Raw genomic sequence first — 55221 nt, 5'->3', positions numbered from 1 at the left:
CGACCCGGCCGAGGCCAGGGCGGTACGCGGGCCCATCGACGGCTTGGTCTCGACGTCGATGATCAGCCGGTCGAAGTCGGTCCGCTGCTCGACACGAGTCGCCTCGACCCGGTACGTCACCTTGAGCACCGGCGAGTAGATCGAGTCGACCGGGATCCGGCCGATCTCCGCGCCAGCCTGCTTGTTCTGCGCCGCGGTGACGTAGCCGCGACCCCGCTCGACGGTCAGCTCCATGTCGAGCCGGCCCTTGCCGTTGAGGGTGGCGAGCTTCAGGTCCGGGTTGTGCACGGAGACACCGGCCGGGGGCTGGATGTCACCGGCGGTCACGTCACCCGGGCCCTGCTTGCGCAGGTACATGCTGACCGGCTCGTCGTGCTCGGAGCTGACGCAGAGCTCCTTGATGTTCATGACGAGCTCGACCACGTCCTCCTTGACACCGGGGATCGTGGTGAACTCGTGCAGCACACCGTCGATCTTGATCGAGGTGACGGCCGCGCCCGGGATGGACGACAGCAGCGTACGCCGCAGCGAGTTGCCCAGGGTGTAGCCGAAGCCCGGCTCCAGCGGCTCGATGGTGAACCGGGACCGGGTCTCGTTGATCGACTCCTCGGAGAGGGTCGGTCGCTGGCTGATGAGCATGTCTTCTCTTCTCTTCCGGGGCGCCCGCCATATGACGCCCACGACACAAACTGTTCCGGTGGCCCGCCCGTCGCCGGGCGGGCCACCGCAACGAGCCCTTACTTGGAGTAGAGCTCGACGATCAGCTGCTCCTGGACCTGGGTGTCGATCACCTGGCGGGCCGGGAGCGAGTGCACGAGAACCTTCATCTGGCTCGGGATGGCCTCCAGCCACGCCGGCACGGTCTTCGAACCGGCCTCGGCCTGAGCCACGATGAACGGGGTGAGCTCCTTGCTCTTCGCCCGAACCTCGATGATGTCGTGTGCACTGACGCGGTACGACGGGATGTCGACCTTCTTGCCGTTCACCGTGAAGTGACCGTGCTTGACCAGCTGACGGGCCATGTCCCGGGACTTGGCGTAGCCGGCCCGGTAGACCACGTTGTCCAGCCGCGACTCGAGGATCTGCAGGAGGACCTCACCGGTCTTGGCCTGCTTGGCCACGGCCTCCTCGTAGTAACCGCGGAACTGCTTCTCCAGCACGCCGTAGACCCGGCGAGCCTTCTGCTTCTCACGGAGCTGGAGCAGGTACTCCGTCTCCTTGGTGCGGCCGCGGCCGTGCTGCCCGGGCGGGAACGGCCGGGACTCGAACGGGCACTTCGGGCCATCGCACTTGCTGCCCTTGAGGAACAGCTTCATCTTCTCCCGCCGGCAACGGCGGCAGTCAGCACCGGTGTAACGAGCCATCTCTCTCTAACCTCTCAGACCCGACGACGCTTCGGCGGACGGCATCCGTTGTGCGGCTGCGGGGTGACGTCGGAGATCTGCCCGACCTCCAGGCCCACCGCCTGCAGCGAACGGATGGCGGTCTCCCGGCCGGAGCCGGGGCCCTTGACGAACACGTCGACCTTGCGCATGCCGTGCTCCATCGCCCGACGCGCGGCGGCCTCGGCGGCCAGCTGCGCGGCGAACGGGGTCGACTTGCGCGAACCCTTGAAGCCGACCTGGCCCGCGGAGGCCCAGGAGATGACGGCACCGGTCGGGTCCGTGATGGACACGATGGTGTTGTTGAAGGTGCTCTTGATATGCGCCTGCCCGTGGGCGACGTTCTTGCGTTCCTTGCGCCGGACCTTCTTTACAGCGGCCCCGGCACGAGCCTTCGGTGGCATAAGTCTGTGCGCTCCTAGTTGACTTCCCGGCACGGGTTGCGGCCTGGCCTACCTGGGCAGACCCGGACCCGCACTCCGGTGAAAGAGAATTACTTCTTGCCGGGCTTCTTCTTGCCGGCGACCGTCCGCTTCGGGCCCTTGCGGGTGCGGGCGTTGGTACGGGTCCGCTGACCACGGACGGGCAGACCCCGGCGGTGCCGGATGCCCTCGTAGCAGCCGATCTCGACCTTGCGGCGGATGTCAGCGGCGACCTCGCGGCGCAGGTCGCCTTCAACCTTGTAGTTGGCCTCGATGTGGTCACGGAGCTGGACCAGCTCCTCGTCCGTGAGGTCCCGGGCGCGCTTGTCCGGCGAGATGCCGGTGGCAGCGAGCGTCTCCAGGGCGCGGGTGCGACCCACGCCGAAGATGTAGGTGAGCGCGATCTCCAGCCGCTTCTCGCGGGGGAGGTCGACGCCGACTAGACGTGCCATCTGTGGGCGTACTCCTTGTGCTGTCTCGCGGAGGTGTGGACCCGACCCACCCCGCTACCGACCGACCTGTCTCCTCCGGCGCGTGCTGCGCCGGCGACCGGTTCGGTCGCTGCCCAAGCGGGCCCCGGCCTCCGACCGGGGGTCAACCACGAAGAAGTACGCGCTGCGCACCGCTCGCGGCTGGGACGAGCATGTGTGATGTGCTGGCTGGATCTGCGGCCCGGATCACGCCCTCGGCCGACCGGCGGTCACCGGTCGGCCGTGACGATCAGCCCTGGCGCTGCTTGTGGCGCGGGTCGGTGCAGATGACCATGACCCGGCCGTGCCGGCGGATCACCCGGCACTTGTTGCAGATCCTCTTGACGCTCGGCTTGACCTTCACGGTTGCCTTACTTCCCATCTGGCCCGTTGCCACGAGGCGCGGCACCGGACGTCGAAGACGGACACGGGACGTTCCCGGCCGTCGTCAGGACTACTTGTAGCGGTAGACGATGCGCCCGCGGGTCAGATCGTACGGCGAGAGTTCGACGACGACCCGATCCTCCGGCAGGATGCGGATGTAGTGCTGCCGCATCTTGCCGCTGATGTGAGCCAGCACCTTGTGGCCGTTGGCGAGCTCCACCCGGAACATGGCGTTCGGCAGGGGCTCGATGACCCGACCTTCGATCTCGATGGCTCCGTCTTTTTTCGGCATGTCCTCCGCTGTCCTGACGTCGGTTACTCCGGACCGGCTCACAACGCCTTACACGAGTGCCTGATCAAGATCAGGTGACCCGCGCCAGCCGCGGCTCCGCGTCCCACCGAAGCGCTTGGTGGGCATGGCGGAGTGGACGCTGTGCGCCGATCAGAAAGTGTACGCCCGCCTGCACGCCGTCGCCAAACCGACCGGCCAACACCCCCGAACCGGTACGACAAACGTGACTTTCAGGTCTCCCGCTCCGGAAATGCCCGCAGCGGGAGCCTGTCCGGCCCGGCCGCCGGGTAACCCGGATCACCCTTCCGCTCCGGCCCCTCGGCACCCACCTCGGTCTCGTCGAGAGCGGGCTGGTCGAGAGCCTGCTGGCCGTCGGCTGCCTTGCGCTGCCGTTTGAGGGCCTTCTTCGCCGCCCGCCGCTGCCGGCGCTGCTCCTGCTCGGCCGCCCACCTCCGAGGTTCGCCCTTGACCAGGCCGGTAAGGGTCTCGACCAGCAGCAGCGCGCCCCAGGGCCCGGCGACCCACCCCGGCCAGAAGTAGAGCAGGTCACCCGCAGCTAGCGAGGTCAGCGCCCAGATGGCGACCACGATCCCGACCGCCTGCAGCCAGGACTCCCAGACATGGGCCAGCCAGCGCCCCGTCACCTGCCGGCCAGCCGGGCTGGCCGACACCGCGCTGCCCCGCTGCGCCGGCACCGGTGCCTCGACACCGGCCGCCGGCAGGTCCCGCACCAGGGCATCCAGGTCGGCATAGGTACGAGCGGCATAGGCGCGTTGCAGTCGTTCGTCGTACTCGTGCAGATTCAGTCGGCCCTCGTCGAGCGCGACCCGCAACCGCTCGGCGATGGCCTGCCGGTCGGAGTCCCCTGCCCGCAGGCCGTCGCGCCCTTCCATGCCGGCAAGCATGCCACCGTCCCGCCAGTCCCCCACCCGCGCCGCCGCAGCCCAGGCCCCCCGGGTCGTCCGGGCACTGCTGGCTCCGGGCCTTCCGCCGCAGTGCAGGCCCCGAAGGACCCGGGCCGTCCGGCGCACGGTCGGCAGGAGTGGTTCGTTCAGGCCGTCGGGGCGTTGCTCGGCTGGCGGGCGGTGACCAGGTCACCGAGGCGGCCCCGGCCACCGTCGGGGGCGGTCAGCACCCAGACCCCGTCCGGCAGCAGCGCCATGGTGTGCTCGACGTGCGCCGCACGCGACCCGTCCCGGGTCACGACCGTCCAGCCGTCGGCCAACTCGACCGTACGCGGCGAACCCATGGTGATCATCGGCTCGATGGCCAGCGCCATGCCCGGCACCAGCCGAGGTCCCTTGCCCGGCCGGCCGTGGTTGAGCACATGCGGGTCCTGGTGCATCTCGGTGCCGATGCCGTGGCCGCCGTAGCCGTCGACGATGCCGTACCGGCCCGCCTTGCGTACGGCGTTCTCCACGGCGTGCGAGATGTCGGTCAGCCGGCCCTTGCCGCTGGCGGCACCCCGGGCGGCGGCGGCGATGCCGGCCCACATGGCGTCCTCGGCGACCTTGGCCATCCGCAGCAGGGCCGGGTCGACCTCACCCACCCCTACGGTGATCGCCGCGTCGCCGTGCCAACCGTCGAGCACCGCGCCGCAGTCGATCGAGATCAGATCGCCCTCGGCCAGGGCCTGCTCGGGCGACGGGATGGCGTGCACGATCTGCTCGTTTACCGAGGAGCAGATCGACGCCGGGAAACCGTGGTAGCCCTTGAAGGAGGGGACCGCACCTGCCTCGCGGATCGTCGACTCGGCGATGGCGTCCAGGTCGGCCGTGGTCACCCCGGGCGCGACCGCCTCCCGCATCCTGCGTAACGCCTCCGCGACCACCAGGCCGGCGGCTCGCATCTTCTCGATCTGCTCGGGAGTTTTCAGCTGGATGTCCAGCTGGGGACGACGCATGGAGGCGATACCTTTCGTTGCCACGAACCAGCGGGGCACGCTGAGCGTACCCCGCTGTTCGCACTCTCTATCCGGACGGCGGTGAGCCGACCCTGTTCAGCTCCCGTAGGACCGCAGGGCGTCGATCGCGCGGACGGTGACGTCCTCCACCGGGCCGGTGGCGTCGATGCCGACCAGCTTGCCCTGGGCACCGTAGTAGTCCACCAGGGGTGCGGTCTTCTCCGCGTACTCCCGCAGCCGGGCGGCGATGGTCTCCGGCTTGTCGTCGTCGCGCTGGAAGAGCTCGGCGCCGCAACGGTCGCAGATGCCCTCCCGGCTGGTCGCGTCGAACTCGACATGCCAGATCTTGCCGCAGCCCCGGCAGGTACGCCGGCCGGACAACCGCCGGATCACCTCGTCGTCGTCGACCACCAGCTCCAGCACGATGTCCAGGGCGGTGCCCAGGTCAGCGAGGAGCTTGTCCAGCGCCGCCGCCTGCGGAGTGGTCCGGGGGAAACCGTCGAGCAGGAAGCCCTCGGCGGTGTCCGGCTCGGCCAGCCGGTCCCGGACCATGTTGATGGTGACCTCGTCCGGGACCAGCTTGCCGGCGTCCATGTAGCGCTTGGCCTCGACGCCCAACGGCGTGCCCTGTGAGACGTTGGCCCGGAAGATGTCGCCGGTCGAGATCTTCGGAACGGACAGGTGCGCGGCGATGAACTCTGCCTGTGTGCCCTTGCCCGCACCCGGCGGGCCAACCAGAACCAGTCTCATCTACCGCAGGAACCCTTCGTAGTTCCGCTGCATCAGTTGGCTCTCGATCTGTTTGCTGGTCTCGAGAGCAACACCGACCATGATCAGCACAGCGGTACCACCGAACGGGAAGTTGAGGTACTGCTGCCGGTCCAGCCAGATGAAGAAGAAGTTCGGCAGGATCGAGATGATCGCGAGGTACAGCGCCCCCGGCAGGGTGATGCGGCTGAGGATGAAGTCCAGGTAGTCGGCGGTGGGCTTGCCGGGGCGGATGCCCGGCACGAACCCGCCGTACTTCTTCATGTTGTCCGCGACCTCGGTCGGGTTGAACGTGATCGAGACGTAGAAGTAGGTGAAGAAGATGATCAGCAGGAAGTAGACCGAGATGTAGATCGGGCTGGTCGGGTCGACCAGGTTGTTCTGGATCCACGCCTGGGTCTTGCCCGGGTCGTTCTGGTCGAAGAACTGCAGCGCCAGCTGCGGCAGGTAGAGCAGCGAGGAACCGAAGATGACCGGGATGACACCCGCCTGGTTGACCTTCAGCGGGATGTAGGTCGAGGTGCCGCCGTACATCCGCCGGCCGATCATGCGCTTGGCGTACTGCACCGGGATCCGGCGCTGGGCCTGCTCGATGAAGGTGACCGCGGTGATGACCACCAGGACCAGAGCGATGACCAGGAAGAACTTCCACCAGCCCTGGCTCTCCTTGATCCGCCAACCCTCGCTGGGGAGCCGGGCGGCGATCGAGGTGAAGATCAGGACGGACATGCCGTTGCCGACGCCGCGGTCGGTGATCAGCTCACCGAGCCACATGACCACACCGGTACCGGCGGTCATCGTCATCACCAGGACGGACAGCGTCAGCCAGTCCGGGATGCCGGTGCCCTCGGGGATGATCGGGAACTGGTCGCACTGGTTGTTGAACAGCTGACCCGAGCGGGCCAGCGCCACGAACGCCGAGGCCTGGAGGACACCGAGGCCGAGGGTCAGATAGCGGGTGTACTGGGTGATCTTCGCCTGGCCGGCCTGGCCCTCCTTGCGGAGCTGCTCGAGCCGGGGGATCACCACCGTCAGCAGCTGAAGGATGATCGACGCGGTGATGTAGGGCATGATGCCCAGCGCGAAGACCGACAGCTGGAGCAGCGCGCCGCCCGAGAAGAGGTCGAGCAGGTTCAGCACACCGGTGGAGCCCTCGATCGTGTCGAGGCACTTCTGCACGTTGCCGTACGAGACACCTGGGCTGGGCAGGGTGGCGCCGAGCCGGTAGATCGCGATGATGCCTACTGTGAACAGCAGCTTCTTGCGCAGGTCAGGCGTACGGAACGCACTGAGAAAGGCGGACAGCAACTTCTTCCTCCTGCGCGAGGCGGGCCGCCGGGCATCCCTGGCGGATCGGGGTGGTGGTGGTGCCGGGCAGGGTGCCCGATTCTCCATGGCTGGGATGGGACTCTAACAGCCCGATCCCGGTCCGGGCAGGTGTGCCCGGCTACATAAACCAATTCCGATGTTACCGGGCGCACACGCCCGAGTTGAGAGCAGGGCGCCCGCCAGCTGGGATCAACTGGCGGGCGCCATACGTTTTTGCAGCTTACAGCTCTGTTACCGAGCCACCGGCGGCGGCGATCTTCTCCTTGGCGGACGCGCTGAAGGCGTGCGCCGAGACCTGGAGGGCAACCCCGCCCAGATCCCCGGAGCCGAGAACCTTGATCGGCTGGCCCTTGCGGACCGCGCCGGCCTCGACCAGTTCGGCCGGGCCGACCTGACCGCCGTTGGGGAACAATTCAGCCAGTCGGTCCAGGTTGACCACCTGGAAGACCACCTTGAACTTGTTCTTGAAGCCCTTGAGCTTCGGCAGTCGCATGTGGATGGGCATCTGCCCACCCTCGAACGCCGCCGAGATGTTCTTGCGGGCCTTGGAACCCTTGGTACCCCGACCGGCGGTCTTGCCCTTGGAGCCCTCACCGCGACCCACACGGGTCTTCGCGGTCTTGGCCCCCGGCGCCGGGCGCAGGTGGTGGACCTTGATCGTCATTACTCGACCTCCTCGACCTTCACGAGGTGGCTGACCGTGAAGATCATTCCGCGGATCTCGGGCCGGTCTTCCTTGACCACCACGTCGTTGATCCGCTTGAGACCGAGCGAACGCAGCGACTCACGCTGGTTGTGCTTGGTCCCGATCCCGGAACGAACCTGGGTGACCTTCAGCCGTGCCATCAGGAAGCCACCTCCGCCCGCGAGGCCAGCATGGCGGCCGGAGCGACGTCCTCCACCGGCAGGCCTCGACGCGCCGCGACGGCCTCGGGGGACTCAAGCCCCTTCAGCGCAGCCACGGTGGCGTGCACGATGTTGATCGGGTTGGACGATCCGAGGCTCTTGGAGAGCACGTCGTGGATGCCCGCGCACTCCAGCACGGCACGAACCGGACCACCGGCGATGACACCCGTACCGGCCGAGGCCGGCTTGAGCAGCACCACACCGGCAGCTTCCTCGCCCTGCACCGGGTGCGGGATCGAGGAGCCGATCCGCGGCACCTTGAAGAAGTGCTTCTTGGCCTCCTCGACGCCCTTGGCGATCGCCGCGGGCACCTCCTTGGCCTTTCCGTAGCCCACGCCCACGGTGCCGTCGCCGTCGCCCACGATCACCAGGGCGGTGAAGCTGAATCGACGACCACCCTTCACGACCTTGGCGACACGGTTGATCGCGACGACCCGCTCAAGGTGCGGGGTCTTCTCGGCGGGCGCGTTTCCGCGGCCGCCCTCACGGCGGTTGTCGCGGCGACCACCCTCGTTGCCACCGGACCCGCCGCCACGGCGCTGTTGACCTGGCATCAGCAGCCTTCCTTTTCTCTCGTGACGGGGATTGTCAGAACTCGAGCCCGGCTTCGCGGGCGGCGTCGGCAAGCGCGGCTACCCGCCCCGCGTACCGGTTGCCACCGCGGTCGAAGACGACCTTGGAGATGCCAGCGGCCTTGGCCCGCTCGGCGAGCAGGGTGCCGACCTTGCCGGCCAGGGCGCTCTTGTCGCCCTCCGTGCCGCGCACCGAGGCGTCCAGGGTCGAGGCCGACGCCAGGGTGTGCCCCTTGGTGTCGTCCACGATCTGGGCGACGATGTGCCGCAGCGAACGGGTGACGACCAGGCGCGGGCGCTCGGGCGTACCGCTGACGCTCTTGCGGACCCGGAAGTGCCGACGCGCACGCCCGACGGCACGCTTGGCGGCGACGCCGCGGCGGCGCTTGAGCAGCGTGGCGCTCACTTCTTACCTGCCTTTCCGGCCTTACGTCGGATGACCTCGCCCTGGTACTTGACACCCTTGCCCTTGTAGGGCTCCGGCGGGCGAATCTTCCGGATGTTGGCGGCGACCTCACCGACCTGCTGCTTGTCGATGCCGGCCACGTGGAACAGCGTCGGCTTCTCCACCGTGAAGGTGATGCCGTCCGGCGCGGGGACCGTGACCGGGTGCGAGAACCCGAGCGCGAACTCGAGGTCCTTGCCCTTGGCGGTGACCCGGTAACCGGTGCCGGAGATCTCCAGGCTCTTGCGGTAGCCCTCGGTGACTCCGACGATCATGTTGGCGACCAGGGTACGGCTCAGGCCGTGCAGTTCCTTGGCCTTGCGCTCGTCGTTCGGGCGGTTGACGCTCAGCTGCCCGTCCTCGGCCCGCTCGATGGAGATCGGCTCGGCCAGAGTGTGCGACAGCTCGCCCTTGGGGCCCTTGACCTTGACGGTCCGGCCGTCGATCGTCACGTCGACGCCGGCAGGTACCGGGATCGACTTACGTCCAATACGCGACATTTCTACCTGTCTCCCGTTACCAGACGAAGGCGAGGACTTCCCCGCCAACGCTCCGCTTGCGGGCCTGCCGGTCGGTGAGCAGCCCCTGGGACGTCGAAATGATCGCCACGCCCAGCCCGCCGAGCACCCGCGGGAGCCCGTCCGACTTGGCGTAAACCCGTAGACCGGGCTTGGAGACACGCTTGATACCGGCCAGGCTCCGCTCCCGGTTCTGGCCGTACTTCAGCTCGACGACCAGTCGCTTGCCGACGGCACCCTCTTCGGGCTCCTCGACCGACCAGGTGGCGATGTAACCCTCGGTCTTGAGGACCTCGGCGATGTTCGCCTTGATCTTCGAGTAGGGCATCGTCACCCGGTCGTGGTACGCCTGGTTGGCGTTACGCAGACGCGTGAGCATGTCTGCGATCGGGTCGGTCATCGTCATGTAACTCGTCAACCTTTCTCGCCGGGGTTCCCGCGGCTCGCGCAGGCCTACGGCGAAGAGACAGTCCAGCTAACGCGCGGGGCGCGCGCCGGGCTATTACCAGGAAGCCTTGGACACGCCGGGCAGCTCACCGCGGTGGGCCATCTCCCGGATGCACACCCGGCAGAGCCCGAACTTGCGGTAGACCGCCTTGGGACGCCCGCACCGCTGGCAGCGGGTGTACGCGCGAACCGAGAACTTCGGCTTCGCGGCCGCCTTGAGGATCAGCGCCTTCTTGGCCATCTCAGTTCTCCTTGAACGGGAAGCCCAGGAGCTTGAGCAGCGCCCGGCCCTCGTCGTCGGTCGTGGCGGTCGTGACCACCGTGATGTCCATGCCCCGCTGGCGATCGATCTTGTCCTGATCGATCTCGTGGAACACCGACTGCTCGGTCAGACCGAACGTGTAGTTGCCGTGCCCGTCGAGCTTGCGCCCGTCGAGGCCGCGGAAGTCACGGATACGCGGCAGCGCGATGGACAGCAGCCGGTCCAGGAACTCCCACATCCGGTCGCCGCGCAGGGTCACCTTCGCGCCGATCGGCATTCCCTCCCGCAGCTTGAACTGCGCGATGGACTTCTTCGCCCGCCGGACCTGCGGCTTCTGGCCGGTGATGGTGGCCAGATCGCGGACCGCGCCGTCGATGAGCTTGGCGTCGCGAGCAGCCTCGCCGACACCCATGTTGACGACGATCTTCACCAACCGCGGCACCTGCATCGGGTTGGCGTAGTCGTTCTGCTCGCGCAGCTTCGCCACGATCTCGTTGCGGTACCGCTCCTTGAGGCGCGGCATGGACTTGGTTTCGGTAGCCGTGGTCATCACAGGTCCTTACCGGTGCTACGCGCGATGCGGACCTTCTGGCCGTTTTCGTCGATGCGGTAACCGACACGGGTCGGCTTGCCGTCGGAGTCCAGGACCATCACGTTCGAGACGTGGATCGGGGCCTCCTGGGTGACGATGCCACCGGTCTTGGCGCCACGCTGAGTAGTGCTGATGCGAGTGTGCTTCTTGACCCGGTTCACGCCCTCGACCAGGACCTTGTCCTGCCGCGGGTAGGCCGCGATGACCTTGCCCTTGGCACCCTTGTCCTTGCCGGCGATGACGACGACCGTGTCGCCCTTCTTGACCTTCACGGTCACAACACCTCCGGCGCGAGAGAGATGATCTTCATGAACCGCTTGTCCCGCAGCTCACGACCGACCGGGCCGAAGATGCGGGTACCCCGCGGGTCCCCGCCGTCCTTGATGATGACGGCGGCGTTCTCGTCGAAGCGGATGTACGAACCGTCCGGCCGGCGCCTCTCCTTGGCGGTGCGGACGATGACCGCCTTGACGACGTCGCCCTTCTTCACACCAGCACCGGGGATCGCGTCCTTGACGGTGGCGACGATGACGTCGCCGATGCTCGCGTAGCGCCGACCGGAGCCACCGAGAACTCGGATGCACAGGATCTCCCGGGCACCCGTGTTGTCGGCGACGCGCAGTCGCGACTCCTGCTGAATCACGTCTATCTCCTATGTCTGCCGGTTCTCCGGCCGCCGGAGCGGCCGGAGCCTGGCGGAACCTGCGCCCGACCGATCCGGCCGAGCTCGAGCCTTCGCTACTTGGCCTTCTCGAGGATCTCCACGAGCCGCCACCGCTTGGTCGCGGACAGCGGACGGGTCTCCATGATCAGGACCCGGTCGCCGATGCCGGCGGAGTTCTGCTCGTCGTGGACCTTGAGCTTGCTGGTCCGGCGCATGATCTTGCCGTACAGCGCGTGCTTGACCCGGTCCTCGACCTCGACCACGACGGTCTTGTCCATCTTGTCGCTGACCACCAGGCCCTCACGGACCTTACGGCGTCCTCGCACGAGCTCCGCGCCCGCGGTCGTCGTGTTCTCGCTCATGAAGCCACCTCAGTCGGCGCGACCGAGAGCCCCAGCTCGCGCTCACGCATGATCGTGTAGATCCGGGCGATCTCCCGACGGATGACCTGCAGCCGCCGGTTGTTGTCCAGCTGCCCGGTTGCGGCCTGCACGCGGAGGTTGAACAGCTCCGCCTTGGCCTCACGCAGCTTCGTGACCAGCTCCTCCTCGGAGAGCTCACGCAGCTCGGAGGCCTTAACGCCCGCTGCCATCAGGATTCACCCACTTCGCGCGTCACAATCCGGCACTTCATCGGGAGCTTGTGGATCGCGCGACGCATCGCCTCTCGCGCGATCTGCTCGTTCGGGAAGGACATCTCGAAGAGAACCCGCCCCGGCTTGACATTGGCGACCCACCACTCCGGCGAGCCCTTACCGGAACCCATCCGCGTTTCGGCCGGCTTCTTGGTGAGGGCCTGGTCCGGGAAAATGGTGATCCAGACCTTGCCGCCACGCTTGATGTGGCGGGTCATCGCGATACGCGCCGACTCGATCTGCCGGTTGGTCACGTACGCCGGCTCGAGAGCCTGGATCCCGAACTCGCCGAACACCACCCGGTTGCCGCCCTTGGACGCGCCACTGCGGTCCGGGTGGTGCGGCTTGCGGAAGCCCTTCGGGGGCTTGCGCGGCATCAGCATCTGTCAGCCCTCCTGCTGCGTTTCTGCCGCGGCGGCGACGGCGGACGTGTCCACCGGCTCGCCACTCGGCGTCTCGGCCTGCTGCGCGACGGTCGTCGCGGCAGCCCGGCCGGCCTCGGTACCACCGGAGGTCGTACCGGACGAACCGGAGCGACCACGACGCGGCCGCTCGGGGCGGTCACCACGATCCCGGCGCGGGCGCGACGGCGCCTCGGCCGGAGTCTCCCGACCCGGCACCGCGTCACCCTTGTAGATCCAGACCTTCACGCCGATGCGGCCGAAGGTGGTACGGGCCTCGAAGAAGCCGTACTCGATATTGGCCCGCAGCGTGTGCAGCGGAACCCGACCCTCGCGGTAGAACTCCGTGCGGCTCATCTCGGCGCCGCCGAGGCGACCCGAGACCTGCACCCGGATGCCCTTGCACATCGGGTTCTTCATCGCCGACTGCATCGCCTTGCGCATCGCCCGACGGAAGCTGACCCGGCTGGAGAGCTGCTCGGCCACGCCCTGGGCGACCAGCTGCGCGTCCGACTCGGGGTTCTTCACCTCGATGATGTTCAGCTGCACCTGCTTGCCGGTGAGCTTCTCCAGCTCGCCACGGATCCGGTCGGCCTCCGCACCCTTACGGCCGATGACGATGCCCGGCCGGGCGGTGTGGATGTCGACCCGGACCCGGTCGCGGGTGCGCTCGATGTCGACCTTGGAGATGCCGGCCCGCTCCAGACCCTTGGACATCATCCGGCGGATCTTGACATCCTCGCCGATGTAGTCCTTGTAGAGCTTGTCCGCGAACCAGCGGGACTTCCAGTCGGTCGAGATGCCGAGGCGGAACCCGTGCGGGTGAACCTTCTGACCCATTACTCGGCGCCCTCCGTGTTGCTCTGCGTCTCGGCCGGTGCGCTCTGCGCCGCCGGTGCCGCCTTCTTCGCCGACTTCTTCGGCGCGGCCGGCGCCACCGCCTCGACCGCCACCGTGATGTGGCAGGTGCGCTTACGGATCCGGTACGCCCGGCCCTGCGCCCGCGGCTGGAACCGCTTCATGGTCGGGCCCTCGTCCACGAACGCCTCGCTGACGAGCAACGCGTCGGGGTCCAGCCGCTCGTTGTTCTCCGCGTTGGCGATCGCACTCGCGAGCACCTTGTACACCTGCTCGCTCGCAGCCTGCGGCGCGAACTGCAGCACCGTGAGAGCCTCCTTCGCGGGCAGGCCGCGGACGAGGTTGACCACCCGGCGCGCCTTCATCGGCGAGATGCGCACGTATCGCGCAACCGCCCGCGCGCCCGGAAGCACCGGAGCGTCGCCCTTTCCTGGCATCGCTGTAACCCCTTGATCCTCTATCCGTATGCCCGCGGCGTCAGCGCCGGCGGCTCTTCCGGTCGTCCTTTTCGTGACCCTTGAACGTACGGGTCAACGCGAACTCGCCGAGCTTGTGCCCGACCATGGCCTCGGTCACGAACACCGGGACGTGCTTACGTCCGTCGTGCACCGCGATCGTGTGCCCGAGCATCTCCGGGATGATCGTCGAGCGCCGCGACCAGGTCTTGATGACGTTCTTCGAGCCCTTTTCGTTCTGCGTCTCCACCTTCTTGAGCAGGTGGTCGTCGATGAACGGGCCCTTCTTCAGGCTGCGAGGCATGTCTTATCTCCCTCAGCCGCGCTTACGCGTGGCGTAGCGGCGGCGGACGATCAGCCGGTCACTCGGCTGGCCCTTACGACGGGTGCGGCCCTCGGGCTTACCCTGCGGGTTGACCGGGTGGCGACCACCGGAGGTCTTGCCCTCGCCACCACCGTGCGGGTGGTCGACCGGGTTCATGGCCACACCACGGACGGTCGGGCGCTTGCCCTTCCACCGCATCCGGCCGGCCTTACCCCAGTTGATGTTCGACTGGTCGGCGTTGCCGATCTCGCCGATGCTGGCCCGGCAGCGCACGTCCACCCGCCGGATCTCACCCGAGGGCATACGCAGGGTGGCGTACACGCCCTCCCGGCCGAGCAGCTGGATGCCGACGCCGGCCGAGCGGGCCAGCTTGGCCCCGCCACCCGGGCGCAGCTCCACGTTGTGGATGGTGGTACCGACCGGGATGTTGCGCAGCGGCAGGTTGTTGCCCGGCTTGATGTCGGCGCCCGGACCGGACTCGACCCGGTCGCCCTGCTTCAGGTCCTTCGGCGCGATGATGTACCGCTTCTCGCCGTCGGCGTAGTGCAGCAGCGCGATGCGCGCGGTGCGGTTCGGGTCGTACTCGATGTGCGCGACCTTGGCCGGCACGCCGTCCTTGTCGACCCGCTTGAAGTCGATGATCCGATACTGCCGCTTGTGGCCGCCACCCTGGTGCCGGGCGGTGATCCGCCCGTGGGCGTTACGCCCACCCTTCTTGGGCAGCGGTGCCAGCAGCGACTTCTCCGGCGTCGACCGGGTGATCTCGGCGAAGTCGGCGACGCTGGAGCCACGCCGGCCCGGCGTCGTCGGCTTGTACTTACGGATAGCCATTGTCTACACCCCTCAGCTGACCGGGCCGCCGAAGGCCTCGATACGGTCGCCCTCAGCCAGCTTCACCATCGCGCGCTTGGTGTTCTTGCGCTTACCGAACCCGGTACGGGTCCGCTTGCGCTTGCCCTCGCGGTTGAGCGTGTTGACCGTCAGGACACGGACGTTGAAGATCTGCTCGATAGCGATCTTGATCGCGGTCTTGTTCGCGTCCGGGTGCACCAGGAAGGTGTACCAGTTGCGGTTCAGCTCGCTGTAGCTCTTCTCCGAGACGACCGGCGCCACGATGATGTCGCGCGGGTCGGCGATCGTGCTCACTTGCCACCCTCCTCGGTGGTCTCGGCGGGAACGCCCAGGAACTCGTCCAGGGCCTCCTTGGTGAAGACCACATCGTCGGCCACCAGCACGTCGTACGTGTTCAGCTGGCCGGCTTCGATCAGGTGCACCCGCGGCTCGTTGCGCAGCGACACCCAGTTCAGCTCGTCGACACTGCTCAGCACGACCAGCACCCGGCGGGCCTCGGTCAGCTTGGCGAGCGTGGCCAGAGCGGCCTTGGTCGACGGCTTCTCGCCCGAGACGAACGCCTCGACGACGTGCACCTGCCCGGCGCGGGCCCGGTCCGACAGGGCGCCACGCAGGGCGGCGGCCTTCATCTTCTTCGGGGTGCGCTGGCTGTAGTCGCGCGGCACCGGGCCGTGGACCACGCCACCGCCGGCGAACTGCGGCGCGCGGATCGAGCCCTGCCGGGCCCGACCGGTGCCCTTCTGCTTGTAAGGCTTCTTGCCGCCACCGGAGACTTCGCCCCGGGTCTTGGTCTTGTGGGTGCCCTGCCGGGCCGCGGCCAGCTGCGCCACCACGACCTGGTGCATCAGGGGCACGTTGGCCTGCACGTCGAAGATGTCACCGGGCAGCTCGACCGAGCCGGTCTTGGTGCCTTCGGAGTTCAAGACGTCAACCGTGCTCACTTGGCCACACCGCCCTTCTTCACCTTCGCCTTGGCCGCGGTGCGGACCAGGACCAGCGCGCCCTTCGGGCCGGGAATGGCACCGCGGACGAGCAGGAGGTTGTTCTCAGTGTCGACCGCCTGGACGGTCAGGTTCTGCACGGTGTAGCGCACGCCACCCATGCGACCCGCCATCCGGGTGCCCTTGAAGACCCGGCCCGGGGTGGCGCAGGCGCCGATGGAGCCCGGCGAGCGGTGCTTGCGCTCGACACCGTGGCTGGCCCGCAGACCGTGGAAGCCGTGCCGCTTCATCGCGCCGGCGAAGCCCTTGCCCTTGGTCTTGCCGGTGACGTCGATGGAGACGCCGGCCGGGAACTCCTCGACCGTGATCTCCTGACCGAGCGAGTAGTCCGCGGCGTCGGAGGTGCGCAGCTCGACGATGTGCCGGCGCGGCGCCACGTCAGCCTTGGCGTAGTGCCCACGCAGCGGCTTCTTGGCCTTGCGCGGGTCGATCGTGCCGTACGCCAGCTGGACCGCGGAGTAACCGTCCTTGTCGGCGTCACGAACCTGGGTGATGACGCAGGGGCCGGCCTGAACCACGGTCACCGGAACAACCTTGTTGTTGTCCCAGACCTGGGTCATGCCGAGCTTCGCGCCCAGGATCCCCTTAACTTGCCTGTCCATGTGTCCGGTCCCTACAGCTTGATCTCGATGTCGACGCCAGCCGGCAGGTCGAGGCGCATGAGCGAGTCGACCGTCTTCGGGGTCGGGTCGATGATGTCGATCAGCCGCTTGTGCGTACGCATCTCGAAGTGCTCGCGCGAGTCCTTGTACTTGTGCGGCGAGCGGATGACGCAGAAACGGTTGATCTCCGTGGGCAGCGGCACCGGGCCCGCGACCTGCGCCCCGGTGCGCGTCACCGTCTCGACGATCTTCCGAGCCGAGGAGTCGACGACCTCGTGGTCATAGGCCTTGAGCCGGATGCGGATCTTCTGTCCCGCCATGGTGGCTTCTGTTCCTTCTCTCGATGCCGCTGTGTTGCGGGTGTCCTGTACCGGCTGGTACAGACCCTATTCGCCCACCCCCGCGGTCGGGCGTGTCGCGCCCTCTGGCCTAGCTCCGCCCCGAGCTTCCGGGGCGATCTGAGACCGTGGTGGGTCCAGGCGCCGATCGCACTACCGCGACCTGAACGCCGCGCGAGGGTGGTTGACGGACGGGCCGCCAACCACCCCACGCCCGACTGCTCTGCCTACCCGGAGGTTCGACGTGAGTCGAACACGGGCAGCGAACTGTCGTTACGCAACCTGACTAGTATGCCGCACGACCGGCGGCGGGTCTAATCGGGGTTACCTAGCTCACTTGATGATCTTGGTGACGCGACCAGCGCCGACCGTACGGCCACCCTCCCGGATCGCGAACTTGAGGTTTTCCTCCATCGCGATGGGCTGGATCAGCTTCACGGTCATCGTGGTGTTGTCGCCCGGCATGACCATCTCGGTGCCCTCGGGAAGGGTGACGACACCGGTGACGTCCGTGGTCCGGAAGTAGAACTGCGGACGGTAGTTCTGGAAGAACGGGGTGTGCCGGCCGCCCTCCTCCTTGGAGAGGATGTAGACCGTCGCCTCGAACTCGGTGTGCGGGGTCGTGGTGCCCGGCTTGACGACCACCATGCCGCGCTCGACGTCCTCGCGCTTGATGCCACGCAGCAGCAGACCGACGTTCTCGCCCGCGCGGGCCTCGTCGAGCAGCTTGCGGAACATCTCGATGCCGGTGCAGACCGTCTTCTGCGACTTCTCGCGGATACCGACGATCTCCACCTCCTCGTTCGGCTTGAGGATGCCGCGCTCCGCGCGACCGGTGACGACGGTGCCACGACCGGTGATCGTGAAGACGTCCTCGATCGGCATCAGGAACGGCTTCTCGGTCTCGCGCTCCGGCTGCGGGATCGCGGTGTCGACAGCGCTCATCAGCTCCAGCAGGCGCCCGGTCCACTCCGGGTCGCCCTCCAGGGCCTTGAGCGCCGAGACCCGCACGACCGGCAGGTCGTCGCCCGGGTACTCCTGCGACGAGAGCAGCTCACGAACCTCGAGCTCGACGAGCTCCAGCAGCTCCTCGTCGTCGACCATGTCGCTCTTGTTGAGCGCCACGACGATGTACGGCACGCCGACCTGGCGGGCCAGCAGCACGTGCTCGCGGGTCTGCGGCATCGGGCCGTCGGTCGCGGCGACCACCAGGATCGCGCCGTCCATCTGGGCGGCACCGGTGATCATGTTCTTGATGTAGTCGGCGTGACCGGGGCAGTCGACGTGCGCGTAGTGCCGCGCCTCGGTCTGGTACTCGACGTGCGCGATCGAGATCGTGATGCCGCGGGCCTTCTCCTCCGGCGCCTTGTCGATCTCGTCGAACGGCGTGTACGGGTTCAGGTCCGGGTACTGGTCGTGCAGGACCTTGGTGATGGCCGCCGTCAGCGTCGTCTTACCGTGGTCGATGTGACCAATGGTGCCGATGTTGACGTGCGGCTTAGTCCGCTCGAACTTCGCCTTCGCCACTGGTGTCCTCCTGTGGACTTCTTGGTTCGTTCGCCCCGGTACGCCACGAGTGGCGCTTAGGACTCTGTCGACAGCCTTTCCGGCCAGACGGCCGGGAAGCTTTTGTGGGCTCTGCGGCGATGAAGCCTACAGGCCCGGAATTCACCCAATCCGACCGAGGTGGTCGCGGTCGGGGAAACCTCCCGCGACCACCGTCGGATCAGCTCAGGCGGACGTCACTCACCCGTCGCCTTGGCGATGATCTCCTTGGCCACCGAGGCCGGAACCTCGGCGTAGGAGTCGAACTGCATGCTGTAGCTAGCCCGGCCCTGGGTCTTCGACCGCAGGTCGCCGACGTAGCCGAACATCTCCGACAGCGGCACCAGAGCCCGGACGACGCGGGCGCCGCTGCGCTCCTCCATCGCCTGGATGATGCCACGGCGGGAGTTGAGGTCGCCGATGACGTCACCCATGTTCTCCTCAGGAGTGGTGACCTCAACAGCCATCATCGGCTCGAGCAGCGCGGGATCGGCCTTGCGGGCCGCGTCCTTCATCACCATCGAACCGGCGATCTTGAACGCCATTTCCGACGAGTCGACCTCGTGGTACTGCCCGTCCAGCAGCGTCAGCTTGACGCCCACCAGCGGGAAGCCGGCCAGGATGCCGTACTGCATGGCGTCCTGCGCACCCGCGTCCACCGAGGGAATGAACTCCCGGGGGATACGGCCACCGGTGACCGCGTTGGCGAACTCGTAGGTCGGGGCGTCGTTGCCCAGCGGCAGCGGCTCCAGGCTGACGATCACCCGGGCGTACTGGCCGGAACCACCGGTCTGCTTCTTGTGGGTGTACTCGACCTTCTCCACCTTGCGGCGGATGGTCTCGCGGTACGCCACCTGCGGCTTACCGATGTTCGCCTCGACGTTGAACTCGCGGCGCATCCGGTCGACCAAGATGTCCAGATGCAGCTCGCCCATGCCGGAGATGACCGTCTGACCGGTCTGGTCGTCCAGCTTGACGCGGAAGGTCGGGTCCTCCTCGGCCAGCCGCTGGATGGCGGTGCTGAGCTTCTCCTGGTCGGCCTTGGTCTTCGGCTCGATGGCCACCTCAATGACCGGCTCCGGGAAGGTCATCGACTCCAGGATCACCGGGTTCGCCGGGTCGCACAGGGTGTCACCGGTGGTGGTCTGCTTCAGACCCTGCACCGCGATGATGTCGCCGGCCTTCGCGGTGCTGCGCTCTTCCCGCTTGTTGGCGTGCATCTGGTAGATCTTGCCGATCCGCTCCTTGCGGTCCTTGGTGGAGTTGACCACCTGGGAGCCGGACTCAAGGGTGCCGGAGTAGATCCGCACGTAGGTGAGCTTGCCGAGGTGCTTGTCCGTCTGGATCTTGAAGGCCAGGCCGGAGAAGGGCTCGGAGACCGAGGGCTTGCGCTGCAACGGGGTCTCGCCGTCGGTGGCCGTACCCTCGATCGCCGGGATGTCCAGCGGCGAGGGCAGGTACGCGACGACCGCGTCCAGCATCGGCTGGATGCCCTTGTTCTTGAAGGCGGTACCGGTGAAGACCGGGTTGGCCTTGCCGGCGATGGTGGCCCGACGGATGGCGGCCTTGACCTCCTCGACGGAGATCTCCTCGCCCTCCAGGTACTTCTCCATCACCGCGTCGTCGACGTCGGCCAGGGTCTCCATCAGCTTCTCGCGCCACTCGGCGGCGGAGTCAGCCAGGTCGGCCGGGATCTCCTCGACCGCGTAGTCCTCACCCTTCTGGGTCTCGCCACGCCAGGTGAGGGCGCGCATCTCGACCAGGTCGACCACGCCGATGAAGTCGCTCTCGGCGCCGATCGGGATCTGAAGCACCAGCGGGGTGGCGTTCAGCCGGTCGATCATCATCTGCACGCAGCGGAAGAAGTCCGCGCCGGTGCGGTCGAGCTTGTTGACGAAACACATCCGGGGGACGTTGTACTTGTCCGCCTGACGCCAGACGTTCTCCGTCTGCGGCTCCACGCCGGCCACACCGTCGTAGACCGCGACCGCACCATCCAGCACCCGAAGCGACCGCTCCACCTCGACCGTGAAGTCGACGTGGCCGGGCGTGTCGATGATCTGGATCGTGTGGCCCTTCCACTCGCACTTCGTGGCGGCGGAAGTGATGGTGATACCGCGCTCCTGCTCCTGCTCCATCCAGTCCATGACGGCGCCGCCCTCATGAACCTCACCGATCTTGTACGTGATACCGGTGTAGAACAGGATCCGCTCGGTGGTAGTGGTCTTACCGGCATCGATGTGCGCCATGATGCCGATGTTGCGTACGTTGGCGAGCGCGTCTGCGGCGGCCACTTCAATCCCTACTTATCGTCGTCCCGACACAACTGGTGGCGGTCCCGGCGCCGGTAGGCGCCGGGACCTCAGGTGTTACCAGCGGTAGTGCGCGAAGGCCTTGTTGGACTCCGCCATCTTGTGGGTGTCCTCACGCCGCTTGACGGCGGCGCCGAGGCCGTTGCTCGCGTCCAGCAGCTCGTTCATCAGTCGCTCGACCATGGTCTTCTCGCGGCGGGCGCGGGAGTAGGTGACCAGCCAGCGCAGGCCCAGGGTGGTGGCCCGGGCCGGACGGACCTCGACCGGAACCTGGTAGGTCGCGCCACCGACACGGCGGCTGCGGACCTCGAGGGTCGGCTTGACGTTGTCCATCGCGCGCTTGAGGGTGACGACCGGATCGGTGCCACTCTTCTCGCGGCAGCCCTCCAGGGCGGCGTAGACGATGCGCTCGGCGAGCTGACGCTTGCCGCGGAGCAGGATCTTGTTTACCAGCTGGGTGACCAGCGGCGAGTTGTACACCGGGTCAGCGACCAGCGGCTTACGCGGGGCAGGTCCCTTACGCGGCATGTCAGCTCTTCTCCTTCTTCGCGCCGTAACGGCTGCGCGCCTGCTTGCGGTTGCGGACACCCTGGGTGTCCAGCGAGCCGCGGACGATCTTGTAACGCACGCCGGGGAGGTCCTTCACACGGCCACCGCGGACGAGCACGATCGAGTGCTCCTGCAGGTTGTGCCCGACGCCCGGGATGTAGGCGGTCACCTCGACCTGGCTGCTGAGCTTGACACGAGCAACCTTGCGCAGCGCCGAGTTCGGCTTCTTCGGGGTGGTGGTGTACACGCGGGTGCACACGCCGCGCCGCTGAGGGGAACCCTTCAGCGCCGGGGTCTTGGTCTTGGTGGTCTTCGCCTGGCGGCCCTTTCGGACCAGCTGTTGGATCGTGGGCACCGGGTTTCTCCGCTCCCTTCGGCCGCTGTCGCGACCGCGCCGTCTGTCGTAGCCGACCTGATGACCGGCTCTCCTACATTCCGACCAGGGCCACCTCACGGAGGTCCCGGCACCCGCGGTCGGGCGTGTCGCCCGATCACGGTCCCGGTTCCGCGCGGATGAAGCGCAGCCCCGGGGTCTGTCACCGGCACACGGAGGCCCGTACGCCGGATCTTGGCTCAGTCGTGGCGCCTTCCGGAAACCGGAGGCCGGATCCAGCGCACGCACGATTTGCCCAGGCGAGCCCGGGCACAAGGGGAAAGAGTACCTACCACAGCCGTGCAGGTCAAAACGGGAGACCCGCCGAACTTCTCACCGCTCGGCTATCGGCTCCGTCGCTCCGCCCGCCCGTGATGGGCACCTACGACGCCAAGTGTACCGGCTCCACCGGAAACCACCCGCCGACCCCCGAGCCCGACCACACCCGCCCGCCGCCCGGGTCGGCCGGCCCGGTCAGGCCAGGGTCATCAGCAGGGCCAGACCCACGCCCAGCAGGCTCAACAGCAGTCCGGCACCACCGCAGCTGACCCCGGCGATGGCCAGACCCCGGCCGGTGAACCGCACCCCCGGCGGGGGCGCCGGTCGACGGATCTGCCGCATGCCCAGCAGGCCGGCGACGAGGGCACCGGCCCCGGTCAGGCCGCCCAGAGTGGCGAAGGAGCCGGCGGCCCAGACCCCGTTCAGCCCACCCCCCACCCCACCCACGCAGAGGACCAGGAAAGACACCAGGATGGAGACGATGCCCGCGACCAGCGAGCCGACCGCCAGGCCCGAGGTGACCGGCGGCACATCCAGGTGCACCATGGCGAAGGGGGTGCCCGGTACGGGCTCCACCCGACTCGGCGGCCGGGGCCGTTCCTGCGGTGGCGGAACGACAGCACCCCGCCCCGCCGCGGCACCCCAGCCCGCCGGCGCACCGGCACCGGGCCCACCCGGCGGTGGCCCACCCGGCGCGGACGGGAACGGGGCCGGCGGGGACGGGGCGTACCCGGCGGGTTGGTTCGCCGCCCAAGGCCCCGGTGGCGCCCACCGGGGCGGCTCGGGTGTCTCAGGCCCCGGAGGCCCGGCGGCGGGCTGAGCGGGTTCGCCGCTCTCGGGACGCGCCGGTTCCGTCACGGGGATCCTCCTCATCGACCGCGTCCACCGCCGCGCGGTGGACACCGTCAGGCTACCGTCGCCGATCAGCCCCCCGGTGCCGGAGACGGCGGCACCCCAGCCGAGCGGCCGCCCCGGTGCGGACCTCAGTCCACGTTCGGTGCGAAATCCTGACCGTAGGGCGCCTCGGCGAGCCGGATCACGCCGATCACCACCAGCACGACCACACTCACCGCGACCAGCATCAGGCCCGTCCAGGCCAGGCTCTCTCCCCGCCGCAGCCAGGCCGCGCCGGTGAGAAAACCCCCTGAGGCGTACGCCTCACGGCGGGCCTGCCGGGCCAACTGGAGGGCGATCGTGGCCGGTACCACTCCCCCGATGAACAGCCCGGTCAACGCACCCATCAGGCCGAGCGCGAAGACGGCCCGTGCCTTCGTGGCCCGAACCGGGTCCGGGTCCAGTGGATGCCGTGGAGGCCCGGGCAGTGAAGCGACCGGCATCGGTCCGGCGGCGGTCGTCATGGCTCCATCATGCCGTGCCCGAAGCGAATCGGGAGGACCACCGACGACGAGGCCCCCGGCGGATGCCGGGGGCCTCGTCGGTGCAGCGGATATTAGCGGTACGACCCGAAGTCGAAGTCGTCCAGCGGAACCGCCTGGCCGCTGGCCGGCCCGAAGCCGTAGTCGGTCTCCGGGTATCCGGTCATCGAGTAGACCTTGGCCTTGGCCTCCTCGGTCGGCTCGACCCGGACGTTGCGGTACTTGCTGATGCCGGTACCGGCCGGGATGAGCTTACCGATGATCACGTTCTCCTTGAGACCGATCAGCGAGTCGCTGCGGGCGTGGATCGCCGCGTCGGTCAGCACCCGGGTGGTCTCCTGGAAGGAGGCCGCCGAGAGCCAGGAGTCGGTGGCCAGCGAGGCCTTGGTGATACCCATCAGCACCGGACGTCCGGCTGCGGGCTCGCCGCCCTCGCCGACGAGCCGGCGGTTCTCCGACTCGAACAGCGCCCGGTCGACCAGCACACCCGGCAGGAACTCGGTCGAGCCGGAGTCGATGACCGTCACCCGCTTGAGCATCTGGCGGATGATGATCTCGATGTGCTTGTCGTGGATGAGCACACCCTGCGAGCGGTAGACCTCCTGGACCTCCTGGGTCAGGTGGACCTGGACCGCGCGCGGGCCGAGGATGCGCAGCAGCTCGTGCGGGTCGATGGTGCCCTCGGTGAGCTTCTCGCCGACCTCGACGTGGTCGCCGTCGTGCGCCCGCAGCCGGACCCGCTTCGAGATCTTGTCGTACACGATCTCGTCGCTGCCGTCGTCCGGGATCACGACGATCTTGCGCGACCGCTCGCCGTCCTCGATCCGGATCCGGCCGGGGGTGTCGGCGATCGGCGCCTTGCCCTTCGGGATCCGGGCCTCGAAGATCTCCTGGACACGGGGCAGACCCTGGGTGATGTCCTCACCCGCGACACCACCGGTGTGGAAGGTACGCATCGTCAGCTGGGTACCCGGCTCACCGATCGACTGGGCGGCGATGATGCCGACCGCCTCGCCGACGTCCACGATCTTGCCGGTCGGCAGCGAGCGGCCGTAGCACGCACCGCAGACGCCCAGCTTCGACTCGCAGGTGAGCACGCTGCGCACCCGGACGGTCTCCACCCCGGCGGCGACGATCTTGTCGACCAGGATCGAGTTGATGTCCGAACCCCGCTCGGCGACGACGGTGCCGTCCGGCCCCTTGATGTCGTCGGCCAGGGTACGGGCGTGCACGCTGGTCTCCGCGTGCTCGTGCACCACCAGCCGGCCGTCGAGCTGCTGACCGATCTGCATCGGAATGGCCCGGTCGGTGCCGCAGTCCTCCTCGCGGATGATGACGTCCTGCGAGACGTCCACCAGACGACGGGTCAGGTAACCCGAGTCGGCGGTACGCAGGGCGGTGTCCGCGAGACCCTTACGGGCACCGTGGGTGGAGATGAAGTACTCCAGCACGGACAGACCCTCCCGGTAGCTGGCCTTGATCGGCCGCGGGATGATCTCACCCTTCGGGTTGGCCACCAGACCACGGATCGCCGCGATCTGCCGGAGCTGGAGCAGGTTACCGCGAGCACCCGAGTTGATCATCTTCCACAGCGGGTTCTCCTGCGGCAGCGCGGTGTCCATCTCCTTGGCGACCTCGTTGGTCGCCTTGGTCCAGATCTCGATGAGCTCGCCGCGACGCTCCTCGGCGGTCATCAGACCACGCTGGTACTGCTTGTCGATCCGGTCGGCTTCCTTCTCGTACTTCTCCAGGATCTCCCGCTTGCGCGGCGGAGCGATGACGTCCTCCATGCCGATGGTCACGCCGGACCAGGTGGCCCAGTGGAAACCGGCCTCCTTGAGCCCGTCGAGGGTGGCCGCCAGGGCCACCTTCGGGAACCGCTCGGCGAGGTCGTTGACGATCGCGGAAAGCTGACCCTTGCGGATCTCGTAGTTCACGTACCGGTAGCCCTGCGGCAGGGTCTCGTTGAACAGCACCCGGCCCAGGGTGGTCTCCACCGTCAGCGGCTGACCCGGGGTCCAGTCCTCCGGCGGGGACCACGGCTGCCCACCGGCGCCGTTGTCGACCTCGACCACACCCTGCAGCCGGATCTTGACCGGTGCCTGGAGGTGCAGCTCGCCGTTGTCGTACGCCATCCGCGCCTCGGCGTCCGAGCTGAACGCCCGGCCCTCGCCCCGCTCACCGGTGGTGAGGTGGGTGAGGTGGTACAGGCCGATGACCATGTCCTGGGTGGGCATGGTGACCGGCTTGCCGTCGGCCGGCTTGAGGATGTTGTTCGACGACAGCATCAGGATCCGCGCCTCGGCCTGGGCCTCGGCGGACAGCGGCACGTGCACCGCCATCTGGTCACCATCGAAGTCGGCGTTGAACGCGGTGCAGACCAGCGGGTGGATCTGGATGGCCTTGCCCTCGACCAGCTGCGGCTCGAAGGCCTGGATGCCCAGTCGGTGCAGGGTCGGTGCGCGGTTGAGCAGCACCGGGTGCTCGCCGATGACCTCTTCCAGCACGTCCCACACGACCGGCCGCTGCCGCTCGACCATCCGCTTGGCGGACTTGATGTTCTGGGCGTGGTTGAGGTCGACCAGCCGCTTCATCACGAACGGCTTGAACAGCTCCAGCGCCATCTGCTTGGGCAGGCCGCACTGGTGCAGCTTGAGCTTCGGGCCGACCACGATGACCGAACGGCCGGAGTAGTCGACGCGCTTGCCCAGCAGGTTCTGACGGAACCGGCCCTGCTTGCCCTTGAGCATGTCGGACAGCGACTTCAGCGGACGGTTACCCGGACCGGTGACCGGCCGGCCCCGACGGCCGTTGTCGAACAGCGCGTCGACGGCCTCCTGGAGCATCCGCTTCTCGTTGTTGACGATGATCTCGGGGGCGCCGAGGTCGATCAGTCGCTTGAGCCGGTTGTTCCGGTTGATCACCCGGCGGTACAGGTCGTTCAGGTCGCTGGTAGCGAACCGGCCACCGTCGAGCTGCACCATCGGACGCAGGTCCGGCGGGATCACCGGTACGCAGTCCAGCACCATGCCCAGCGGCGAGTTGCGGGTGTTCTGGAACGCCGCCACGACCTTCAGCCGCTTGAGCGCCCGGATCTTCCGCTGACCCTTACCGGTACGGATGGTCTCCCGCAGGCTCTCCGCCTCGGCGTCGAGGTCCATGTTCTGCACCAGGGCCTTGATCGCCTCGGCGCCCATGCCACCGGTGAAGTACTCGCCGAAGCGGTCCCGCAGCTCGCGGTAGAGCAGCTCGTCGGTGACCAGCTGCTTCGGCTCCAGCTTGCGGAAGGTGTCCAGCACCTCGTCCAGGCGGTCGATCTCGCGCTGGGCCCGGTCGCGGATCTGGCGCATCTCGCGCTCTCCGCCCTCCTTGACCTTGCGCCGGACGTCCGCCTTCGCGCCCTCGGCCTCCAGCTCGGCCAGGTCGGCCTCCAGCTTGGCGGCCCGCTTCTCGATCTCCGAGTCGCGGCTGTTCTCCGACTGTCGCTTCTCGGCCAGGATCTCGTTCTCGATGGTCGAGAGGTCACGGTGACGCGACTCGGCGTCAACGCTCGTCACGACGTACGAGGCGAAGTAGATGATCTTCTCGAGGTCCTTCGGGGCGAGGTCCAGCAGGTAACCCAGCCGGCTCGGCACACCCTTGAAGTACCAGATGTGGGTCACCGGGGCGGCCAGCTCGATGTGGCCCATCCGCTCCCGGCGGACCTTCGAGCGGGTCACCTCGACGCCGCAGCGCTCACAGATGATGCCCTTGAAGCGGACCCGCTTGTACTTACCGCAGTAGCACTCCCAGTCCCGCTGCGGACCGAAGATCTTCTCGCAGAAGAGCCCGTCCTTCTCCGGCTTGAGGGTGCGGTAGTTGATCGTCTCGGGCTTCTTGACCTCACCGTGCGACCACTGACGGATGTCGTCCGCAGTCGCAAGGCCGATGCGCAGCTCGTCGAAGAAGTTGACGTCGAGCACGTTATATCCCTCGTGTCGTGTCTGATCTGTAGCTAGCCCTCGGCGGGGTTGGGGGCCGGTCGACTCGCGTCGGGATCAAGCCTGACCGCCCAGAGCGAACCGGACGGCCCCCAACCTCCCCAATCACACCTCTTCGACCGAGCTCGGCTCACGCCGGGACAGGTCGATGCCGAGTTCCTCCGCGGCGCGGAACACCTCGTCGTCGGTCTCGCGCATCTCCAGGGCCACGCCGTCGCTGGAGAGCACCTCAACATTGAGGCACAGCGACTGGAGCTCCTTGAGCAGCACCTTGAACGACTCCGGGATGCCCGGCTCGGGGATGTTCTCGCCCTTGACGATGGCCTCGTAGACCTTGACCCGACCGAGGACGTCGTCGGACTTGATCGTCAACAGCTCCTGCAGGGCGTACGCGGCACCGTAGGCCTGCATGGCCCAGCACTCCATCTCACCGAAGCGCTGGCCACCGAACTGCGCCTTACCACCCAGCGGCTGCTGAGTAATCATCGAGTACGGACCGGTCGACCGAGCGTGGATCTTGTCGTCGACCAGGTGGTTGAGCTTCAGGATGTAGATGTAGCCGACCGCGATCGGGTCCGGCAGCGGCTCGCCGGAGCGACCGTCGAACAGCTGCGCCTTGCCGGTGGCACCGATCAGCTGCTTGCCGTCCCGGTTGGGCAGGGTCGAGGCGAGCAGACCGGAGATCTCCTCCTCGCGGGCACCGTCGAAGACCGGAGTGGCCACGTTGGTGTCCGGCTCCGAGGAGTCCGCGCCGATGCTCTGCAGCTGACGCTTCCACTCGGCGTCGTCGCCCTCGACCTTCCAACCGGTCTTGGCCACCCAGCCCAAGTGGGTCTCCAGCACCTGCCCGATGTTCATCCGGCTGGGCACACCCAGCGGGTTGAGCACGATGTCGACCGGGGTGCCGTCCTCCAGGAACGGCATGTCCTCGACCGGCAGGATCTTGGAGATGACGCCCTTGTTGCCGTGCCGGCCGGCGAGCTTGTCGCCGTCCTGGATCTTCCGCTTCTGGGCGACGTAGACCCGCACCAGCTCGTTGACGCCCGGCGGCAACTCGTCGCCGTCCTCGCGGGAGAAGGTACGCACACCGATGACCGTGCCGGTCTCGCCGTGCGGCACCTTCAGCGAGGTGTCCCGAACCTCACGCGCCTTCTCACCGAAGATCGCGCGCAGCAGCCGCTCCTCCGGGGTCAGCTCGGTCTCACCCTTCGGGGTGACCTTGCCGACCAGGATGTCGCCGGGAACGACCTCGGCGCCGATCCGGATGATGCCGCGCTCGTCGAGGTCGGCGAGCATCTCCTCGCTGACGTTCGGGATGTCGCGGGTGATCTCCTCCGGGCCGAGCTTGGTGTCCCGGGCGTCGACCTCGTGCTCCTCGATGTGGATCGAGGTGAGCACGTCCTGCTGCACGAGGCGCTGCGACAGGATGATCGCGTCCTCGTAGTTGTGGCCCTCCCAGCACATGAACGCCACGAGCAGGTTACGCCCGAGCGCCATCTCACCTTCGTCGGTGCACGGACCGTCGGCGATGACCTGGCCGGCCTCGACCCGGTCGCCCTCGAAGACCACCGGCTTCTGGTTGACGCAGGAGCCGGCGTTGGAGCGGCGGAACTTGTGCAGCAGGTAGGTACGGCGGTGGCCGTCGTCCTGGTGGACGGTGATGTAGTCGGCGCAGAGGTCCTCGACCACCCCGCCGACCTCGGCCACGACCACGTCACCGGCGTCGACGGCGGCACGGTACTCCATGCCGGTGCCGACGAGCGGGGACTCGGCCTTGACCAGCGGCACCGCCTGGCGCTGCATGTTCGCGCCCATCAGGGCCCGGTTGGCGTCGTCATGCTCCAGGAACGGGATCATCGCGGTCGCGACCGAGGTCATCTGCCGCGGCGACACGTCCATGTAGTCCACGGCCGCCGGGGGTACGTCCTCGGTCTCGCCGCCCTTACGACGGACCAGGACCCGGTCCTCGGCGAAGGTGCCGTCGGCCCGCAGCGGCGCGTTGGCCTGCGCCTTGACGAACCGGTCCTCCTCGTCCGCGGTCAGGTAGTCGATCTGGTCGGTGACCCGACCGTCGACGACCTTCCGGTACGGCGTCTCGATGAAGCCGAACGGGTTGACCCGGGCGAAGGTGGACAGGGCGCCGATCAGACCGATGTTCGGGCCTTCCGGCGTCTCGATCGGGCACATCCGGCCGTAGTGGGACGGGTGCACGTCACGGACCTCGAAGCCGGCCCGCTCCCGGGACAGACCACCCGGGCCGAGCGCGCTCAGCCGGCGCCGGTGGGTCAGACCCGCCAGCGGGTTGGTCTGGTCCATGAACTGGGACAGCTGCGAGGTGCCGAAGAACTCCCGGATCGCGGCCACCACCGGGCGGATGTTGATCAGGGTCTGCGGCGTGATCGCCTCGACGTCCTGAGTCGTCATCCGCTCGCGGACCACCCGCTCCATCCGGGAGAGGCCGACCCGAACCTGGTTCTGGATCAGCTCACCCACGGTACGCAGCCGCCGGTTGCCGAAGTGGTCGATGTCGTCGGCCTCGTAACCCTCCTCACCGGCGTGCAGCCGGCAGAGGTACTCCACGGTGGCGACGATGTCGTCCTCGGTCAGGGTGCCGGTGGTGATCGGCACGCTCAGCTCGAGCTTCTTGTTGAACTTGTACCGACCGACCTTGGCTACGTCGTACCTCTTCGGGTTGAAGAAGAGGTTGTCGAGCAGGGTCTGGGCGTTCTCGCGGGTCGGCGGCTCGCCAGGGCGCAGCTTCCGGTAGATGTCGAGTAGCGCCTCGTCCTGGCCGGCGATGTGGTCCTTCTCGAGCGTGGTCATCATCAGCTCGGACCAGCCGAACTTCTCACGGATCCGCTCGGCCGACCATCCGATGGCCTTGAGCAGCACGGTGACGGCCTGCCGACGCTTACGGTCGATGCGGACGCCGACCGTGTCGCGCTTGTCGATGTCGAACTCCAGCCAGGCACCCCGACTCGGGATGACCTTGACGCTGGAGAGGTCGCGGTCGGAGGTCTTGTCCGGCTGCTTGTCGAAGTAGACGCCCGGGGAACGGACGAGCTGGCTGACCACCACCCGCTCGGTGCCGTTGATGATGAAGGTGCCCTTCGGCGTCATCATCGGGAAGTCACCCATGAACACCGTCTGGCTCTTGATCTCGCCGGTGGTGTTGTTGGTGAACTCTGCGGTCACGAACAGTGGCGCGCAGTAGGTGAGGTCCTTCTCCTTGCACTCCTCGATCGAGGCCTTGACCTCGTCGAAGCGCGGGGCGGAGAAGGACAGCGACATGGTGCCGGAAAAGTCCTCAATGGGACTGATCTCGTCGAGAATTTCCGCGAGACCCGAGCGTGCGTGCGGGTCGTCCGCCGACCGGCCCTGCCAAGCCTCGTTGCCGACGAGCCAGTCGAAGGACTCGTTCTGAATGGCGAGGAGGTTGGGGACCTCGAGGTGTTCGGTGATCCGGCCGAAGGAAACTCGGCGGGGAGCGAATGCGCTCGACGTACGACTGGTCTTCGCAGGGCGGGAAGCTGCCAAGATGCGTCCTTCCGAGGACCGGTGCTGCAGAACGGCTGGTACGCGTGCACTCCAATGACCCCACCAGAAAATATCCATAACCGGACATTTCCGAGCAGGGGTCAAGTCGGAAGGCAGCGCAAACTAGCAGTGTAGCCGAGAGGCTAACCGCTGTCCAGCCCATCCCGCAGGACGTCGCGGAACTGGTCTCGGGACCCTTGGATCGGGTCGTACCGGACCGCTCGGAACGCAACGTTCCCGCCGGGCCGCTCAGGTGCCAGCGGCAGTTGGTGCTGCCGCTGATCTACCCACGCAGTGGCCGTCGCAAGCGCGGAAGGTCTTGCTATGTCAGCGTGCCTGTCAGCCCATGGTCGCGTCAAGGGCCGAGATTGCCATCCGCTGCTCTTTCCCACCGTAGGGCCGGCCCTCCGCAGGGGTCAACGGATCCCCACGGCCTGCTCATGCCCGCTGCGCCTTGCGTCCACCAGCACGGCGGGCGGCAATCCGTCAGATCGGATTGCCGCCCGCCGCGACATGGTGTGCCCCGGCTCACGCGAGTCGGGACGGCCAGGTGGAGCTCAGGTCACTTGAGGGTGACCTTGGCGCCCTCACCCTCCAGCTTGGCCTTGGCCTTGTCGGCGGTCTCCTTGTTGACCTTCTCCAGCACGGCCTTGGGGGCCGACTCGACCAGGTCCTTGGCCTCCTTGAGGCCCAGGCCGGTCAGCTCACGCACGACCTTGATGACCTGGATCTTCTTGCCACCGTCGGCGTCGAGGACGACGTCGAACTCGTCCTTCTCCGGCTCGGCCTCGGCAGCGGCGCCACCGGCGGCCGGACCCGCCATCATCATCGCGGCCGGGGCGGCGGCGGTGACCTCGAAGGTCTCCTCGAACTGCTTCACGAACTCGGAGAGCTCGATCAGCGTCATCTCCTTGAACGCGCCGAGCAGCTCTTCGGTGCTGAGCTTCGCCATGTCTGGCGTCCTTTCCTAAAGGTTTAACTAAGAACGTGGGTGCGCCGTACGGCCTCAGGCCGCCTCGGCGTCTTCCTTCTCGCGCTTGTCCTGAAGGGCAGCCGCCAGACGGGCGGTCTTCGACAACGGGGCCTGGAACAGGGCCGCAGCCTTGCTCAGGTTGCCCTTCATCGCGCCGGCCAGCTTGGCCAGCAGCACCTCACGGGACTCCAGGTCGGCGAGCTTCGTGACCTCGGCCGCGGAAATGGCCTTGCCCTCGAAGACACCGCCCTTGATGACGAGCTTCGGGTTGGCCTTCGCGAAGTCGCGAAGCCCCTTCGCCGCCTCGACGACGTCGCCCGAAACGAAAGTCAGCGCGGTAGGACCGGTGAACAGCTCATCGAGGCCGGAGATGCCCGCGTCCGCCGCGGCACGCTTGGCCAGCGTGTTCTTGGCGACCGTGTAGCTGGTCTCCTGACCGAGCGAGCGCCGCAGCTGGGTGAGCTGGGAAACCGTCAGTCCGCGGTACTCGGTCAGCACGGTGGCACCCGCGCTGCGGAAGCTCTCGGTCAGCTCAGCAACAGCCGTGGCCTTGTCGGCCCGGATCGGCTTGTCCGCCATGTCCCTCCTCTCTCGTTACTCGAGGCTGGTCGCCAGCGCAGGCGGTCGCCTACGACTGGAGCGAGGGCGTCGCGACAACAGAAAAGCCCCGGCGCAGGGCGCACGGGGCGAGATGGGCAACCCTCACCGCAGTCGGCGGACCACGGGATGCTGCCGATGTTCGCTTACCGCCCTGCGCGGGTCGCCCGTCTTCGCGGAACCTTCGACCGTGCCGAGGCACGGTGACCAGCGGTCTCTGGGTGGAACTTCACGCACGACAGAATCGTGCGACGTCAACAGGCTACGCGACCCCACCCCCACCCGCCAAATCGCCCCCACCCCGCACTGGCCCTGGACCCCGGCCCTCGCCCCGCCCTCGGTCCCCGCCCGCCCCGTTGATCATGAGGTTAGCCCGATCATCCGCCGGCACCACCTCGCTGACCCCGCCGTATCACCGAAACGGCGGGGTCAGCCTTCACGGGACACCGCCGTTTCGGCGCAACGGAGTCGATCACGGAGAACGGAGCCGATCACCGCGCTGACCGCCACCGCCGGGGTGCCTGGGTGAGCGCCGAAGCGCGCGAGCCCCGGCACACCCTGCGACAAACGCGGAAGGGCCCCGCCACGTACGCGTGGCAGGGCCCTTTCGGTGCGTCGTGCTCAGCTGTCGGCCGAGCCTTCCTGCAGGTTCTTCACCACGTTCGGGTCGACCGGGACACCCGGGCCCATGGTGGTGGTCAGGGTGACCTTCTTGAGGTACTTGCCCTTGGCCGCGGACGGCTTAGCCCGCAGGACCTCGTCGAGCACCGCGGCGTAGTTGTCCACCAGCTGGGCCTCGGTGAAGGAGGCCTTGCCGATGATCAGGTGCAGGTTCGAGTGCTTGTCCACCCGGAAGGTGATCTTGCCGCCCTTGATGTCGGTCACCGCCTTGGTGACGTCCATGGTCACCGTGCCGGTCTTCGGGTTCGGCATCAGACCGCGCGGGCCCAGGATCCGCGCGATCCGGCCGATCTTGGCCATCTGGTCCGGGGTGGCGATGGCCGCGTCGAAGTCCAGCCAACCACCCTGGATCCGAGCGACCAGCTCGTCGGTGCCCACCTCGTCGGCACCGGCGGCGACGGCCTCCTCGGCCTTCGCGCCGGCGGCGAAGACGATCACGCGGGCGGTCTTACCGGTGCCGTGCGGCAGGTTGACCGTGCCGCGGACCATCTGGTCCGCCTTACGGGGGTCGACGCCGAGGCGCATGGCGACCTCGACCGTGGCGTCGAACTTGGTGGCGGTGGTCTCCTTGGCCAGCTTCACGGCCTCGGCGGGGGTGTAGAGCTTGGACCGGTCGATGACCTCGGCGGCCTTGCGGTAGCTCTTGCTGCGCTGCATGTTCTGTCTACTCCTGTGGTCTCTGGCGGGCCGCGATGCTCGCGCGCCCTCCCACGATCCGTACGGGTCGGTGGTGGCCGAGGTCAGTCGGTGACGTCCAGGCCCATCGACCGGGCGGTGCCGGCGATGATCTTCTCAGCCTGCTCGAGGTCGTTGGCGTTGAGGTCGGCCATCTTCTTCTCGGCGATCTCCCGCACCTGGGCACGGGAAACCGTGCCGACCTTCTCCTTGTGCGGGACGCCCGAGCCCTTCTGCACACCGGCGGCCTTGATCAGCAGCCGGGCTGCGGGCGGGGTCTTCAGCACGAAGGTGAAGGACCGGTCCTCGTACACGCTGATCTCGGCGGGGACGATGTCGCCCCGCTGCGACTCGGTCTGCGCGTTGTACGACTTGCAGAACTCCATGATGTTCACGCCGTGCTGGCCGAGCGCGGGACCGACCGGCGGCGCCGGAGTGGCCTGGCCCGCCGGCAGCTGAAGCGTGAACGTCTTGACGAGCTTCTTCTTCGGAGGCATGTCTCTTCCTGGGGCTTGGAACTGGGAATGGTTCGCACCGACACCACCACCGGGCGCGCACGGTCAGCGCGGGAAGGCAGCGGCGACGTTCTAGGGTAGCGCAGGCGGGTGGCGGCTCACCCACGGAGGTTGCCCGGCGGGCGAGACAGACAGACAACGACCGCTGGCAACGGCCCGGAAGCCATCGCCAGCGGTCGTTGAATCAGATCTTGGCGACCTGGTTGAAGTTCAGCTCCACCGGCGTCTCACGGCCGAAGATCGACACCAGCACCTTGAGCTTCTGCTGGTCGGCGTTGATCTCGCTGATGGTGGCCGGCAGGGAGGCGAAGGCACCGTCGGTGACCGTGACCGAGTCGCCGACCTCGAAGTCGAGGACCTTGATCTCCGGCTTGGCCTTCTTCTGCTCGGTCTCCACCGCCGGGGCCAGCCACTTCAGCACCTCGTCGAGGCTCAGCGGCGCCGGGCGGTCGGCCCGGTCCGTGGCCCCCACAAAGCCGGTGACCCCGGGGGTGTTGCGTACGCAGGAGTACGACTCGGCCGTCAACTCCATCCGGACCAGGATGTAGCCGGGGAAGACCTTGGCCTGCACCTGGGACCGCTTGCCGTTCTTGACCTCGACCTCTTCCCGGGTCGGCACCTCGACCTGGTAGATGTAGTCCTCCATGTCGAGGGAGGTGATCCGGGTTTCGAGGTTGGTCTTGACCTTGTTCTCGTAACCGGCGTACGAGTGCACCACGTACCAGTCGCCGGGCGCGTAGCGCAGCTTCTGGCGCAGCTCGGCGACCGGGTCGTAGTCCTCCTCGGGCGCGGGCTCGGTCATCGCGAACTCCGGCTCGCTGGCGGCCTCGACCGACTCGTCGCCAGCCGCCGTCGCCACCGTGGACTGCTCGTCCGGGGTCTCGGCGGTCTCGTCGTACTCAGGCACGCTCGCTCACTTCCGTCACTATCGGCACAGTCAGCCGGTCAGCTGGGGTTGCCGAACACCCACAGCACGCCCTTCGCGAAAGCGAAGTCAAGGAGGGCCACGATCGCCAGCATCATCGACACGAACGCGACTACCACGCCCGTGTAGGTCAGCAACTCCTTGCGGGTCGGCCAGATGACCTTACGCAGTTCCGCCACGACCTCGCGGATGAAACGCGCGATGCGGCCGAACAGGCCCACCTTCTCGCCATCGGCACGCGTCTTCGACCGGCTGTCGGCGGAATCCGCCTTGGCCCGCTCCCGGGTGGCGGTGCCGCCCCGGGTTACCGGCTCGTCCGCGTCGGTGGCGTCGTCGTCGGCGCCGTCACTGACGACCTCGTCGTTCAGGCGCTCGTCGTCGGCGTCCTCGCCGCGCCGCTTGTTGTCGGCCACTTCGCCCTCCGTCGCGGGATATCGGGGTCGTACGCGGTTCGCGTACGCGGCGTCTGGTCACGCCAGCCGGACCCAACCGTCCCGGGACGGGCCGCGGCCGGCGGATCTGCCGGAAGGCCCCGATGCCTCGGAACCTCCCCGCCGATGCCACCACCACGGGCCGGACGCCACCTTTCGGTGGCGCGACCCACGGAACGGTCAGGCCTGAGGCGCAGGGGTGACAGGACTTGAACCTGCAGCCTGCGGTTTTGGAGACCGCTGCTCTGCCAATTGAGCTACACCCCTATGCGGCAACGCTCATCCCCCCAGGTCACACGACCAGGCAGGATTCACTTGCCCCACGGCGGACCAGTGTACGGGTACTAACCCGAGTTTCCCAACCGGTCTGGCCATCGCGCCTGCGGAGCAGGTCAGCCCGCCGTCCGAACGGTGGCCCGAGCCTGCGACAACACCTTGTCGCCCTGGCAGGTCGCGGTGATGTCTAGCCTGGTCAGACCCGCTTCGGTCACCTCGCGGACCACGGCGGTCACCACGATCTCGGTGCCTTCGTCGTCATCGGGAACCACCACCGGGCGGGTGAACCGGACCCCGTAGTCGACGACCGCGTCGGGCGCGCCGGCCCAGGCGGTGACCGCGCGACCGACCAGGGCCATGGTGAACATGCCGTGCGCGATCACCCCGGGCAGGCCCACTCCGGTGGCGAAGCGGTCGCTCCAGTGGATCGGGTTGAAGTCGCCGGAGGCGCCCGCGTAGCGGACCAGGTCCGCCCGGGTCACCCGGAACGTCTGGGTGGGCAGTTCCATCTCAGGCCTCCCCGCGTACGACGAGCTTCATCCAGGCGGTGACCACCGGCTCGCCGGCGGTCGTGTGGACCTCGGTCCGACTGGTCACGAAATCGTGACCACCGCGGCTGGTGATCTCCTCGATGTTGTTGACACAGACCAGCTCGTCGCCGGCCACCACCGGACGGGTGTACGCGAACCGCTGATCGCCGTGGAGCACCCGGCTGTAGTCGATGCCGAGGTCCGGGTCCTCGATCATCTGCTGGTTGGCGGCCATGGTGAGCACGATCGGGAAGGTCGGCGGCGCAACCACGTCCGGGTGGCCCAGGGCACGGGCGGCCTCCGGGTCGTGGTGGGCGGGATCGGTGGCGCCGATCGCACGCGCGAACTCACGGATCTTCTCGCGGCCCACCTGATAGGGGGCGGTCGGCGGATAGGTCCGGCCGATGAAGGAGTGGTCCAGGGACATGCCGCCGAACCTACACGCACAACAAGATCGCCGATCCACGCGGTCGGGAGCGGCCTACGGCTGCGCCCACCGGGTGAACCGGCGATCTTCGTTGTTCAGGGTGCCGGGCGATGCCCGGCGAGGTTCAGCGCGTCTCGCGGTGAACGGTGTGCCGCCCGTCCCGGGGGCAGAACTTCTTCAGCTCGATGCGGTCCGGGTCGTTACGACGGTTCTTGCGCGTGATGTAGTTGCGCTCCTTGCACTCCACACACGCCAAAGTGATCTTCGGCCGGACATCGGTCGCCTTCGCCACGGCGGAGTGCCTTCCTCGCTAACGGATACAACTACGGCGTCAAAGCCTACGCGCCGCCGGGGCGGACACGCAAAGTGGGCGCCTGTGGCGCCCGTCCCACTGACCACCGGGTTCACCCGGCGGCGGAGAGTAGCGGTGGCCGGACTTGAACCGGCGACACAGCGATTATGAGCCGCTTGCTCTGCCATCTGAGCTACACCGCCGTGGTGGGCCCAGCCGGACCCTCTGAGCCCCCTTACGGAATCGAACCGTAGACCTTCTCCTTACCATGGAGACGCTCTGCCGACTGAGCTAAGGGGGCCTGCGCGATCACTCCGTGGCCGCGCAGAGGTAAGAGTACACGGCCATCCCGGGCTGGTGAAATCGGATCCCCGGTGTCAGCGTATGCCCAGGTCAGGGCACTGCGCGCAGGCGCGGCAGCTCCCGGTTGGAGATCGAGTCGGGGTCCACCCGGGCACCGAACCAGGCCTCCAACCGCTCGTACGGCAGGGGCCGGCTGAATAGGAATCCCTGCCCGATCTCGCAGCCGATGTCCTGGAGCAGCTCCAGGGTCAGCTCGCTCTCCACGCCCTCGGCCACCACGGTCAGCCCGAACTGCTGAGAGAGGGTGACCACCGCGTTGACGATCGCCAGGTCCCCCGGGTCGGTCGCCATGCCCTGCACGAAGGAGCGGTCCACCTTGACCTCGTGCACCGGCAGCCGGCGCAGATGGGCCAGGGAGGAGCTACCGGTGCCGAAGTCGTCCACCGACAGCCGTACGCCCAGATCACGCAGCCGACGCAGGCTCGGGATCGGCCGGTCGGTGCCGTCGAGCACCCCGGCCTCCTCGATCTCCAGGGTCAACAACTGCGGTGGTACGCCGTACTCCGCCAGGAGGTCCCGGACCTGCTCGGGGAAATGCTCGTCGTTGAGCGTACGCGCGGAGAGGTTGACCGAGACGGCGAGCGCCTGGCCGCCGTGCGCCCAGTCGCGGCTGTGCCGCAGCCCCTCCCGGAGCACGAACTCGGTGAGCCGACCGAGCTGGCCGGTGTGCTCGGCGACCGCGACGAAGTCCGCCGGGGAGACCGTGCCATGGGTCGGATGCTCCCAGCGGGCCAGGCACTCCACCCCGACCAGCCGGCGGTCCCGCAGGGTCACCTTGGGCTGGTAGTAGATCTCCAGATCGCCGTTGTCCAGGGCGCTGCGCAGGTCTCCGGCCAGCCCCAGGCGACGCAGCGAACGCGACTCCAGCGCCGGGTTGTACAGCTGCACGCTGCCCGGCACCGACTTCGCGGCGCTCGCCGCCACGTCCACCCGTTGCAGCAGGGTGGCCGGGTCGCTGCCGTGATCCGGATGCACGACGACCCCGACGGCGGTGTCCACGTCCAGGGTCAGGGCGTCGAAGACCATCTCGTCGCGGATCTGCTCGCGGAGCTGACCGGCGAGTTCCACCGCCGCTTCGGCGCTCTCCAGCCGCAGGGTCACCAGGAACTCGTCCCCACCGGCCCGGCCGACCAGGGCGGCCGACGGCACACAGCCCCGCAGCCGGTTGGCCACCTCGGTCAGGACCTTGTCTCCGGCGGCGTGCCCCAGCGACTCGTTGACCTGACGCAGCCGGTCGACGTCGAACAGCAGCAGCGCGACCACCTCACCGGGGGCCCGGATCCGGACCGCCTCGGCTAGCGCGCCGAGGATCCGGCGCCGGTTCGGCAGCTTGGTGAGCCCGTCGTGGTACGCGTCGTGGCGCAGCCGGTCGACCAGGCGGGAGTTCTCCAGGGCGACCGCGGCGTGGGCGCTGACCGTCTGGAGGACCGGCACATCCGCCGGACGGAAGGAGTTGACGTCACCGAGGCGGTTCGCCACCTCCAGGGTGCCGATGACCGCCTTGCCCGACCGCAGCGGCACCACGATCACGTCCTTGGCGGCACGTCCCAACGACTCCCGAAGCTGGGGGTCGGCGGCGAAGCGGCTGCCCACCGCCACCGTCGCCTGACGGGCCACCGCCGCCTCCCGCAAGGCCTGCGGGGTCAGCGCCGAGTCGAGCAGACCGGACTTGCCCTCCTGGGCGGTCAGCAGCACCTCCGGGTGCCGCCCCTGGGCGGGCAACCACAAGGTGGCGTACTCGGCCTGCATGAGGCCGCGGATGCGGACCAGCAGGGCGTCGATGAGATTGCCGTCCGACCCGCTCTCGGTGATCGCCTTGGTCAGCTCGTACATCTCCGTCAGCGTGCGGTGCTGCCGGATGACCTGCGTGTAGGTGTCGTAGACGAGGGCGAACGCCACCGCCAGACCGGCGAAGAGGAGAAGCGCCCACGGCGTGGTCTCCAGGCCGATGATGATCAGGATGCCGATGGAGAGATTGATCGCCACGGTGAGCGACATCGGCGGTACAGCGCGGATCAACTCCCGGCCGGACTGCCAACCCTGCACGACGGAGATCACCGCGACCACGGCGACGAACCCGACGAGGGCGTGGGTGCCGATCGCCGCGAGCAGCAACCCCCAGGTCGCCGGCCCGACATTCTCCGGGGTCGGCAGAACGGTGTAGACCGTCGTGGCCAGGGCGGTCGCCGCCGCCGCGAGGGCCACATTGAACCAGAGCTTCGGCGGCAGCAGCTTGCGGCGCCACTGCACCACCAGAGTGGCCACGGTGTACGCCAGCACCACCGACAGCGGTGGCAGCACGAACAGCGCGACGACGAGCGGAATCTCGGTGAAGGTGGTGCCCAGCGCCTGCCGGCGTACCACCACGTTGATGGTGGGAATCGCGGCAATGATCATCGCCGCTGTCAGCAGCAGCGTGAGCAGCCAGTCACCGAGTGCGGGCCGAGCGGTCAGGCCCAGCAGAAGTGAGAAGAGGACCGCACAGAGCGCGAGCGGAGCCGTGATCAGCCAGGCCCGCTCGGTCCGTCCACGAGGAGAGCCAGACCTAGGCGACGTCATGGCTCTCCTCGCGACGTGGGGTGCTCGAGGTGGCGAGCCCGGTCAGGACGGGGAGCGCGTCAGCGCACCTGCGAACCCAACGTCGGCATCTGCCATTCGATGCCGTGGGTCCGAACCTCGAACTCGCTGGCGACACCGGCCGCGACCACCAGACCGGAAACAAGCAGAAGGGAGCCGAGTAGCCGGCCCAGACGGTGAGCAGACATGAGCGCTCCTGGCGGGGTGACGGATGTGCGTAACGGGGCTATCCGATGGTGCCACAGCCAGCCGGGCGGTGGAAAGTTCACAAACCCGATGTCGGTCGGGTTGTCGCCCGACATTGCCCATACGTTCCCCGTCGCACCACTTTCGACCAGGTCAGGGGCGCCATCACCACCGCCTGCCGGAAGAACACACCAACCGCGCATAGGTTACTTAGACGGCTTAGCGGGTCTAGCGGACCCACCTTCCGGTCAATGATTTTTATCGATAGTGCTCTATAACATCATCACGGACGTCCAGTCAATACACCCCCGACGTCCGCCTCCCCCTCCCGGCCGCCGCCCGCCCCGACGACCCGACGCCACTACCGACAGCCAGGCTCAGCCGACCACGACCAGAGTAGGCGTGACGAACCAGTTCAGTCACCCCCATGAATGGATGATTCAACCGCTCAGTCAGGAAATACACTGTTGAAGCGGCCATGAGGATGTGCTGAGACCAGCAGAAGCCCTCGCCCACTTCTCCGACCTGTCGCCACACACAGCCAGTGGCCGGCACAGACAGTCTGCGACTGCCGCTGGGGCTGCGGAACAAGCCAGCCCTACCGAGGAGAACAGGACATCAGCAGCGCACCGGCCAATCGCCGTTCCTAGCACGGGGGCCGGCGGGCAACTGTCGACAGCAACCACATCGGACCGCGGCGCAGCAGCGAGCGCGGGACCGCTGGTACGGCGAGCTGGCGAATCGGTAGGGTCTGGCCGCCCCGGCTGTGCGGGCTGTGCCGCGAAGGCGGGAGGGTCATGGGTCACGGGGAACAAGCTGCACATGACCATGAGTTGTGGGAGTCGCTCGTCTCGGCGGCCCGCGACAGGGTCGGGCAGCGGCATGCAGCGATGGTCTCCGACCACGGGCTCAGCGGCGATGTGCAGTACCACTGGTCGATGGACGACGCCACCATCTCCTGGTCACGCGACGGCCGGGACTCCCTCCACGGCCGAATCACGATGATCGGCAGCGTGGACCACGTCCAGCAGACATGGTTGTGGTCCTGGGCCAACGACTCACTCCCACCGGCGGTGCTCGGTGACATCACCGACGTTCGCCGCTACGGAGAAGAACGCTCATTCCCCTTGTTGATGTCGCCGAGCTTCCGTGCCGAGCAGAAGCCGGTGGCGCAGGCCAGGATCGTCGCTGCCGACGTGCTGGCGGCCGAAGGCCTATGGTTCGAGCCCGGCGACGAACTGGACCTGCATTTCGCCATTCACGATCTGCGCCGTGTCTGAAGGGGCGACTCCAGCGAGGGCGGGCGGCGTCGATGAACATGCCGCACGATCACAAGTTCGGCGGTTCGCTCGACGCAGCGAACGTCTGCACGGCGTGGAGCAAGCGGTCGAGGAAGGTGGGCAGGTCCGGGGCGGCTACATCGAAGCGCGGGTCTTCTGAGGTGTAGATGCCGTCGAGGACCAGGCTCGGTGGGAGTCGGTAGACGGGTGAACCGGCGGGCGTGGCTAACGCGTACTGGGTGCCGCCGCCATCGCTGGCGAATACGACAACGTCGGCGACATGGCGGCCACGTACGTGCCGGAGGTCGCGTGACTCGTGGGTGTGGGCCACGTCCGAGGCCGTGTGCAGGAAGAACCCGTTACCGATGTCCGGTAGGTCGACGGCACCGACCGTTGCGTACAGGTCCACGAGGTCGTCGGGGATCGCGGGACGGACAGCAGCGATCGGGTCCGGCTCGCGGACGACGTTCTCGCCCGGCGGGTACCCGTAGCGGTCTTCGAAGTCGAGCACTGCGGAGGCGACCGCCTCCCGCAGATCCTCGCGCCAGGTCTGCCCACGTCCAGCCCCGGCGCTCACCGCAGCATGTCTGCAATACCAGTCTGCGGATCCACCGCGATCGACAGCGTGCGAAGCGCGCCGTGGTCGGTCATGTCTCGGGGAGCGAAGTCAAAGACAATGTGCGTCTTGACTCCGTCGAGGGTTCTCACGGAGTCCTGCCGCGAGCCGGCAAGCTCCCATGCTTGGTTCCACCCGCCGCCAAGCCGCCCGGCGAACTCTGCGACGGCGAGTTCTCGCGCACGCTCCATGTCCATGACAACATTCTCGGCCCCGAGGCACTGGCGTGCCGCCCCCGGACGGTGCAAGGACAAAGCGGCGAACGCATGCGACACAGCCAGTGAGACCAACGTGATCGGCCCCTGATCAGCATCTCTGCTGGTCAGGGGCCGCTTCTGCACCTGGTGGCGGGTAGAGGATTCGAACCTCTGTAGCTTTCGCGACGGATTTACAGTCCGCTCCCATTGGCCGCTCGGGCAACCCGCCAGGGCACACCTCCGCACCGTGGTGCGGCGGCGGAAGCAAGGATAGCGGTTCCTACTGGCTTCGCCGCAACCGGGTACCGTCAGGGGGTCGCGCCCCTGGTCATCCAGGGGCAAACGATCACAAACAGCCGGACAGCAGGAGTATGAGCATGGCAGCGAACCCGTCGTTCGACATCGTCAGCAAGGTTGACCGCCAGGAGGTCGACAACGCCCTTCGCCAGGCAGAGAAGGAGCTTGCGACGCGGTTCGACTTCCGGGGTACGGGTGCGGAGATCTCCTGGTCGGGCGAGGAGGCGATCAGCCTCCAGGCGGAGACCGAGGAGCGGGTACGGGCCGCGCTGGAGGTCTTCCGGGAGAAGCTGATCAAGCGGAACATCTCGCTGAAGTCGCTGGACGCGGGCGATCCTCGTTCGTCGGGCAAGATCTTCAAGATCGACGCCAAGGTGGTGCAGGGCATCGACCAGGAGAAGGCCAAGGCGATCAGCAAGAAGATCCGCGACGAGGGGCCCAAGGGCGTACAGGCGCAGATCCAGGGCGACCAGCTTCGGGTGACAGGCAAGAAGAAGGACGACCTTCAGGCCGTCATCACCCTGCTCAAGGCGGAGGACTTCGGGGTCGCCCTCCAGTTCACCAACTACCGCTAGGCAGTCACGGACGGAGCAGACCTAGGGTCAGGGCTAGTTGGGTGATCGTGGTGGGGGCGTCCGGGTCACGGGCGACCTGGGCGACTGTTTCGCGACCCGCTGGGCGGTGGCCGTACCTCGGCTGGTGCGATCTGGTCGGCTTACAGCAGGACGCGGGCCGCCGCGCCGGGGGCCTCAGCGTGCAGGTAGGCGCGGGCCACCTCGATCAGGTGCGCGGCTCGGCGTTCGACGGGTAGGCAGCGCCAGCCGTCGTACCCGATGATTTTCTGGTGTCGGGTGACGGCTTGCCGGGTGTCGCCGGCCATGTCCGCCGCCTCGTCCAGCAACTCGGCCGTGGCCCGCTCGTCGCCTGATCGGGCCGCCATCGTCGCCGCTTGCAGCAGCAGGGCGCCGCACAGGGACAGCTCCTGGGGCGTACCGGCGTCGAGGTCGGGGGGTGCGGCCTGGTAGGCGGCGGCGAGCATCACCGGCCTGGCCCTCGTCGAGGCCGGTAGCGCCTGACCGAGCTGCACCGCCGCGCACGCCACCAGGATCCGGTCGCCGGTCGCGGCGGACATCGCCCGGTCCGCGGCCAACCAGGCGAGGCTCCTCTCGCCCAGCTTGACCAGCAGGGCCGCGGTGATCCGGTACGCCTCCACCAGCGCAGCCCGGCATCCCTGGGGTGCCTGGGCGTGCGCGGTGAACCTCGGTCAACAGTGTCGGCAGCAGCTCGACCAGGTGGGGGTACCGGGCGTGCTGGTAGGTGCTCCAGGCGTGCGCAAGCTCCTGGTCCAGTCGCTGCGGCGACATCAGCGGCCGGCCACCGGCGGGACGGCCCAGTGATATCTCGTACGCGGACAGCGCCGCCCTGATCCGGGCGACGCCCGCGCTGCGGTCGACCAGTTCGGCGGGCTGCTCGTCGTGTCCGAGCAGGGTGGCGGCGTCGACGCGCAGGACGGCGGCGATGTCCCGGATGGTCGACACCCGTTCCAGGGAGCGGACGCCGCGCTCGACCTTGTCCACCCAGCGGCGGGGTCAGCGGTTGAAGATCAGCAGGAGCACGATGGTGCCGATGGCGCTGACCACGATCGAGCCCAGGCAGCCGAGACGGTTCGAGAAGAAGGCGAACATGCCTCGGTGATACCCACCGGCGCCCCGGTCAGACCGGGGCGGGGGTTTCCACGCGTACGGAGGCGGCTTCTGCTCGGGCGATGGGGCCGGCGGGCAGGGCGGCGATGGCGGCCCCGGCGGCGACCGCCGCACCGGCGAACAGGAAGGCCCAGGGCACCCCACCGGCGTGGTCGATGATCAGGCCGGCCACCGCGCCACCGGCGGCGCTGGCCCCGACGGACATGGTGACCACCCAGGTGTACGCCTCGTTCAGCATGCCGGCCGGGGAGATCCGCCCGACCAGGGTGTTCTCCAGGGTCAGGGCCGGTGCGATGGTGGCCCCGCCGACGATCAGGGCGGCGCCGAGGGCCAGGGGGGTGGGCATCACGGCGAAGACGACGAAGCTGCCCGCCACCGCCGTCAGTAGCCAGGCGAACTGTCGGGTCATGTTGGGGGCCGGGCGGCGGATTCCGAACCAGAAGCCGCCTACCGCGCTGCCGATGCCCCAGACGGCCAGGAGTATCCCGGCCAGGCTGTCCGGGTCGTCGGCGGTGTAGCGGGTGGCGAAGGCGGGCACGGTGACCCCGGCCGCACCGAAGGCGATGCCTAGGCTGGCCACGCAGAGCAGCAGGGCCGGGAATCCGCCGAGCCGCAGCGGGCCCAGTCCTCGGGTGCGGTGGTCCCGGGAGTGCGGCTGCCAGCCGCGCATGGTCTGGCCGAGCGCCACGGCCACGGTGCCGAAGAGGGTCACCACGGCTGAGCCGATCAGGGCGGCCCCGGCGTCGGCGAACATGACGAAGCCGGCGACCAGCAGGGGGCCGAGCACGAAGACGACCTCGAACAGGGTGGTCTCCGCGGCCAGGGCGGTGTTGCGCAGGTGGTACCGGCCGGAGGCGACGCTGGTCAGGTCGTTCCAGGCGCCTCGGATGGCGGCGGTCAGCGGGGGGTAGGTGGCGCCGGCCACGGCGGCGGCGACCAGGACCAGGGCGAAGGGGGTCTGCTCGGAGCGGGCCGACCAGAGCAGGCCGATCAGGGCCAGGGGGTGGGCGATCGCGGTGCCGATCAGTACCGGGGTGGGGCCGATGCGGTCGGCGACGCGCCCGGCCACCGGGCTCAGGGCGGCGCCGGCCAGGGCGTAGGCCCCACCGGCCAGGGCGGCCAGCGAGTAGCGGCCGGTGACCTCCTCGATGACCAGCAGCAGGGCCAGCGGGGTCATGCCGATCCCGAGTCGCCCGATGATGCCGGTGATCAACAGGGTCGGCGCCCCGGGAAGGTGCCAAACGCCCAGGTAACGGCGCAGACCAGCCACCGAGGACCTCCACAAGTGTAATGAGTGAGAGCGGTTTGAACCCTAACGCTGCCCGGCTGGCCCGCAACCCAATAGGGTGCCGCCCGCGCCGGATGGACCCGGCACGGGCGGCGAGAGGTTGGCGCAGGTCAGCGCTGGTAGCGGACCGGGCCCATGTTGCGGGCCATCTCCTCCAGCCGGGCGACCCGCTGTTCCATCGGCGGGTGGGTGGCGAACATCGCCGCGACTCCACCGCCCTTGAAGGGGTTGGCGATCATCAGGTGGGCGGTGCTGGTGAGCTGCCCCTCGGCCGGCAGGGGCCGACGCTGGGCCCCCATGTGGATCTTCCGCAGCGCGCTGGCCAGGGCCAAGGGGTCACGGGTGAGTTCGGCCCCGGAGGCGTCCGCCTGGAACTCCCGGCTGCGGCTGATCGCCAACTGGATGATGCTCGCCGCGATCGGGCCCAGGATGATGGTGAGCAGCAGCACGATCGGGTTCGGGCTGTCCTCGTCGTTGCCGCCGAGCGGGATGAACAGAGCCAGGTTGGCCACCATGGTGATGATGCCGGCCAGGCCGGCGGCCACGCTGGAGATAAGGATGTCCCGGTTGTAGACGTGTGACAGCTCGTGGCCGATGACGCCCCGCAACTCCCGGTAGTCGAGCAGTTGGACGATTCCCTGGGTCACGCAGACCGCCGCGTTCTGCGGGTTACGGCCGGTGGCGAACGCGTTGGGCTGGGCGGTCGGGCTGATGTAGAGCCGGGGCATCGGCTGCCGCGCCTCGGCCGCCAACTCACGCACCATGTGGTACAGCTCGGGGAACTGTGCCTCGCTGACCGGTTGCGCCCGCATCGAGCGCAGCGCCAGCTTGTCGGAGTAGAAGTAGGTGACACCGTTCATCACCAGCGAGATGACGACGGCGATGACCAGGCCGCCACTGCCGCCGAACCAGTAGCCCACCGCCAGGATCAGCGAGGTGAGCAGGCCGAGCAGCGCGGCGGTCTTCAGACGGTTGTGGTGCACGATCACTCCTTCGGTGCACGGATGCCTGGATCCGTTGACCGGTACAACAACCCGGTACCCGTCAACCATCCGTCTCATGACTGAGAGTTACCTGAATGACAGTCATGTTCGGGAATGAAACGGCAGGTCGGAGCGGATTCAGCTCCCGGTGAGATCGAGCACCAGTTGCGGTGCGAAGCCGACCAGCACGGCCAGGGCGGTCGCCACGGCCAGGGCGGCGGCCACCAGCCGGGCCGGCCGCACCGCCACCGCGGGGGTGCCGTGGGCCTTGTCGTTCGGGGCGCTGTCGGCCGGGGCGTACAGCAGGGCGGCGAAGCGCAGGTAGTAGGCCAGGCCGACTACCGCGTTCAGGGCCACCAGCAGGGCCAGCCAGGCCGCCTCCCCGCCGAGCAGCGACCGCACCACGGTCACCTTGGCGAACAACCCGGCCAGCCCGGGGGGCAGACCGGCCAGCCCGATCAGGGCGAAGGCCAGGCCCGTACCGACCCAGGGATGCCGCCGGGCCGCCCCGCGCAGGTCGTCCAACTGCCCGCCGTCCGCCCCGGCCGGGCGCAGGGCCACCACCCCGGCGAAGGCGGCCAACTCCAACAACACGAAGAAGACGGCGTACGCCAGGGCGGCGGCGTACGCGGCGGAGCGGGCCTCGACATCGGCCAGGGCCAGGGCACCGAGGGGGGCCAGGATGTAGCCCGCCTGGGCCACCGAGGACCAGGCCAACAGCCGCACGGTACGCCGCTGACGCAGGGCCACCAGGTTGCCCACGGTCATGGTCAGCGCGGCGACCAGGGCCAGCACCGGCCCGGCGACACTGGGCGGCAGAGCGTGCTGCACCACGGCCAGCAGGGCGACCACACCACCGAGCTTCGAGGCGGTCGACAGGTACGCGGCCACCGGCAGCGGGGCCCCGTCGTAGGTGGCCGGGGCCCAGGCGTGGAACGGCACCGCGGCCACCTTGAAGGCCAGCCCGGCCAGCACCAGGACCACCGCTACCGTGGTCAGCGGCAGGTCCAGCAACTCCGAGCGGTCGGCCAGGGTCACGCCCAGCCGTTCCAGGCGCAGGCTGCCGGTGGCCGCGTAGAGCAGCGCCGCGCCGAGCAGGGTCAGGGTGGTGGCCACCACGCTGACCACGAAGAAGGTCACCGCCGCCTCGGCACTGGCCAGGCTCCCCCGGCGCAGCCCGACCAGGACGTACAGCGGCAGGGTCAGGGCCTCCAGGGCCACAATCAGGGTGATCAGGTCCCCGGCCGCGCCGAGCACCACGCCACCGGTCATCGAGCAGGCCAGCAGGAAGCAGAACTCCCCCACCGGGGTCACCCCGTCGCGCAGCAGCGGCCCGGACAGCGCCAACACCCCGAGCACCAGCAGCGCCACCAGCCCGGCCACCAGCGCGGCCCGCCCACCGAAGACGTACGAGCAGTCGGCCCCGACGCAGAAGGTACGGCGTTCGCCTCCGGCCCCCACCGCGACGGCCGCGACGAGGGTGGCGAGTGCACCGGTGGCCGTGGCCACGATCGTCGCCGCCCGGCGGGCCAGCACCAGGTCGACCAGGAGCGCCAGCACGGCCGTCCCGGCGGCCAGGTACGCCGGTAGCAGCGCCACACTGTCGACGCTCTGCACCCTGCTCACGGCTGCCTCCCGTCGGCCCGGTCCCGGGTCGTCGTCATCGCAGGACCTCCACCAGGGCGGTCACCGGCGCCTCGGCGACACCCAGCACCAGGGTCGGTGCCAACCCGACGGCCAGGGCCAGCAGCACCAGCGGCGTCCAGGCGACCAGTTCGGCCCCGGCCAGCCCCGGTTTCAGCCCGGCCACCGCAGGCGTCGGAGCACCGTGGGTGACCTGCCGCAACAACCGCAGCAGGTACCCCGCCGTCAACGCACCCCCGAACGCGGCCAGCACCGCCAGGGTGATCCACAGCGGGCCGCCCACCTGGACGGCGGCGACCACAGCGAAGGCCTCCCCCCAGAACCCGGCCAGGCCGGGCAGCCCCAGCGAGGCGACCGCCGCGAAGGCCAGCAGCCCGGACAGCCGAGGGGCGGTCTCCCGCAACCCGGACAGGTCGCGCAGCGCCCCGGTGTGGGTCCGGTCCTTGATCGCCCCGGCCAGGAAGAACAGCAGGCCGGTGATGATGCCGTGGGCGACATTGCCGATCAGCGCCGCCTGGATGCCGGTGGCGGTCAGGGTGGCGATGCCGAGCAGCACGAACCCCATGTGCCCCACGCTGGAGTACGCGATGAGCCGCTTCAGCTCGGTCTGCGCCAGACACACCAGCGACCCGATCAGGATGGCCGCTACGGCCAGGACCCCCAGCACCGGTGCCGCCCAGCGGGCCCCTTCCGGGGCCACCCCGACGGCTACCCGGATCAGGCCGTAGGTGCCCATCTTGAGCAGCACCCCGGCGAGCAGCACACTGCCGACCGTGGGGGCCTGGGTGTGGGCGTCCGGCAGCCAGGAGTGCAGCGGCCAGAGCGGGCTCTTCACCGCGAAGGCCACCGCCAGCAGGGTGAAGGCGGCCAACTGGGTGCCCCGGGACAGCCCGGTGCCCCCGGTCAACGTGACCATGTCGGCGGTACCGGCGGCGGCCACCACCACATAGACCCCGACCAGCAGCAGCACCGAACCGAACAGGGTGTAGAGGGCGAACTTGCGGGCCGCCCGACGCCGCGCCGCCACCGCCGCCGGGTCGGTGCCGTCACCACCCCAGCCGACGATGATCGCGTACATCGGCAGCAGGACGACCTCGAAGAAGAGGAAGAACAGCACCAGGTCCAGGGCCAGGAAGGTGCCCAGGATGCCGACCTCCACCACCAGCAGCAGGGCCACCAGGGCCCGTCCGCTGCCGCCGGGCGGCACCCGCCAGCAGGTGTACCCGCAGCAGAGCAGGGTGAGCAGGGCGGTCAGCACCACCAGGGGCCAGGAGATGCCGTCCACCCCCAGGTGGAACCGCAGGTCCAGGCCGGGCACCCAGGGCAGGTCCAAGGCGTGCCAGGGGCGTACCGCCGGTGGGGTCGCCGAGTAGGCCGTCCAGCCGCTGGACCGGTCGACGGCCAGGGCCAGGGCCGCCACCAGGGTCAGGGCGGCGGCCACCGTACCGGCCACCCGGGCGGGCAGGTCCCGGGGGATCACCGCCACCGCCAGGGCCCCGAGCATCGGCACCGCCAGAACCGCTACCAGCAGGAACTCACCTAGGCTCATCAGCAGGCTCCGATCCGCGAGGCCCGGCCCGTGCCTGCTCCGCGGCTCATCACATCGCTCCGATCAGGGTGGCGGCCAGGGCGATCAGCAGCGCACCGGCGAGCACCGCAGCGACGGCGCGAGGCAGGGCCGACCGGTGCAGGGTGGCCAGGCCACCGCCCACGGCAGCCGCGCCCCGACCGGTGCCGGTGACCGCACCGTCGACGACCCGCTCGTCGGCCACCCGCGCGGCCCGACCGAGGGCGGTCATGGGGCGTACCACCAGGGTGTGCTGGGCCTCGTCCAGGCGGAAGGCGCGGGCGAAGACCGGCCGCAGCGGGCCCAGCGCCGCCGCCGGGTCGGCGGCGGTGTCCCGACGCCAACCGGCCCAGGCCAGCCCGGCCCCGAGCAGCAGCAACGCCAGGGGCAGCAGGACGGTCGGGGTGAGGTGGATCAGCCCCTCCGGGGGCAGCAGATCCGACACCCCCTCGGCGTCGACCGGGGTGGTGCGTTGCAGTTGGGTGGCGAACCAGCCGGGGAAGCCGGCCAGGCCGAGCAGGGCCGCCGGCACGGTCAACGCCAGCACCGGCCAACGCAGCAGGGCAGGCGGATCGTGCGGGTGGGCCGAGGGGGTGCGGAGGGTGCCGAAGAAGGTCCGCAGCAGCAGACGGGTGGCGTACCAGGCTGTGACGGCCACCCCGACCAGCCCGGCCAGCCAGACCAGCCAACCCACCCAGGCCGGGGCCGAACCCTCGCCGTGCAGGGCGGCCTCCTCGGCGGCGGCCAGCACCCCCTCCTTGCTCCAGAACCCGGAGAGCGGGGGCACCCCGGCCAGCGCGCCCAGCCCGATCAGGGTGCACCAGAAGGTGACCGGCATGGTGTGCCGCAGCCCGCCCATCCGGGACATCGCCGCAGTGCCCAGGGCATGGATGACCACCCCGGCGGCGAGGAACAGCAGGGCCTTGAAGGCGGCGTGGGTGAGCAGGTGGAACAGGGCGGCGGGCGGGGAGCCGACGGCCAGCGCCCCGGTCATGTAGCCGAGTTGGGAGACCGTCGACCAGGCCAGTACCCGTTTGAGGTCGTCCTGGGCGGTGGCGGCCAGGGCCCCGAGCAGCAGAGTCACCGAGGCCATCACCCCGAGCACGGCCAGCACCGTGGCAGTGGCCTGGAACAGCGGCCACAGCCGGGTCAGGGCGTACACCCCGGCGGCCACCATGGTGGCGGCGTGGATCAGGGCGGAGATCGGGGTGGGGCCGGCCATCGCGTCCGGCAGCCAGGTGTGCAGCGGGAACTGGGCGCTCTTGCCGGCCACCCCGGCCAGTAGCAGCAGACCGGCGGCGGTCAGGGTGGTGGTGCCGTGGTCGTGGGCCAGCACCTCGGCGATCCGGAAGCTGCCCGCCGAGACGCCGAGCAGGGCGATGCCGAGCAGGAACCCCACGTCGCCGACCCGGGTCACCAGGAAGGCCTTCTGGGCGGCGGCCGGGGCCTGCGGCAGCCGCCGGTCATGGGCGATCAGCAGGTAGGAGCAGATGCCCATCACCTCCCAGCCGACCAGCAGCATGATCAGGTCCCCGGAGACCACCACCAGCAGCATGGCGGCGGTGAAGAGGCTGATCTGTGCCGCGTACGGCGGGTAGCGGTGGTCGACGTCCGTGTCGTCGTGCGGACCCCGGGCCAGGTAGCCGACGGAGTAGACCTGCACGGCCAGGGCCACGGCCGCCACCGCCACGGCTACCAGGGCGGCGGCGCCGTCCAGGCGTACCCCCAGGGTGACCGTGAGGTCGCCGAAGCGGATCCAGGTGGTCGAGGACTCCGCCGGGGCCTCCAGGGTCACCAGCAGGGCCACCGCCAACACCAGCGCCCCGGCCGCACCGGCCACCCCCAGGGCCACGGCGGCCCGTCGGGCGGCACCCCGGCCGTCCGAGGCACCCGGCCCCGCCGGTGGCAGCAGCAGGCCGCCCAGACCGGCGACCAGGGGTACGACCGGCAGCAGGACACCCAGCAGGGTCGTGGTGCTCACCGCTGACCCTCCCGCTCCAGCGGCACCTCGTCGACGGCGACACTGGCCCGCATCCGATAGAGCTGGAGCACGATCGCCAGCCCCACCCCGATCTCGGCCGCCGCCAACACGATCACGAAGAGGGCGAAGACCTGGCCACTGTGCGGCAGCAGGGCCCGGGTGGTGGTGTCCGCGGTGATCAGGATCAGGTTCACCGCGTTGAGCATCAGCTCGACCCCCATCAGCACCAGCACCGCGTTGCGTCGCCGCAGTACGCCGTACACCCCCAGGCCGAACAGCAGGGCGGCCGTGACGTACGGGATGACCGGTCTCACCGGGCTCCTCCCGCGCCACCCGAGCCGGTCCGCTCGACCGGCTGGCCCCGGCCCTCCGCGGTGCGGCCGATGTCCGGGCGGGACAGCACGATCGCGCCGACCAGCGCGGACAGCAGCAGGATCGACAGCACCTCGAAGGGCAGCACCCAACTGGCGAAGACCTGCTCACCGATGCGCTCGGCGGTGCCCGCCTCGGGCAACTCCACCTTGGTCCAGCGGTACGCGTCGATCAGCAGGGCGGCCAGCCCCAGCCCGACCCCGCCGCCGATCAGGGCGGCCGGCCAGCCCGGACGGTCCAGATCGTCCGAGGCGCCGATCGGGGCGCGGGTCAGCATCACCGCGAACAGCAGCAGCACCACGACCGCGCCCACATAGATCAGCACCTGCACCCAGGCCACCAGCTCGGCGGTGAGCACCAGATACATCCCGGCCACCGCCCCCAGACAGGTGACCAGGTAGAGCCCGGCGCGGACCAGGTGCCGGGTCGACACCACCAACACCCCGGACCCGACGGCCACCGCCCCCAGGGCGAGCAGCAGCGCGTCCACCCCGGTCACTCGGAAGCACCTTCCCCGGGTGCCGGCTCGGGGCGTACCGGCGGGGCGGTCGGACGGGCGGCGGGCGCGGCGGGGATCGCGGCCTTGCGCGCGGCGGCGGTCTCCTCCTTGGCGGGCTCACCGTTGGGGTCGTGCGCCGGTGGCGGCGGTACGGTCGCCATCCACTCGCCCAGGTGATCCTTGTCGTGCAGCAGATCCTTGATGTCGTACTCGGCGTACTCGAACTCCGGCGACCAGTAGAGGGCGTCGAAGGGGCAGACCTCGATGCAGATGCCGCAGTACATGCAGAGCGAGAAGTCGATGTCGAACCGGTCAAGTACATTGCGCTGGCGGGGGCGGGCGGCGCCGGGCACCACCACCTCCTCCTTGTGCGAGTCGATGTAGATGCACCAGTCCGGACACTCCCGGGAGCAGAGCATGCAGACCGTGCAGTTCTCCTCCAGCAGGGCGATCACCCCACGTGAGCGGGGCGGCAGCTCGGGAGCCACGTCCGGATACTGCTGGGTGGTGGACCGCTTCGTCATCGTCTTGAGCGTGACCGCCAGCCCCTTGACCAGCCCGCTGCCCGGCACCCCCGCCGACTCGCCTCGCTCGCCGAGCCGATCGTCCGCTCGCTCACGCTCGCTCATGTCGAACATCCTGCCCTGTGGGCACGGCGCGCGCGACCACCACCCGGGCTCTGCCGTTAGTACCGTGACCACGGGGAGGAAACGACACATCGGAAAGGACCCGTCAGATGACCGCCGCGCTGCACGACGACCAACCGCCGTCGGGCGAGTGGACGACGGACGACCTCGACGCCCTGCCCGACGACGGCCGCCGCCGCGAACTGCTCGATGGGGTGCTGCTCGTGTCCCCCTCCCCCGCCGCCCACCAGACCATCGCCATGCGCCTCGGCGTCGCGCTCGAAGCGGAGTGCCCGGACGAGTACGAGGTCACCCAGGGGGTCGAGGTGCGGATCAACCGAACCCGTTCCTTCATCCCGGACGTCCTGGTCATCACCGCACCGGCGGCCCAACGCCGAGCACCCGCTCGATCGACCGGGTGCTCAAGCCGGCCCTCTACGCCCAGGCCGGCATCCCCTACTACTGGCGGATCGAGACCGGACGGTGGACCAAGTTCGTCGACACCGGTGAGCCCTTCCCGGTGAACCTGTCCGTGGCCCACCTGACGCCCTGGTACCTCTGACGGGCCCGGGTAGTCGCCCGATCTTCGTCGCCTCCGTCGATCTTCCGCTCCTTCTGCCCGGCCAGGGGGCTAAGTGTCGGCCATGATGGGAGCGGCATGGCAGGCGGCACAGGCAAGGAGCAGGGCGATGATGGTGGAAAACGACACGGGCCAGAGACAGACCGGCGGAAAGTACGTGGAGCCGGGGGGTGAGTTCAACCGGGACCAGAACTACATCACCACCCGGATCACCGCCGACGGGCGGGACGGCTATCCGGTGGAGCCCGGACGGTACCGGCTGGTGGTCAGCCGGGCCTGTCCCTGGGCCAACCGGCTGATCATCGTACGGCGGCTGTTGGGGTTGGAATCGGTGCTGTCGATGGGCGTCACCGGGCCCACCCACGACGCGCGGAGCTGGACCTTCGACCTGGACCAGGGCGGGCGGGACCCGGTGCTCGGCATCGAGCGCATCCAGGAGGCCTACTTCGCCCGCTACCCCGACTATCCCCGGGGGATCACCGTGCCGGCCATCGTGGATGTGCCGACCGGGCAGGTGGTGACCAACGACTACGCCCAGATGAGCCTGGACCTGTCCACCGAGTGGACCGCGCACCATCGGCCCGGTGCCCCCGATCTGTATCCCGAGCACCTGCGGGCCGAGATCGACGAGGTCAACGCGGTGGTCTTCCGCGATGTCAACAACGGGGTGTACCGGTGCGGCTTCGCCGGCAGCCAGGAGGCGTACGACAAGGCGTACCACCGGCTCTTCGACCGGCTGGACTGGCTCAGCGAGCGGCTGGCCGGGCAGCGTTACCTGGTCGGTGACACCATCACCGAGGCCGACATCCGGCTGTTCACCACCCTGGTCCGCTTCGATCCGGTGTACCACGGGCACTTCAAGTGCAACCGGCAGAAGCTGACCGAGATGCCGGTGCTGTGGGCGTACGCCCGGGATCTGTTCACCACCCCCGGCTTCGGCGACACGGTCGACTTCGACCACATCAAGCGGCACTACTACGAGGTGCACCGGGACATCAACCCGACCGGGGTCGTGCCCCTGGGCCCCGACCTGTCGAACTGGCTGACCCCACACGGCCGGGAAGCCCTCGGCGGCCGCCCCTTCGGCGACGGCACTCCCCCACCAGCCCCCACCGACCCGGTAGACCCCACCCACACCCCCCTCCCGTAAACCCCGACCCACGCCCTCCGCTCACCCCCACACCCCGCCCTCAGCCCCGCGATCTTGCACATTGTGTCGCCGCGAATGGGGCAAAAGCCACAGAAGAGCGACCAAAAGTGCAAGATCGCGGGGGCGGAGCCGCCCCACAGCTCGGGCAGCACCGGGGCCAGGGCGCCCAGCACCTTGCCGGAGGCGGCCCGGGTGGCCACCCCCTTGGGGTCGGCCG

65 protein-coding genes, 4 tRNA genes and 1 pseudogene (1 of these 70 only partly in view) are annotated in these 55221 nt (G+C 68.7%); 5 read left to right on the top strand and 65 right to left on the bottom strand.

Going from position 1 to position 55221, the window contains the following annotated elements; genetic code table 11:
- The 53 genes from ABZ795_RS21055 to ABZ795_RS20795 form a co-directional block, all read right to left on the bottom strand.
- Window positions 1-639, bottom strand: the 5' portion of a protein-coding gene (locus tag ABZ795_RS21055; protein WP_013735931.1) for a DNA-directed RNA polymerase subunit alpha. The gene continues 384 nt to the left of window position 1, outside the view; the window shows 639 of its 1023 coding nt (coding positions 1-639); the start codon lies at window positions 637-639; its stop codon lies beyond the left edge, outside the window.
- Between the two features lie 98 nt (window positions 640-737).
- Window positions 738-1364, bottom strand: coding sequence for a 30S ribosomal protein S4 (gene rpsD, locus ABZ795_RS21050; protein WP_013735932.1), 627 nt, complete (start codon window positions 1362-1364; stop codon window positions 738-740).
- A 14-nt stretch (window positions 1365-1378) separates the two neighbouring features.
- On the bottom strand, window positions 1379-1786 hold the full coding sequence (gene rpsK, locus ABZ795_RS21045) for a 30S ribosomal protein S11 (RefSeq protein WP_007073011.1): 408 nt from the start codon (window positions 1784-1786) through the stop codon (window positions 1379-1381).
- Between the two features lie 89 nt (window positions 1787-1875).
- Window positions 1876-2256 carry a 30S ribosomal protein S13 gene (gene rpsM / locus ABZ795_RS21040; RefSeq protein WP_013735933.1) on the bottom strand — a complete coding sequence of 127 codons (381 nt, stop codon included), beginning with the start codon at window positions 2254-2256 and terminating at the stop codon, window positions 1876-1878.
- A gap of 268 nt (window positions 2257-2524) precedes the next feature.
- Window positions 2525-2638 carry a 50S ribosomal protein L36 gene (rpmJ, locus tag ABZ795_RS21035; protein WP_012184307.1) on the bottom strand — a complete coding sequence of 38 codons (114 nt, stop codon included), beginning with the start codon at window positions 2636-2638 and terminating at the stop codon, window positions 2525-2527.
- A gap of 90 nt (window positions 2639-2728) precedes the next feature.
- On the bottom strand, window positions 2729-2950 hold the full coding sequence (infA, locus tag ABZ795_RS21030) for a translation initiation factor IF-1 (RefSeq protein ID WP_007073013.1): 222 nt from the start codon (window positions 2948-2950) through the stop codon (window positions 2729-2731).
- Between the two features lie 230 nt (window positions 2951-3180).
- Window positions 3181-3843, bottom strand: coding sequence for a DUF1707 domain-containing protein (locus tag ABZ795_RS21025; protein ID WP_357531559.1), 663 nt, complete (start codon window positions 3841-3843; stop codon window positions 3181-3183).
- Window positions 3844-4001: 158 nt separating this feature from the next.
- On the bottom strand, window positions 4002-4853 hold the full coding sequence (gene map, locus ABZ795_RS21020; RefSeq protein ID WP_327024041.1) for a type I methionyl aminopeptidase: 852 nt from the start codon (window positions 4851-4853) through the stop codon (window positions 4002-4004).
- A gap of 96 nt (window positions 4854-4949) precedes the next feature.
- Window positions 4950-5603, bottom strand: coding sequence for an adenylate kinase (locus ABZ795_RS21015; protein WP_327024040.1), 654 nt, complete (start codon window positions 5601-5603; stop codon window positions 4950-4952).
- Window positions 5604-6929: a preprotein translocase subunit SecY gene (gene secY, locus ABZ795_RS21010; protein WP_357531558.1), complete on the bottom strand. Its 1326-nt coding sequence runs from the start codon at window positions 6927-6929 to the stop codon at window positions 5604-5606. It abuts the gene before it with no gap.
- Between the two features lie 241 nt (window positions 6930-7170).
- Complete coding sequence (rplO, locus tag ABZ795_RS21005; RefSeq protein ID WP_327024038.1) at window positions 7171-7614, bottom strand: 50S ribosomal protein L15; 444 nt, start codon at window positions 7612-7614, stop codon at window positions 7171-7173.
- The gene (gene rpmD, locus ABZ795_RS21000) at window positions 7614-7796 is read right to left on the bottom strand and encodes a 50S ribosomal protein L30 (protein ID WP_013735939.1); all 183 of its coding nucleotides are present in this window, start codon (window positions 7794-7796) and stop codon (window positions 7614-7616) included. Before rpmD ends, rplO begins: the two co-directional genes overlap by 1 nt.
- Window positions 7796-8410, bottom strand: coding sequence for a 30S ribosomal protein S5 (gene rpsE, locus ABZ795_RS20995; protein WP_357531592.1), 615 nt, complete (start codon window positions 8408-8410; stop codon window positions 7796-7798). The genes rpmD and rpsE overlap by 1 nt, the downstream gene beginning before the upstream one ends.
- A gap of 34 nt (window positions 8411-8444) precedes the next feature.
- Window positions 8445-8834, bottom strand: a complete 390-nt coding sequence (rplR, locus tag ABZ795_RS20990) for a 50S ribosomal protein L18 (RefSeq protein WP_327024035.1) — start codon at window positions 8832-8834, stop codon at window positions 8445-8447.
- Complete coding sequence (gene rplF, locus ABZ795_RS20985; protein ID WP_327024034.1) at window positions 8831-9373, bottom strand: 50S ribosomal protein L6; 543 nt, start codon at window positions 9371-9373, stop codon at window positions 8831-8833. The genes rplR and rplF overlap by 4 nt, the downstream gene beginning before the upstream one ends.
- A gap of 16 nt (window positions 9374-9389) precedes the next feature.
- Window positions 9390-9797: a 30S ribosomal protein S8 gene (gene rpsH, locus ABZ795_RS20980; RefSeq protein WP_007073022.1), complete on the bottom strand. Its 408-nt coding sequence runs from the start codon at window positions 9795-9797 to the stop codon at window positions 9390-9392.
- Between the two features lie 96 nt (window positions 9798-9893).
- Window positions 9894-10079: a type Z 30S ribosomal protein S14 gene (locus tag ABZ795_RS20975; protein WP_007073023.1), complete on the bottom strand. Its 186-nt coding sequence runs from the start codon at window positions 10077-10079 to the stop codon at window positions 9894-9896.
- 1 nt (window position 10080) lies between these two features.
- Entirely contained in the window at window positions 10081-10650 is a 570-nt protein-coding gene (gene rplE, locus ABZ795_RS20970; protein ID WP_327024033.1) for a 50S ribosomal protein L5, read from the bottom strand.
- Window positions 10650-10970 (bottom strand): 50S ribosomal protein L24, encoded by a 321-nt coding sequence (gene rplX, locus ABZ795_RS20965; protein ID WP_207228005.1) that lies wholly within the window; start codon window positions 10968-10970, stop codon window positions 10650-10652. The genes rplE and rplX overlap by 1 nt, the downstream gene beginning before the upstream one ends.
- The gene (gene rplN / locus ABZ795_RS20960) at window positions 10967-11335 is read right to left on the bottom strand and encodes a 50S ribosomal protein L14 (protein WP_023358185.1); all 369 of its coding nucleotides are present in this window, start codon (window positions 11333-11335) and stop codon (window positions 10967-10969) included. Before rplN ends, rplX begins: the two co-directional genes overlap by 4 nt.
- A gap of 95 nt (window positions 11336-11430) precedes the next feature.
- Entirely contained in the window at window positions 11431-11718 is a 288-nt protein-coding gene (gene rpsQ / locus ABZ795_RS20955; RefSeq protein ID WP_013735945.1) for a 30S ribosomal protein S17, read from the bottom strand.
- Window positions 11715-11948, bottom strand: a complete 234-nt coding sequence (gene rpmC, locus ABZ795_RS20950) for a 50S ribosomal protein L29 (RefSeq protein ID WP_327024032.1) — start codon at window positions 11946-11948, stop codon at window positions 11715-11717. The genes rpsQ and rpmC overlap by 4 nt, the downstream gene beginning before the upstream one ends.
- Window positions 11948-12373: a 50S ribosomal protein L16 gene (gene rplP, locus ABZ795_RS20945; protein ID WP_007465292.1), complete on the bottom strand. Its 426-nt coding sequence runs from the start codon at window positions 12371-12373 to the stop codon at window positions 11948-11950. Before rplP ends, rpmC begins: the two co-directional genes overlap by 1 nt.
- 3 nt (window positions 12374-12376) lie before the next feature.
- Window positions 12377-13231, bottom strand: a complete 855-nt coding sequence (gene rpsC, locus ABZ795_RS20940) for a 30S ribosomal protein S3 (RefSeq protein WP_102658911.1) — start codon at window positions 13229-13231, stop codon at window positions 12377-12379.
- Window positions 13231-13686: a 50S ribosomal protein L22 gene (gene rplV, locus ABZ795_RS20935; RefSeq protein WP_043721958.1), complete on the bottom strand. Its 456-nt coding sequence runs from the start codon at window positions 13684-13686 to the stop codon at window positions 13231-13233. The genes rpsC and rplV overlap by 1 nt, the downstream gene beginning before the upstream one ends.
- Window positions 13687-13726: 40 nt before the next feature.
- Window positions 13727-14008, bottom strand: coding sequence for a 30S ribosomal protein S19 (rpsS, locus tag ABZ795_RS20930; RefSeq protein WP_013735950.1), 282 nt, complete (start codon window positions 14006-14008; stop codon window positions 13727-13729).
- A gap of 12 nt (window positions 14009-14020) precedes the next feature.
- A complete protein-coding gene (rplB, locus tag ABZ795_RS20925; RefSeq protein WP_013735951.1) occupies window positions 14021-14860 on the bottom strand; it encodes a 50S ribosomal protein L2 in 840 nt (279 codons plus the stop codon).
- 12 nt (window positions 14861-14872) lie between these two features.
- On the bottom strand, window positions 14873-15175 hold the full coding sequence (rplW, locus tag ABZ795_RS20920) for a 50S ribosomal protein L23 (protein ID WP_013735952.1): 303 nt from the start codon (window positions 15173-15175) through the stop codon (window positions 14873-14875).
- The gene (rplD, locus tag ABZ795_RS20915) at window positions 15172-15822 is read right to left on the bottom strand and encodes a 50S ribosomal protein L4 (RefSeq protein WP_327024031.1); all 651 of its coding nucleotides are present in this window, start codon (window positions 15820-15822) and stop codon (window positions 15172-15174) included. The genes rplW and rplD overlap by 4 nt, the downstream gene beginning before the upstream one ends.
- Window positions 15819-16484 (bottom strand): 50S ribosomal protein L3, encoded by a 666-nt coding sequence (gene rplC / locus ABZ795_RS20910; RefSeq protein ID WP_327024030.1) that lies wholly within the window; start codon window positions 16482-16484, stop codon window positions 15819-15821. The genes rplD and rplC overlap by 4 nt, the downstream gene beginning before the upstream one ends.
- A gap of 11 nt (window positions 16485-16495) precedes the next feature.
- Complete coding sequence (gene rpsJ, locus ABZ795_RS20905) at window positions 16496-16804, bottom strand: 30S ribosomal protein S10 (protein WP_007073037.1); 309 nt, start codon at window positions 16802-16804, stop codon at window positions 16496-16498.
- A gap of 351 nt (window positions 16805-17155) precedes the next feature.
- A complete protein-coding gene (gene tuf / locus ABZ795_RS20900) occupies window positions 17156-18349 on the bottom strand; it encodes an elongation factor Tu (protein WP_357531557.1) in 1194 nt (397 codons plus the stop codon).
- A gap of 215 nt (window positions 18350-18564) precedes the next feature.
- Window positions 18565-20661: an elongation factor G gene (gene fusA, locus ABZ795_RS20895; RefSeq protein WP_327024029.1), complete on the bottom strand. Its 2097-nt coding sequence runs from the start codon at window positions 20659-20661 to the stop codon at window positions 18565-18567.
- 75 nt (window positions 20662-20736) lie between these two features.
- Window positions 20737-21207 (bottom strand): 30S ribosomal protein S7, encoded by a 471-nt coding sequence (gene rpsG / locus ABZ795_RS20890; protein ID WP_013735957.1) that lies wholly within the window; start codon window positions 21205-21207, stop codon window positions 20737-20739.
- A 1-nt stretch (window position 21208) separates the two neighbouring features.
- Window positions 21209-21583 carry a 30S ribosomal protein S12 gene (rpsL, locus tag ABZ795_RS20885; RefSeq protein WP_013735958.1) on the bottom strand — a complete coding sequence of 125 codons (375 nt, stop codon included), beginning with the start codon at window positions 21581-21583 and terminating at the stop codon, window positions 21209-21211.
- 492 nt (window positions 21584-22075) lie between these two features.
- Complete coding sequence (locus tag ABZ795_RS20880; RefSeq protein ID WP_327024028.1) at window positions 22076-22456, bottom strand: hypothetical protein; 381 nt, start codon at window positions 22454-22456, stop codon at window positions 22076-22078.
- A 407-nt stretch (window positions 22457-22863) separates the two neighbouring features.
- On the bottom strand, window positions 22864-23238 hold the full coding sequence (locus tag ABZ795_RS20875; RefSeq protein ID WP_327024027.1) for a hypothetical protein: 375 nt from the start codon (window positions 23236-23238) through the stop codon (window positions 22864-22866).
- A gap of 92 nt (window positions 23239-23330) precedes the next feature.
- Window positions 23331-27218, bottom strand: coding sequence for a DNA-directed RNA polymerase subunit beta' (locus ABZ795_RS20870; RefSeq protein ID WP_357531556.1), 3888 nt, complete (start codon window positions 27216-27218; stop codon window positions 23331-23333).
- A 123-nt stretch (window positions 27219-27341) separates the two neighbouring features.
- Window positions 27342-30773, bottom strand: a complete 3432-nt coding sequence (locus ABZ795_RS20865; protein WP_327024025.1) for a DNA-directed RNA polymerase subunit beta — start codon at window positions 30771-30773, stop codon at window positions 27342-27344.
- 562 nt (window positions 30774-31335) lie between these two features.
- Window positions 31336-31725, bottom strand: a complete 390-nt coding sequence (gene rplL, locus ABZ795_RS20860; protein WP_327024024.1) for a 50S ribosomal protein L7/L12 — start codon at window positions 31723-31725, stop codon at window positions 31336-31338.
- Window positions 31726-31779: 54 nt separating this feature from the next.
- Complete coding sequence (gene rplJ / locus ABZ795_RS20855) at window positions 31780-32325, bottom strand: 50S ribosomal protein L10 (protein ID WP_327024023.1); 546 nt, start codon at window positions 32323-32325, stop codon at window positions 31780-31782.
- A gap of 639 nt (window positions 32326-32964) precedes the next feature.
- A complete protein-coding gene (gene rplA, locus ABZ795_RS20850) occupies window positions 32965-33681 on the bottom strand; it encodes a 50S ribosomal protein L1 (protein WP_327024022.1) in 717 nt (238 codons plus the stop codon).
- Between the two features lie 83 nt (window positions 33682-33764).
- Entirely contained in the window at window positions 33765-34196 is a 432-nt protein-coding gene (gene rplK / locus ABZ795_RS20845) for a 50S ribosomal protein L11 (RefSeq protein WP_327024021.1), read from the bottom strand.
- A gap of 202 nt (window positions 34197-34398) precedes the next feature.
- Window positions 34399-35121: a transcription termination/antitermination protein NusG gene (nusG, locus tag ABZ795_RS20840; RefSeq protein WP_102658898.1), complete on the bottom strand. Its 723-nt coding sequence runs from the start codon at window positions 35119-35121 to the stop codon at window positions 34399-34401.
- Window positions 35122-35159: 38 nt separating this feature from the next.
- Complete coding sequence (gene secE, locus ABZ795_RS20835) at window positions 35160-35552, bottom strand: preprotein translocase subunit SecE (RefSeq protein ID WP_357531555.1); 393 nt, start codon at window positions 35550-35552, stop codon at window positions 35160-35162.
- Window positions 35553-35764: 212 nt separating this feature from the next.
- Window positions 35765-35837 (bottom strand) — tRNA-Trp (locus tag ABZ795_RS20830).
- Between the two features lie 125 nt (window positions 35838-35962).
- Window positions 35963-36355 (bottom strand): MaoC family dehydratase, encoded by a 393-nt coding sequence (locus tag ABZ795_RS20825; protein WP_327024018.1) that lies wholly within the window; start codon window positions 36353-36355, stop codon window positions 35963-35965.
- A gap of 1 nt (window position 36356) precedes the next feature.
- Window positions 36357-36803 (bottom strand): MaoC family dehydratase N-terminal domain-containing protein, encoded by a 447-nt coding sequence (locus ABZ795_RS20820; protein ID WP_357531554.1) that lies wholly within the window; start codon window positions 36801-36803, stop codon window positions 36357-36359.
- Window positions 36804-36927: 124 nt separating this feature from the next.
- The gene (gene rpmG / locus ABZ795_RS20815; protein WP_007073056.1) at window positions 36928-37095 is read right to left on the bottom strand and encodes a 50S ribosomal protein L33; all 168 of its coding nucleotides are present in this window, start codon (window positions 37093-37095) and stop codon (window positions 36928-36930) included.
- A gap of 130 nt (window positions 37096-37225) precedes the next feature.
- Window positions 37226-37298: transfer RNA gene (locus ABZ795_RS20810), tRNA-Met, on the bottom strand.
- Between the two features lie 25 nt (window positions 37299-37323).
- Window positions 37324-37396, bottom strand: a tRNA-Thr gene (locus ABZ795_RS20805).
- A gap of 92 nt (window positions 37397-37488) precedes the next feature.
- A complete protein-coding gene (locus tag ABZ795_RS20800; RefSeq protein WP_327024016.1) occupies window positions 37489-40017 on the bottom strand; it encodes a bifunctional diguanylate cyclase/phosphodiesterase in 2529 nt (842 codons plus the stop codon).
- A 59-nt stretch (window positions 40018-40076) separates the two neighbouring features.
- Window positions 40077-40223 (bottom strand): hypothetical protein, encoded by a 147-nt coding sequence (locus tag ABZ795_RS20795; RefSeq protein ID WP_327024015.1) that lies wholly within the window; start codon window positions 40221-40223, stop codon window positions 40077-40079.
- A gap of 795 nt (window positions 40224-41018) precedes the next feature.
- On the opposite strand from ABZ795_RS20795, the gene ABZ795_RS20790 reads away from it, so the two are divergent.
- Entirely contained in the window at window positions 41019-41501 is a 483-nt protein-coding gene (locus tag ABZ795_RS20790; RefSeq protein ID WP_357531553.1) for a DUF6882 domain-containing protein, read from the top strand.
- Between the two features lie 49 nt (window positions 41502-41550).
- Here ABZ795_RS20790 and ABZ795_RS20785 read toward each other — a convergent pair whose 3' ends face one another.
- From ABZ795_RS20785 to ABZ795_RS20775, 3 genes are all read right to left on the bottom strand, one after another.
- Window positions 41551-42078, bottom strand: a complete 528-nt coding sequence (locus ABZ795_RS20785; protein WP_357531552.1) for a hypothetical protein — start codon at window positions 42076-42078, stop codon at window positions 41551-41553.
- Window positions 42075-42314: a hypothetical protein gene (locus ABZ795_RS20780; RefSeq protein WP_327024012.1), complete on the bottom strand. Its 240-nt coding sequence runs from the start codon at window positions 42312-42314 to the stop codon at window positions 42075-42077. The genes ABZ795_RS20785 and ABZ795_RS20780 overlap by 4 nt, the downstream gene beginning before the upstream one ends.
- A gap of 145 nt (window positions 42315-42459) precedes the next feature.
- A tRNA-Tyr gene (locus ABZ795_RS20775) sits at window positions 42460-42543 on the bottom strand.
- Window positions 42544-42691: 148 nt separating this feature from the next.
- On the opposite strand from ABZ795_RS20775, the gene ABZ795_RS20770 reads away from it, so the two are divergent.
- Window positions 42692-43186, top strand: a complete 495-nt coding sequence (locus ABZ795_RS20770) for a YajQ family cyclic di-GMP-binding protein (protein WP_327024008.1) — start codon at window positions 42692-42694, stop codon at window positions 43184-43186.
- Between the two features lie 140 nt (window positions 43187-43326).
- On the opposite strand, the gene ABZ795_RS20765 is transcribed toward ABZ795_RS20770, so the two are convergent.
- The 9 genes from ABZ795_RS20765 to ABZ795_RS20725 form a co-directional block, all read right to left on the bottom strand.
- Window positions 43327-43824 (bottom strand): hypothetical protein, encoded by a 498-nt coding sequence (locus tag ABZ795_RS20765; RefSeq protein ID WP_357531551.1) that lies wholly within the window; start codon window positions 43822-43824, stop codon window positions 43327-43329.
- A 500-nt stretch (window positions 43825-44324) separates the two neighbouring features.
- Complete coding sequence (locus ABZ795_RS20760) at window positions 44325-45584, bottom strand: MFS transporter (RefSeq protein WP_357531550.1); 1260 nt, start codon at window positions 45582-45584, stop codon at window positions 44325-44327.
- Window positions 45585-45712: 128 nt separating this feature from the next.
- A complete protein-coding gene (gene htpX, locus ABZ795_RS20755; RefSeq protein ID WP_327024006.1) occupies window positions 45713-46585 on the bottom strand; it encodes a zinc metalloprotease HtpX in 873 nt (290 codons plus the stop codon).
- Window positions 46586-46723: 138 nt separating this feature from the next.
- Window positions 46724-48211 carry a proton-conducting transporter membrane subunit gene (locus tag ABZ795_RS20750; RefSeq protein ID WP_357531549.1) on the bottom strand — a complete coding sequence of 496 codons (1488 nt, stop codon included), beginning with the start codon at window positions 48209-48211 and terminating at the stop codon, window positions 46724-46726.
- A 34-nt stretch (window positions 48212-48245) separates the two neighbouring features.
- The gene (locus ABZ795_RS20745) at window positions 48246-49778 is read right to left on the bottom strand and encodes an NADH-quinone oxidoreductase subunit M (RefSeq protein ID WP_357531548.1); all 1533 of its coding nucleotides are present in this window, start codon (window positions 49776-49778) and stop codon (window positions 48246-48248) included.
- A gap of 49 nt (window positions 49779-49827) precedes the next feature.
- Window positions 49828-51777 (bottom strand): NADH-quinone oxidoreductase subunit L, encoded by a 1950-nt coding sequence (locus tag ABZ795_RS20740; protein WP_357531547.1) that lies wholly within the window; start codon window positions 51775-51777, stop codon window positions 49828-49830.
- Window positions 51774-52091, bottom strand: coding sequence for an NADH-quinone oxidoreductase subunit NuoK (gene nuoK / locus ABZ795_RS20735; protein WP_327024002.1), 318 nt, complete (start codon window positions 52089-52091; stop codon window positions 51774-51776). Before nuoK ends, ABZ795_RS20740 begins: the two co-directional genes overlap by 4 nt.
- Window positions 52088-52648 carry an NADH-quinone oxidoreductase subunit J gene (locus ABZ795_RS20730; protein WP_357531546.1) on the bottom strand — a complete coding sequence of 187 codons (561 nt, stop codon included), beginning with the start codon at window positions 52646-52648 and terminating at the stop codon, window positions 52088-52090. The genes nuoK and ABZ795_RS20730 overlap by 4 nt, the downstream gene beginning before the upstream one ends.
- Complete coding sequence (locus ABZ795_RS20725; protein WP_357531545.1) at window positions 52645-53277, bottom strand: NADH-quinone oxidoreductase subunit I; 633 nt, start codon at window positions 53275-53277, stop codon at window positions 52645-52647. Before ABZ795_RS20725 ends, ABZ795_RS20730 begins: the two co-directional genes overlap by 4 nt.
- Window positions 53278-53384: 107 nt before the next feature.
- Between ABZ795_RS20725 and ABZ795_RS20720 the strand changes: the two are divergent.
- The 3 genes and pseudogenes from ABZ795_RS20720 to ABZ795_RS20710 form a co-directional block, all read left to right on the top strand.
- Window positions 53385-53612 (top strand): annotated as a pseudogene (locus ABZ795_RS20720) (Uma2 family endonuclease); the annotation flags it as partial.
- A gap of 80 nt (window positions 53613-53692) precedes the next feature.
- Entirely contained in the window at window positions 53693-53836 is a 144-nt protein-coding gene (locus tag ABZ795_RS20715; protein ID WP_357531597.1) for a hypothetical protein, read from the top strand.
- 127 nt (window positions 53837-53963) lie between these two features.
- On the top strand, window positions 53964-55004 hold the full coding sequence (locus ABZ795_RS20710) for a glutathione S-transferase C-terminal domain-containing protein (protein ID WP_357531544.1): 1041 nt from the start codon (window positions 53964-53966) through the stop codon (window positions 55002-55004).
- Window positions 55005-55221 lie beyond the last annotated feature (217 nt).

It is taken from the genome of Micromonospora sp. NPDC047134 (assembly GCF_040643455.1).
Taxonomy (GTDB): Bacteria; Actinomycetota; Actinomycetes; order Mycobacteriales; family Micromonosporaceae; genus Micromonospora.
This window is presented reverse-complemented; position numbering and strand designations above follow the sequence as displayed.

Coding starts and splice junctions, on each gene's coding strand:
- rpsD (WP_013735932.1), bottom strand. CDS start 1,364: ATGGCTCGTTACACCGGTGCTGACTGCCGCCGTTGCCGGCGGGAGAAG.
- rpsK (WP_007073011.1), bottom strand. CDS start 1,786: ATGCCACCGAAGGCTCGTGCCGGGGCCGCTGTAAAGAAGGTCCGGCGC.
- rpsM (WP_013735933.1), bottom strand. CDS start 2,256: ATGGCACGTCTAGTCGGCGTCGACCTCCCCCGCGAGAAGCGGCTGGAG.
- infA (WP_007073013.1), bottom strand. CDS start 2,950: ATGCCGAAAAAAGACGGAGCCATCGAGATCGAAGGTCGGGTCATCGAG.
- ABZ795_RS21025 (WP_357531559.1), bottom strand. CDS start 3,843: ATGGAAGGGCGCGACGGCCTGCGGGCAGGGGACTCCGACCGGCAGGCC.
- map (WP_327024041.1), bottom strand. CDS start 4,853: ATGCGTCGTCCCCAGCTGGACATCCAGCTGAAAACTCCCGAGCAGATC.
- ABZ795_RS21015 (WP_327024040.1), bottom strand. CDS start 5,603: ATGAGACTGGTTCTGGTTGGCCCGCCGGGTGCGGGCAAGGGCACACAG.
- rplO (WP_327024038.1), bottom strand. CDS start 7,614: ATGACGATCAAGGTCCACCACCTGCGCCCGGCGCCGGGGGCCAAGACC.
- rpmD (WP_013735939.1), bottom strand. CDS start 7,796: ATGGCACGGCTGAAGGTCACCCAGGTTCGTTCCGGGATCGGGACCAAG.
- rpsE (WP_357531592.1), bottom strand. CDS start 8,410: ATGCCAGGTCAACAGCGCCGTGGCGGCGGGTCCGGTGGCAACGAGGGT.
- rplF (WP_327024034.1), bottom strand. CDS start 9,373: ATGTCGCGTATTGGACGTAAGTCGATCCCGGTACCTGCCGGCGTCGAC.
- rpsH (WP_007073022.1), bottom strand. CDS start 9,797: ATGACGATGACCGACCCGATCGCAGACATGCTCACGCGTCTGCGTAAC.
- ABZ795_RS20975 (WP_007073023.1), bottom strand. CDS start 10,079: ATGGCCAAGAAGGCGCTGATCCTCAAGGCGGCCGCGAAGCCGAAGTTC.
- rplE (WP_327024033.1), bottom strand. CDS start 10,650: ATGACCACGGCTACCGAAACCAAGTCCATGCCGCGCCTCAAGGAGCGG.
- rpsQ (WP_013735945.1), bottom strand. CDS start 11,718: ATGAGCGAGAACACGACGACCGCGGGCGCGGAGCTCGTGCGAGGACGC.
- rpmC (WP_327024032.1), bottom strand. CDS start 11,948: ATGGCAGCGGGCGTTAAGGCCTCCGAGCTGCGTGAGCTCTCCGAGGAG.
- rplP (WP_007465292.1), bottom strand. CDS start 12,373: ATGCTGATGCCGCGCAAGCCCCCGAAGGGCTTCCGCAAGCCGCACCAC.
- rpsC (WP_102658911.1), bottom strand. CDS start 13,231: ATGGGTCAGAAGGTTCACCCGCACGGGTTCCGCCTCGGCATCTCGACC.
- rplV (WP_043721958.1), bottom strand. CDS start 13,686: ATGCCAGGAAAGGGCGACGCTCCGGTGCTTCCGGGCGCGCGGGCGGTT.
- rpsS (WP_013735950.1), bottom strand. CDS start 14,008: ATGCCTCGCAGCCTGAAGAAGGGCCCGTTCATCGACGACCACCTGCTC.
- rplB (WP_013735951.1), bottom strand. CDS start 14,860: ATGGCTATCCGTAAGTACAAGCCGACGACGCCGGGCCGGCGTGGCTCC.
- rplC (WP_327024030.1), bottom strand. CDS start 16,484: ATGGACAGGCAAGTTAAGGGGATCCTGGGCGCGAAGCTCGGCATGACC.
- rpsJ (WP_007073037.1), bottom strand. CDS start 16,804: ATGGCGGGACAGAAGATCCGCATCCGGCTCAAGGCCTATGACCACGAG.
- rpsG (WP_013735957.1), bottom strand. CDS start 21,207: ATGCCGCGTAAGGGACCTGCCCCGCGTAAGCCGCTGGTCGCTGACCCG.
- ABZ795_RS20875 (WP_327024027.1), bottom strand. CDS start 23,238: ATGACGACCGCCGCCGGACCGATGCCGGTCGCTTCACTGCCCGGGCCT.
- rplL (WP_327024024.1), bottom strand. CDS start 31,725: ATGGCGAAGCTCAGCACCGAAGAGCTGCTCGGCGCGTTCAAGGAGATG.
- rplJ (WP_327024023.1), bottom strand. CDS start 32,325: ATGGCGGACAAGCCGATCCGGGCCGACAAGGCCACGGCTGTTGCTGAG.
- rplA (WP_327024022.1), bottom strand. CDS start 33,681: ATGCAGCGCAGCAAGAGCTACCGCAAGGCCGCCGAGGTCATCGACCGG.
- rplK (WP_327024021.1), bottom strand. CDS start 34,196: ATGCCTCCGAAGAAGAAGCTCGTCAAGACGTTCACGCTTCAGCTGCCG.
- ABZ795_RS20825 (WP_327024018.1), bottom strand. CDS start 36,355: ATGGAACTGCCCACCCAGACGTTCCGGGTGACCCGGGCGGACCTGGTC.
- ABZ795_RS20820 (WP_357531554.1), bottom strand. CDS start 36,803: ATGTCCCTGGACCACTCCTTCATCGGCCGGACCTATCCGCCGACCGCC.
- ABZ795_RS20800 (WP_327024016.1), bottom strand. CDS start 40,017: ATGACGTCGCCTAGGTCTGGCTCTCCTCGTGGACGGACCGAGCGGGCC.
- ABZ795_RS20795 (WP_327024015.1), bottom strand. CDS start 40,223: ATGTCTGCTCACCGTCTGGGCCGGCTACTCGGCTCCCTTCTGCTTGTT.
- ABZ795_RS20790 (WP_357531553.1), top strand. CDS start 41,019: ATGGGTCACGGGGAACAAGCTGCACATGACCATGAGTTGTGGGAGTCG.
- ABZ795_RS20780 (WP_327024012.1), bottom strand. CDS start 42,314: ATGGACATGGAGCGTGCGCGAGAACTCGCCGTCGCAGAGTTCGCCGGG.
- ABZ795_RS20770 (WP_327024008.1), top strand. CDS start 42,692: ATGGCAGCGAACCCGTCGTTCGACATCGTCAGCAAGGTTGACCGCCAG.
- ABZ795_RS20745 (WP_357531548.1), bottom strand. CDS start 49,778: ATGAGCCTAGGTGAGTTCCTGCTGGTAGCGGTTCTGGCGGTGCCGATG.
- ABZ795_RS20725 (WP_357531545.1), bottom strand. CDS start 53,277: ATGAGCGAGCGTGAGCGAGCGGACGATCGGCTCGGCGAGCGAGGCGAG.
- ABZ795_RS20710 (WP_357531544.1), top strand. CDS start 53,964: ATGATGGTGGAAAACGACACGGGCCAGAGACAGACCGGCGGAAAGTAC.